The sequence below is a fragment of the Mesorhizobium sp. P2_E10 genome (assembly GCF_056404235.1).
In genome coordinates, this window is record NZ_JBFUEK010000022.1 from 1 (window position 1) to 57,671 (window position 57,671).

Genomic DNA, 57,671 nt, shown 5'->3' on the forward strand with positions numbered 1-57,671 from the left:
AAAGGAAGTTCACCAGTTGCAAGGGCGATGAGATGTGATGGCGAACCGGTCATACCGGGAGCTGGGATAACCCGTGCGAATGTCGTGGGCGTCATTGCCCGCAAAGCAGAGTGGGACCTGACTCGCGGATACCATCAAGGCCAGCGGTCAACATGAACGACTGCATCAACAGGCCGGACAGAAGACTGCACCTGACCCAATCGTCAAAAACGTCAAATCACCCCTTGCAATGCGGGAGCCATCCACAGAGGACGTTCCGGCCGACTGGATTGAATATTAGCAATGCGCAACAAACTAGCTGTCCGACAAGTCAAACATCGGTTCCGACTGTTGGCGCGATGGAGGTGGCCAGAGTGACGTAGCTGGCCAGAAAGTAGCACAGTTTTCATAGGCGGCACGAGGGCGCTGCGCCAAGAGTTCGCACGGGTCGCACGCCGTGCTGGTGCGTGCTCAAACAATGGCCAGCCACTGCTCGAGCAGTAATGCAGCCCGAAACGCGGTTTGCTCAGCCCGATCATCGTCAACGATAGCGCCGAGCGCGCTGCGAAGCCCGCCGGGGATGCGATGGCGAAGGCTTTCCACCTGCTCGATAGCGGGCGCATAGCTTGCTTGCTGCTCAGTTCGTGGCACCTTGCCGGCGAGATCCATCAGGCCAAGCGCGATGGCGACATCGCGCGCTGCACCGCCAAACGCGCCGAGGACGATCAGCGGCTTGCCCGCATCCAGTGTCAACACCGCCTCCTCGACGATCCCCGGCATCACCCCGTCATAGGCATCGGCCGGATCGGCCAGCACTCCCATCTTGCCGCCCAAGATCACGCGCGCATCGGCGCGGGCCGTCACCATACGCCGCGCACCGCTGTGTGCTTGTGCGGGCGAGAGGTTTGGAACTGCGGCAAACCAGGCGACAAGCTGCGCATGGTTCTTTACGATCTCCTCGCCGAGCCGGATGCCACCACCGCCGGGTCGGGCGGCAACGAATGCGTCCCCGCGAGCAATAGCCGTCCGCACTGTGCTGCGCCCCTCGTTCAGGATGGCGTAGAGGTCCTCATAGGGTGTCAACCGCGCCACAGGCTCGGGGATGAAATGGTGGAACGGCGCATCGCGGGTGCCGGCATAGGCGCCCGCCAGGTGACGGAAAATCTTAAAAGTATAGCCATCTGGTTCGAGATTGCCCCCATAGCCGATGTCGGCGCCAGAGCGCACAAGCGCGGTGCAGATCGAAAGTACCGCCCGGTCGATCTCACGCTGGGGGAAGCCGAGCCTAGCACGGTCGGGCGCGTCGCTGACCGAGACTGCAACCAGCCGGCCATCGAGCGCGCTCATGTGATTTCTCCAAGCGTGACCATGCGTGTCGCGGGCGCGGTCGCTGCAAGCGCGCGCCGCAGCAGATCGGTCTCGATATCGCCGAGCGGTGGATCGGGATAGACGATACGACTCGGAAGAGCGTCGCGATGGATAATGTCGAAAAGCTCGGGCGGTCTGGGCAGCACCAGCGTATCGGTCGGCGAGGCTTCGGTGGCCTGCTGCTCAAACAGGTCGCAGCGCAACCCTTCCGACATTGTCTCGACCAGCAACAGCTCGATCCAGCTGGTATCGCCTGTATCGGGCCTCACCCGCACGCGGGGCACATTGGCGCCATACGGATAGGTGCGGCTGATTCTTCTGCCTCCGACATCGGCGAGCACGATCGGGCGCCGCCAGCGCTTGGCCTGAGTGAGCTCGAACACGCACCAGGGCCGCGAATCATAGACATCCGAGACAATCGCCAGCAGCGTGCCGCGGCCTATCTCCTCCTTGAAGCGATCCTCATAATTCTCGCCCGGCATGAGCTCGGTCGCGTCATAGAAGGTTTCGAGCGGAACGCCGTCTTTGGTCATGTTGATGAAATCGACGATCGCACGAGCGCTCTTGTCGCCGTCCGCCTTGGCGTGGCTGACGAAGATCGGTTCCTTCTGCGTCTTGCCAACCAACTTGCGCAAATGCTCACGCACGCAGATCAAGAGCAGCAGCAATAAGCGCTGGTCGCGGGCTTCGTCGTTGGCCAGTTCGTGCCATTTCTTGCGGCGCTGATACTGGATGTGGTTGGCCGCGTCTTGGACAAGCGGCGGCTCGCCGTTCGGGCTGCCAAAGGGGATGTAAAGATCCTGTTCGCCCCGCGCGGCCATGCTGGCGCGCAGATCGGACGCCCAGGCGTTCCAGGCGTGGCGATGTTCATGCATCTCCTCGTCATGCAAGAGGACAATGGCATTGTGGCGCGCGCGCGTGAGATTGATCGCCCGGGGTAGCGGCGATGCGTCCGACCAGGGCGTGCTGGCAAACCGCACTGGCACGCGGTGTGCAACGCCGTCCCGCTCCATGCCGATACCGTCGAAATGACGCGAGATTCGCTCGGCGACCCGTGCGCCTTCAGCCGAGCGCTGATCCCACACTACATGGAGTCTTACGAGGTCGATCATTGGCAACGCCTCCTGCCGAGCGTTCTGCATATCATGGTCTTGCTCACCGATTGTAGGACATCAACGCGCGGTTGTTCATGATCAGAGATCGAGGTTTGACCAGTGTTGCCTCGATTGCATTCATGAGTTGCCGATAATCGGCGATGATATTCGTCCAGCGGATCCACACCGCATAGTTGGCGTCGATATTGTCCTGCAGGCGATCGGGCTTGTTGGTTCCGTCCCCCACCAGCGGCAAGGTCGGCAGCCAGATGCCGACCAAGCCCATCTGCTGATCGAGTGACGCCTTGATCTCCCAGTCCACATATTTGCGGCGCCAAGTGTCTGCGCCACACAACACGATGGTGCAGGAACTGCCATGAAGATGAGATTCGCGTATGCGCCGCATGATATAGGAGGGGTCGGCGCTATCGATCCGCCGTTCAAGCGAATTGTCGGTGAGGAGCTGCAGCGAGTCGTGGAACGCGGCCGAGAACGCATCATAATGTCGCTGATCCCCGCGATGATGGTAGCTGACAAACACCTTGCGGCGCACAGATGGAAGCGCCCCGTGATAACCCGACATCATATGTCCCCCTCAGATTACCTTGTTCCTGCACATACCGCCCTGTGGAGTGAAGGGCCAGAGTGGCAAGTGCACGCGATTTCCCTATCATTAGGACAGTGGGTTCGCTTGTCGCGCAGGAACGAAAGGGGTACACTTTATTGAAATTTTCGCCCGGCGATCCTATTTTGGAGCGATATAGATTCTTTCGATGGGGTTGAAATGAGCAATCGTCGCCACGTTTTCGTCAGCCATCATCACGCCGATGACGTGCATGTCACGGCCCTCACGCGCATGCTCGCGCGCTCCGGTTACGAAATCCGCAACAGTTCGATTCGCTCCAAGCCGGCCAACCAGCGCCGCCTCGATGAAGGACGCATTCCCGAGCGCACGCTCAAGCGTTTGTTGCGCATGAAAATGTCCTGGGCATCGACTGTTGTGGTGCTGATCGGCAGGGATACGCACAAGCGCCCTTGGGTCGACTGGGAGATCAAGAAGGCGAACGCACTCGGCAAGCGCATTGTTGGGGTGTATGAGCGCGGCGGCACCGAGAACGACGTGCCTGACGCCTTCAACAAATATGGCGACGCCCTGGTCAGCTGGAACTCGGCGAATGTGATCGAAGCCATTGAGGGCAAGTGCGATCCGTTCGAGAAGCCCGACGGCGCGCCGCGCCCGCCTGCTAACGATACGCCCCGCAGCAGCTGCGCTGCCTGATGGCGAGCGTCTATATCTATGCTGTGAGCTATGATCTGGGTTTTGCGCCCAATCCGTTCGGCGGACTGTGCAGCTTGGCCTGCTGCAAGCCCAAGATCCGCGAGAAAGCCCTAGCGGGCGACTGGATCATCGGACTGACCGGTGTCAAGATCAGCCCCGCCATGCGCTGTGTCTTCGCAATGGTCGTTACGCGGGACACCAGCTTCGACGACTATTGGGCGCATCCGGATTTCATCACGCGGCGCCCAGTGCGCAATGGAACAGCCAAGAAGCAGGTTGGCGACAACATCTACCATCGCGACAAGCCAGCGACGCCCTGGCTTCAGGAGAACTCGGTCCACAGCCAGGTCGATGGCACGCAATGTCTGCTCAACACCGCGCATGACACGCGGATCAATCGGGTGCTGCTCTCCGACCGGTTCGTCTATTTCGGGGCCTTGGCCCCGCCTGTGCCGCGCCCCATCCGCGATGCGCTGGCCTATACGCGCAATCCGCGCGACTATCGTCGGTTCGACGCGGTCCAGGCCAAGCCACTCATCGACTGGCTCGCACCCCAGATCGCAGCTCATCCCAACCAAGTGCTTGCCGACCCTCTTGACTTTGCGTCGAGCGCCAAGCGTTTTTCACCGGAGCGCCAGCGCCTGATCTGAACCGGTAACAGCACGCCGCGGGGGTAGGGCGGGCGAAGCCGCCGCCTCGCGGCTGTTAGCGCCGTTCATGGTTTCAGCAGTACCCCCTTTTTTGGCCGCTGCCAGCCCCTATCGCCAGTATCTCGACCAGGCCCATTCGATCGGATCGCCAACGCGGCCATGCTGATGAAACCCGTTGGCCCAGGCGAGGAAATCGGCAACGTCCTGGTCGGAGTAGTTATAGGCATAGTTCGGCCGGCCAATATGGAACCGTGCGAACCTGGCTGGAATTTTCGGTGCCTGATCGCCCCAATACGAAAAGTGCCTCGAAAGCAGCACCTTGTCCGTCGTTGCGGTATCCCGCACCAGATTCTTCATGTTGGCGACGGCACCATCCTGGCTGTGGCGGGAGTCGGACTGGATCCAAGGCCCGCCGGGCACCTCGTGATGGTAGATGTTGTCGCCAAACCGGACCTTGAAGCTGCCGTTCAGGACCGGCCGCTTTCTTGCGAACTCCGGGTTGCGCCAGTACTGGTCAAAGGTCGTGATCTCATCCACCCGCATCAGGAACACGGCCCGGTCCGCACATCCACGCTTCGACGGTCCGGTGCCTAGCACCCAGTCGCCAACCACGGCTTTCCTGCGGATGCCGGGTTTGCAGGTGGCAAGGCTGCAGACCCCATGGAAGGGGTTGGGGGCAAAGCCATGATCCCAGCGAACGACATAGGAAAACAGCATCTCGGCTAGCCCTTATGCCGGGGCGTCTTCTGTTTCTCGCGCTGTTTGCCGTCCGGCAACTGCCACACCGGCTCCTTGGCGGGGCTTGCCTTCGTCAGGTCGTCCAACGTCTCAACACCATCGCCCTCGCGGTTGATGGCTGCGGGGATCGTCCCGGACGTCTGGCCTTCAGGCCAGACCCCGATGACCTGCTTGCCAGTCCTGCCAGCGTAGACGATGACGCCGACATAGTCCTCGGCCTCGGTCTCCGGGCAGATCAGGATCACCACAACGTCGCACTGGTCGACACAGGATTGGTAGTCCGAGAGGTCGGTCTTTTCGTCACAGACCAACAGGCCTCCGGCCTTGACGATTTTACTCTTGATAACCTCTATTTGCTTGGCATGCGCAGGAACTGGGCAAACATAGGCCTTTACTTTATTGAAGTCCAACGTAACCTCCGATTCTAGAGTTTGTGTGATTCTTCGCGGTTTTTCGGCTCAAGTCCACTCAAAAAGTAAAACGCCGGAATCGACATGCCCTCCTACCGAAACATTAGTTTTGCTCTTGTCCAGAGCGTTGAGGAACTCCTTCTCGACGGAGCCAACGTCTTTGTCAAAGAGCGCCAGACGAAGGAACTGATCGCCAGGACCACCCGGCTAGAACGGCCGCTGGAGCGCTATTTGTTCGCTCCCAGGCGCCACAACGATGTTGCGGCCCAGTTCGCTGAGAGCATGTGGGTCCTTGCCGGTCGCGATGACATAGCTTGGCTCAAGAAATATCTGTCGCGCGCACCGCAGTTCTCCGATGACGGCCAGACCTGGCGGGGTGCCTACGGCCCGCGCCTGCGGCGCTGGAGCGGCGTCGACCAGGTCGACGCGGTGCGCAGGCTCCTTTCCACCGAACGCACAAGTCGTCAAGCAGTCATGGCTCTGTTCGACCCCGCCCGGGACTACGAGCCCTCCAAGGACATTCCCTGCAACAACTGGCTGGGCTGGATAATCCGCGATGACCGGCTGCACATGTGCGCCACCTTGCGCAGCAACGACGTGTGGTGGGGCTTTTCGGGGGTCAACGCTTTCGAGTGGAGCATCCTGCATGAGATGCTGGCCTATTGGGTGAACGCGCAGGTCGGCCAAGCCGATTATCTTGCTATGTCGTTCCACATCTATGCCGACCATTTCGAGCGCGGCGGACAGATGGTGACCGGCTTCCAGGGACTTTCGCCCTATGATTTTGGCCTAGGCCGGGCGGAGTTCGCGACGCCGTGGGATGCGTTCCAGACGAAACTCGACCGCTGGTTTGCGCTTGAGGCCGAGATGTCCGCGCGGCCCGACGCGCCGCTTGGAAGTTTCGGTGAGATCGGTGACCCGCTGCTCGACAGCGGCCTGACGTTGGTCCATGTAGCCCAGGCGCACACGCTGTGGGGCGGAGAGCGCTTGGCCCGTGAACTGGCGCGGTTGCCTGCCTGCGACTACGTGGCTGCGCTATACGAGCAGTACGCCCGCAAATATCCCGGTTTGCTGCATGCGGTCCCGCAGCGGCCTATTGCCGATTTCCTCGCCGCGTGTTCGCGCCGCAGCGCCGACATGGTCGGTGACTTCAAGGCTGCGGTCAAAAGGCTGCATGCCGAGAAGGATCGCGCCTATGGCGGAGCCTGGAAAAAGCGGGGGGAGCTGGTCAGCATCCAGCCGAACATTGCCCGCAAGGTGGACAGACTCGACACACTGTCGGCGACCGGTGCGGGGCTTGCCGGCGAGACGGGCCTAGACACCGCTGTCGACCTGCTCGTCTACGTCGAGAAGTACCGCCTGTTCCTTGCCGAGAGCCTGCCTGCCGGCGCGCTAGTGCCGGCGGACGCGCCCGTCCCGCTCAGTAGCCATGAGCAGAACTTCGACACGTTGCTCGACCGGCTGGAGCTGAATCCACCCACCCGCCCAATCGCCGAGATCATCAGGGACGTAAACACGGCTTTTGACGCTTGCTGGCATGGGGCCGAAGATCGTGCTGAGCCCGAGGAAAGGCTCGCGCTTGCGACCACCCTCTCGGAACACGCGACCGAATTGCTCGCATTGCTTGTTCACGGCAACAGGCAGGCCCTGACCGCCTTTCTCCAATCCGGAACCTCCGCATGAGCCCCGAAGACCTCTCAAAACTCAAGCTGAAGCTGCGCGAGGCCGTCACCGAACGCGAGCCGGGCTCGCGGGTGGCCATTGCCGGTTGGTCCGCGGCTGCCTTCGACATTGCGGCGGACCCGATCCTCACCCGCGGTGCGGCCGAGTTGATCGGCATCTTTGCCCGGCAAGGCGGGGCGTCGGTTAAGCCCCTTGAAGACCTGCCCGCCCACCATCCCGACATCGTGGTCATCGCCGAGGACGCAGGGAAGGAATCGATCCTCGAAGCCATCGCTTTAACGCTGCCGGCCAAGACGAAAATCGTCATCGGCGGCTTCTCGCACTTTGAATTCAGGGATCCCGTTTTTGACAAGATCAGGCGCGACGTCTTCATTCCGTCCTTCGCCAACGGCTACCGGCACTGCCTCGTTCATATCTATCAGTGCCTACAGAACGCGCACCGCCGGGGCCTCAAGGGGTGCGTGGCGGAGTTCGGCATGTTCAAGGGCGGAACTACCATGCTGATCTCGCGCTTCATTGAGGCACTCGGGGCGGATTGGAAGGTGTACGGATTCGACACGTTCGGCGGTTTCCCAGACAAGCGCAGCCCGCTCGACATGTATAGTCATCCCGATTGCGTGTACCTGGACGTGGAAATGGTAAGAGCCGTGTTCGCCCGCCGCAACGTAGAGGTGGTCAAGGGCGACGTGGTGGAGTCCGTGTCACGCCTTGCCGCAGAAGACTTGGTGCTTTCTTTCGTGGATACCGACAATTTCACGTCGGCGGAAGCGGTTATTCGTGTCATAGCGGAGAAGACTCAAATCGGGGGTGCGATCGTTTTCGACCATTGGACCGGACACGACCGCCACATCGACACGATAGGTGAGAGAATAGCCGCAAAAAAACTCGCGGCCGACACGCGATACTTCAATCTGCACGGCACTGGTGTATTCTTGAGGCAGCTATGAACTCGTCCCCGACCCCCTTCATCCGACGTACCCCGCCCCAGGCCCGCAAGGGCGTGTACGAGCTGTACTGGACGTTCGCCTCACGGCGGCAAGCCGCCTTCGAGGCGCGCCTGGCCGGCAAGAGCCAACCTTGGACGTTTGACCCGATCCTGCAGATTTACAAGTTCTGCAACGTCTTCCGGGCGGCTGACCGTGTCTCCCAGTTCATGATCAAGGACGTAGCGTACGGCCAGGACGCCGAAACCACCGCTCGCGACCGGGTGTTCCAGATCACCGCATTCCGCACCTTTAGCAACATCGCGACTTGGGAGTCCGTTGCCTATGAACTTGGTGGGGCACCTCGCCTCGATCATTTGCGCTCAGGCGAATTCGAGCAGGCTCTGGATCGGGTCAAGGCACGGAACGGCGGGCTCTATACCGGCGCGTTTATCCTCTGCGCCAATAAGGCGTTCGGTTTCGACGAGAAGCACCGTAACCACGTTGCGCTGTTCAAGTACATGTTCCTCGATCATGCCTGTGCCGAGCGGGTGCTGCAGGCACCATCCCTCAAAGCGGTGGTCGAACTGTTGCAGAGCTTTCCGTTGATGGGACCGTTCATGGCCTATCAGACCGCGATTGACCTCAATTACTCGGAGCTGCTCGACTTCAGCGAGAACGACTATACCCAGGCGGGTCCAGGCGCGCTGCGTGGCCTGAAGAAGGCCTTCACTGATCTGGGTGATTACTCGCCAGCGGATACTATCCTCTGGATGGTTGACCGACAGGACGAGGAATTTCGACGCCTGGAGCTGCCCTTCCGCGGTTTGTTCGGCCGCAGGCTGCACGGTATCGACTGCCAGGGCCTATTCTGCGAACTCGACAAATATTGTCGCGAAGCAGTTCCTGAACTGACCAGCGCGCGCAGCCGGATCAAAGCGAAATACTCGGGGTCACGAGGAGATATCGAGCTGTTCTTCCCGCCCAAGTGGCAGCTTCCTTCGTCAGGTGTCGTTCGCGCATCAGTAATGCTCCCAGGTACCGGTGAGAGCTCGCGGGCGACAGTGGCGCGTCCCAAGCCTCTTAAAGCTGCTCGTGAAGAGCTCGCCGTTGCGGATCTGTTTGCTTAGCAAATCCAGATAGAGCTGGCTGGTGGTCCCATCGAATGGCATGCGCACCAGAAAACCCGCTTTTTTTGCTATTTTTTATACGAACGGCTCACCATCCCCGACTGGTAATTCGAAATTCTTCATTGATGATACGCAGAAGCTGTCGTTCGGGTATCGACATTGAGGCAGAGATCAGAAAGGCCGATGCACTTCGAGACCTGTCTCACAGAGATGACTGTTGACACCTCACCCCGGGCATCATATGTCCCTGCCCATTCCAACAAGAGACATCACTGCTGTGATGTCCGAAAGGCAAGCGGCATGTCAACCGAATGGCCGAAACGAATCCGCAGCAGGGCTGCGAAGTTAAAGAATGGAAATGCGCTCCTGGCCCTCGCAGAGGAATCGCCGATCCTCCCGGAGATGCGGCGCCGCATTATGAATGGCGAGAAGCCCGTAGCAGCGCTGTCCGGCGAGATGGTCGAGCGATTCGGTCAGGAACACGCAGAGCATCACGGACTCCGCCAGCTCGCAGGGGAAGCGACCGCGTTCATGGTCGAAAGCATGCTCGGTGCGATCCGTTCGTCCGGATCGCGGAAAATCCTCGACGACCAAGTTTTCACGTCAGGCACGCCTTTCCGGATTCCCGGACAGGCCGGAGAGACCGTTCTTGCCGAGCCGCTGGCGACTGAGCTTCTGGTCCGGCACCTGACCGATGCCGCACTCGCCGAGCTGGCGGCCATCCTCGCCGCCGAACAGGAACGCCGCCTTACGACCTAGCGGTCAGCCAGCAGCTTCCTGACTTTAGCGAGGCGGGTCCGGCCATCCTGACCCGCCAGCCCTAGCCGCTCGAGATTCAGCGCAACGTCCCGCTGGGTCCACAGACCTCCGTCGCCACTGCTTCCGGCATGCAGTCGAACAGCGAAAGGGGGACATCGGATTTGCGTTCGACGATCCTCGTGACGACCTTCGGCTCCGGGTCGTCACACACCATGTCGTGAGAGAAAATCTATCGAGCTGGGATGACGTGTCGCTGCGCGCGGTTGACTGTCGGCGGAATCTGCGAGCATTGGGCGGCGCCCAGGTCGGCGTCATAGTCGCCGAGATGGAACTGGAGCGCATTAAGTATGCGCTCGCAAGCCTCGACGACCTTCTTACGGTCCTTGATGGGATTGCTATGGAAGAGCTCGTTCCGGGTTTCCTTGATGACCCGTAACGTGTCGTCGAACACGGTCTTGTCGAGGTTGAATCCCAGCTCCGCGTTGGCGCAAAACATGCCCCGCATCAAGCCCCAGTCCGCCTTGATGATGCTCCAGAGTTCTCCGAGCGTAAGACAATAGTAGAACTCGTCGCTCTTGTCGGGTCCCGTGACCTTGTGAATCAGCGTAGCGCTGATCATGTCGTCGAACACCTTCCAGACGGCCTTGACGAAGCCGGGGTTGATGACCACGCCTCGAATGTTGGGGAAATTCTGGTAGGTCTGTCCTGCGTCCCGGCCGTCCCTGATGATGGTCCACCAGTCCATCCTGCCGAACCTGTCCTCGAGGTAGTCGGCCAACACTGACCTCAGGCTGTTCTCTACGGCGAATACGAAGGGGTAGATCGAGGAGAACTCCTTGACCTTCCGTGTGTATATGCGGTGGATTATCTGGCGCTGCTGGTCTACTGGTACTGCCTGCAGGCGGCGCACCTGCACTCCCTCCCGTATGCTATCCCGTAAGAGGGTGGGGTTCAGGGTACGCATGTCCACTTCGAAGTGGGGACGGGGTACGAAGGTGAGGTACTCACCTAGCAACTCTCTGGTAGGTATGTGCCTCTTCGTAATGCTGGACATGCGCTCCCCTCTTGCAATGCACTCGTATCCGCTCTATAACACCTCTACTCGCTGAGTGGAGGCACAATGGTGTCGCGAGCCCATGGGTCTTGCCATGGCACTTGGAGAGTCTAAACGAACTACCTATGGCTAGGCGTGGCTCTAAAGGCTGCGCCTTTAGTCGTTCAGGGACTGGCCACTCCTTTCCCGTGGTCTTCATGACACCCCGTAACACGCCCTGTGTGTGCCCGATGATCATCATGATGACCATGCCGAGTGTCCCTCGACAAGGTGCTGCTGGTGCTGGTGGCACGGCCACGTGTACGAGGACGACAGGTCGGCCGGGGGGAGCATGAGGTTTTGTGGGGCAGTCACGTTGCGGCCGACCAAACAGACACTTTATGTGGCTCGGCTCCGGCCGCCCAGCGTGTCTCCGCAACCAATCGCCCCACAGTCCTCATGCTCTCATCGTAGCTGCTGCGGCTCCCGCTGAGCATTTTGGAACAGGGCCTGCGAGCCCCAGTTGTACTTTGCACGATGGTACGCCACTGCCTCGGAATCGTGTAGAAGTGGATATCATACCGTTGCAGGGGGGCGCGGTGAGACTGAAACGACTTGAAAAAATGCGCATGGGCGGTACGCGAACGAAGATGCAGCTGAGCATCCCAGTGCCCAGGACGCCTGACGGCAGGGTCTATCGATACTCACCCAATGTCGACGCTCATCCGAGGCATTTTGTACTCGGCGAGACTGTCGTCGGCTTCGCTGCGGATCCTGATAGAGCCGCGCGGACGAAATATACCGCCGGCACTCCGGGGACTGTCTGCCCCTATAGCGGAATTAGGGCTGACGATTCCCAGTTCACACATCCCGAGGATCGCAAGGCGGCGGTCAAGATTGTGAAGCAAGCGGCCCTGCAGGACATGCAAGACGCGGTATCGGAAATGCTGGCCGGTGTGGCGCGAGGCAGCAAGTCGATCACTTACAAGCCGGCCCCCCGGCAGAGCAAACCTAGGCCGCGTTTCGGACGCCGTGACCTCATGCGTCTGCTGGTTTGCGACTGCTGCGGGCGGGACTATGGTGTATTCGCGATTGCGCTATTTTGCCCGGACTGCGGGGCGCCCAACCTAGCGCTGCACTTTTCTCGTGAGGCCGAGTTGGTCGGCCAGCAGGTCGATCTGGCGGAAGCGTTGGGCAAGGATCGTCAGGAGCTGGCCTATCGACTGCTCGGCAATGCTCATGAGGACGTACTCACCGCCTTCGAGGCGACGCTTAAGGTAGCGTACGCCTATCGAATTCACAATCGGCCTTTGGGATCGATGCCTGCTAAGTCGGTCGTCAACGACTTTCAGAACATTGATAAAGGTCGAAAGCGCTTCGACGAATTCTTGTTCGATCCGTTCGCGGAACTCGACGCGCAGGAGCTGGCGGTGCTGTCCCTCAACATTCAAAAGCGCCATTTGATTGGGCACAATCTTGGCGTGGTTGATGCCAAATTCACGCAACACGCCAAGGAAGCGAAGTTGGGCGAGACAGTCGAGTTGGTGGCAGCGGATATCCGTTCGTTCGCCGCGCTTTGCCGAAGGGTTATCCGCCGCATCGACGATATGCTGGCGGACATGTCGCTACCAGCTCCGGCGGCCCACGACGAGGAGGACGCGATGCCTTCACCAACAGAGACCGTCGGTGATCTGAGCCCGGAGGGATCGGCAGTGGGAAAATGGATTTGCACGACATCCGTCGATGGCCTGCCCTGGAACCTCGATGAGAATGCTCTGGTCGCCGCCTTCCCGAGCCTGTCGACGGACGAGCTCGCCGAAGCGCTCGCCGACCTTGCTGAGGACGACTACGTGAGCCTTTCCCACACGATTTCGGAACGATTGCCTCGCGTACACGTGCGTGAGGACTTGTTCCTGACCTTTGATCCGATTTGTGTGGGAAGCGATCCGGTGGCCGACGCACTGCAGCTGATCCCTCTCGTCTTGAAGAAGGACTCCGTCGACGTACCTGCCTTGCATGTTGAGAGTGCCATGTCGCTGCGCCGGTTCAATCCCGCCATCGGACTGATTATTTCTGAAATTGGCGAAGGACGGGTCTCTGGCACCTGGGTTGAGGGATACCCGACGCCGTACTTCCTCATCGTTGATTCCGATCGCGTCGCGGTCAAGCGCCTGGCACGACGGCTCAAAGGATAACGAGGATGTAGTCCTCCCCCTGCCGTCCAAATCAGCCGTGGGGAACCTGAAGTCGCAGCACACTATCGCGCGATCATCATGATCTGGCCGCAGTGCCACACCGCCAAGATCGCGTGTACCGCCGACATTCAGGCGCTTTCGCTTGAGGCTCGGATCTGACGCTGTGATCTGGTAACGAGGCGGTTATGTCGGCGTCGACGTGTTCTCGTTTTGTGCCGCGAAAGTCGCATAGTTGGCAGTCTGGTATGACGTCCGGAATTATCTGTCGTCGTGAGGGGCAAGAGTCCAGAATTATCTGTCGTCGGCCGGACTTCTAAGTGGATGATATCCCGCCGCTTTCCTCCAAAGAGGTTACCAATGCCCTTTGGACAACAGGTTACCAATGTGCCCCAACGACAATCAATTCCCGACTGACCTTAAGCGGATGTTTTGATTGAACTATTGCAGCCACGATTGGGAACCTAAGGCCAACCAACACGCGCATTGGTAACCTCCAGCGACAGGTTTGGTAACCCTCATTGAGCGAGTGGCGCCCGCACTCGCCGGGGGTGACATTGATATTGTCTCCGCGAGGTGGTCTGGGACGATCGTCAAATAGCCTACACGTTCGCGATGTAGCATTTCCCCACAAAATTCTCAGGAATTGCCCCGCGTCGACGCCAGGTTGCTAGCTATGAGTGAGTGGCTGACCACAGTTGAGTTTGCTGCGCTGGTCGGCATTGGGCGGCAAGTCGCTCACCGCGCTCTTCGTCGGCGTCGCTGGCGAAAAAATTCGCTCGAAGTGCGGAAGGTCAATGGTCGGCGCGGCGGGAACGCCGGAGAGCAATATCAGGTGAATTCCACGTCCCTGCCGCTCGAATACCAGCACCGTTTAAAGGTCTCTCAAACCCTCGTTGAAAACCACTCAAAATCAATCACCGGCAGGACGACAGAGCACACGTGGTGGCTCGATTACCTGAGGCCAGCGCTTCAGCATCCGGTCAAATCGACTGCCCGCACCGACGCCCTGGCCGAGCTAGCAGACAACCCAACGCGGAACTGGGAGGGCACGGCGGTCAGCTATTCCCTGCGGACGCTGCAGCGCCATGCCGCACGGTTTGACGAAGACATGAAGGTCGGACGGCATGGTCGATCGGACAGGGGCAAGAAGCGTGTCGTCGTAAGCCGGAGGTGGGACAAGCTGGTCCCGTTCGACGCATCCACCAAGGCAAAGATCGCGGAGGACCTAAAGCAGGAAATCCGCGGCCTGCTCAAAGGCGGCATGTCGTGGGGCCACACCCTGCAAGAAGCCGAGAAGTTCCTGATCGACGCGACTCGGGCCTGGGGCTTCCGCCCCGGCGATCCTAACGTGATGGAGCGCGCTTGTTCTGTTCCAACCGACCTCGTCTCAGCGGAACTCCACTTCCGAAACGTCCACCGGTTTAAGCGCGACCATAAGGCTTACGATGATCGCCGGCCGCGTATCCGGCGCACCGTCGCCTGCATGCAGCCGATGGAACTGGTGGTCGGCGATGTTCACCCTGTCGACATTCACCTCACTCGTCCTGACGGCATTGTCGCCACTGCTAGGCTGATCGGCTTCCTAGACTGGGCGACGCAGCGCCTCTGGATAGGGCTGATCTTTTTCGAAAAGCGCGGCGGCGTGCAAAACCGCGACGTGATCGAAGTCTTCGCGGCCATGATCGAAGCGTGGGGCATGCCGCAGTCGCTCTATGTCGACAACGGCAAAGAATTCGGCTTCGCCGCCTTTCTGGACGATGCCATGCTGCTTACCGTGCCGGGCTTCCATGGCCCGTCCCGATCAACCCACGTCATCAATGCTTTGCCCTACAACGCCTCCGCAAAGCCGATTGAGCGTTTATTCGGTGACCTGGAGACGCGCTATTTCAGCACGGCGCGCGGCCACATCGGCGGCAACCGAATGAGCAAGAAGCAGGAGGCGATCGGCCGGACGGTCGCTCCGTTCGGTGCGTTCGAAGACGTGGTGCCAGCCATAGAAGGCTTCGTGCGCACCTATAATCACACTGCGCAGGGTGAGAAGAGCGCGCTCAAAGGCCTGTCCCCTGAAGCCACGTTCCGCAAACACCTGGAGGCGGGATGGGCGCCGACTGCGATGAACCGCGATGAAGTGCGCGCGGCATGTGCGCGAACCGAAGAGCGGTCGGTTGTTCAGGGTGCGATATCGGTCGGTGGCCGTCATTGGACATGCCCGGAATTGCAGGCTTACCAGTACGAGAAGATTTGGGTCCGTGTGCCGGCCTATCACACACCGGCCGAGTTGCTATTGCTTGACCGGCGTGGTGAACAGGTTGGCATAGCCTCTCCCGATGTCGAGTTCCATCCGCTCGACAAGCGCGGCCCAAAAACATCAGCCGAACGCGCGAAGGTGCATCGGCAGGCGGTGCGTGACCTCGATCGGTCAGCGCCTGATATCGATGTGGCTGCTCGCCTGATCGCCCGCGGCGAAGCCCAGCCTGAGACGGTCCCCAACGAGCCTGTCGGCATCGTCTCGTACGATCCGACGAAGCGGCCGGCGCGGATCGTGATGCCAAAGAGGCCTTCAATCTCGGAAGAGCGCCGGCGCGAAGAGGATGAGCGCATAGCTGCTCAGATGGACTTGGCGAAGAGGATCGTCCGATGACATTTATCGAAACTCGCGCTGCGCTCACCGTGCGGGCTGCCTTCGATACGGCAGTCAAGATGCGATATCCGGTGCTTGCGGTCGGCAAAGCCGGACTCGGAAAGACCGTAGCGCTCAACTGGATAGCCGCCCAAAGCGGAGCTGCCTATTGCGAAGTTGCGCAGCATACCAAGGCCATCAGGCCGATGTTCCTGATGCTGCACGACGCCTACGGCGTCCAAAAGGACAGCAAGCACACATACGATCTTGCGAAGGATTGCATGAACTTTTTGGGCGCCCTATACGGCCCGGCGCGTCCGTTGCTGGTGGACGAATATCAGAACTTCACACCCAGTGTTTTGCGGGAGCTGCTGCATCTTCAGGAGCGCTGCGGCTTCGCTTTGCTGCTCGCCGGCAACACTCATCGGTTAGCGGGCACGAGGCGTGATATCCACGCTATGGATCAGATCGAAAGCCGTATCGGCATGCGTTTCGAGATCGGGCAGCCGACGCGGGAGGATTGCGTGAGGATCGGCGCCGAACACAACGTTGAGGGAGTAGACGCCTACGAAGCGATTGTCACCTACGGTGAGAACACCTCCCTTCGCGCGCTTTGCCACCTCCTCCAGAACTGCGCCGCCGGTACCAGCGGCTTCGGCAGCATTCGACTTCCCCGGATCGAGACCACGCTTCGCGGCATGTCGTGCGGCAGCGATGTGCTCAGGCTTCTGCACGAGCGCCGAAACGATGCCGCAGACGACCTCCGCAGCCCGGCTTAATTCCGGACAGCGACAAATAATTCCGGACGGCACACTGGTGTGACGTCCGGAATCATTTGGCATTTCACGGGGTTTACCAGTCCGGAATTTTGGGTCGCTGGTAGGTGGCCTATGTGATTGAAAACAGGAGAGTTTCCTGGCTGATGGTGGGAGTTTCCGATCCTAAGACCGAGTTTACCAATGGCCTCAATGACAGTTAATTGTGGATTGGCATTAAGTGATTGGATTTGCGTAGAATATAGCCGCCCTTATTGGTCAACCCGCCCACGGTCGACAACGGATTGGTCAACCGAAGACGACAGGATTGGTAAACCGGAGCAGCCCTATCGACCAAGGTCTGCGCTTCACTGTCGCCTATCAGCAGGTATTCGAGCGACAATCGGGACCAGTGTGCGACGCCACCTAGCGTGAGACAAGTCGGCCACGCCGCAACTCGACACAGTTTAACGGTGCGCGCACAGTACCGCACACGATCTTCTAAGCCCGGCTTAATTCCGGACAACGACAGATAATTCTGGACGGCACATCACCATTCGTCTGAGCGACTACGACGATCAGGACCCCTTTGACTTTGGCTTTGGCTCCCGATCTGCCTTTCCTGGTTGGATTTGCCGATGACCATGAACCGGACTGGTTGGCAAAGGTGCGCCGGTTAAGCAGCTGAACCGATTTAGTTTATTCTGACGGCGACTGTCGGCGCGTAACAACCTCGCAATTGCGAATTTAGCTCTTCGCACCTGCACAAAAATGTGCCAAACGCAGCCCCCATGGTTGGTAACGTTGGGGAAGGAGCCCTCTTGAGTGCGGTTGCTAATACCGGTTGTTGGGCTCGAGCATTCCATCATCATCGTTTTGATCGGAGACAAAGCGATGGCGGTGGAATGGACGGTTACGATCGAGGGGAAGAACGAGTTCGGCGACGTTTGTCGCCGGGAAGTCCGGATCGCAGAGCTGGGAGCGCCTGTACCACGGTGAGATTGGCCTATCGATCGACGATGGCAGGAAAATCATGGCGGCGCTGCAGAGCGCGGTCGTGAACCATGAGGCGAATACCTATTCCCTCTTTCGTCGTGTCTGCCCTGATTGCCATACGTTTCGGCCGGTCAAGGACTACACGACGCGACGGATCAGAACCGTCTTCGACACGGTGGAGGTTCGCAATCCTCGCTGGATGATGTGCCGGGAGTGTTACCCCGGCATGGTCGTTGCCTTTGCGCCATTGAAGGAAATTTGTCCCGATCGAGCGACACCGGAGCTGATGGAACTGACGGCGCGGCTGGGAAGCATGCTGCCCTACCGGCAGGCGGCGAAGGTGCTGGCCGGTTTCCTGCCCACTGAACCGACTGAGACGCATGCGACCGTGCGCAAGCATACCATCAGGATCGGCAAGCGGCTCGACGACCAGGTCATGCAGGAGACTTGGCGCGCGAGGTCCCAAACGGATGACCGATGCGAGCTTGAGATGCAGCTTCCCGGAGATCGGCGCAAAGAGTTCGTCATTAGCATTGATAGGGCGCACGTTCGTAGCGCTGATCAACATTCAGCGCGAAATTTCGAGCTCGTCGTGGCCAGATGCGGCTGCGGGGGACGGGGCGAAAGGGGCGGTCGCTATTTCGTCACCGGCAGCACCGACCAGCAGGCAATCCGCGATCGTGCTCTTCACTCTCTCCAGGAGGTCGGGTATCGCGGCTTTGGGGATGTGACGGTGATCTCGGACGGGGCCGAAATCCTAAAGCGGCTGCCCCGCGCCATGCCCAAACCAACGACCCACATCATCGACTGGTTTCATATTGCCATGAAGATCCAGCCCATGCAGCAGATCGCCGATCACATCGTACGATCCCGATCAGGCCCCTTTGAAGCGCTTCCAACCATCGACAGGGACATCAGAGCCGTGAAGTGGCGCCTGTGGCATGGGCGGGTCGGCCGCGCGATCCGCGACCTGGAGCAACTTCTAGCAAGACTGAAGGAAGGCGCGTTCTCGATCGCACGGCTTCACGGCCTCGGGGAGCAGCTCCTGACCTATGTCCGTTCGAACCGCGGCGCGATCGTCAACTATGGAAAGCGCTACCGGACCGGGCTTCGCATCGCCACCACTCTCGCCGAGTCGGCGGTGAACTCAGTCGTCGGGAAACGTATGGTCAAGAAGCAGCAGATGCGCTGGTCGCTTCACGGTGCGCATATGCTCATGCAGGTCCGGGCGGCGGAGATCAATGGCGAACTTCGCAACCGGCTGCGGGCGCCTTTCCGACAACCAGAACTGAACGTGCCTCCAATATTCAAGCCCAAACCGCCTCTTCTACCCGCCGCCTGACCCCAGAGAAATTACCGGTCTCTCGACAAGCCTCTGCGTACTGCACTCAGTATTCGACAAGACGCCATGGTTGCAGGAGAGGGGTATCGATGAAGCGTGGCCGGTTTGCCGGGAACGATACATGTCGACAACGGCGCCGATTTTCGTAGTCATGCATTCGAACGTGCTTGCCGGGACAACGGCATACAGATCGATTGGCGTCCGCCGGGGACGCCCCATTTCGGCGGCCACATCGAACGGTTGATTGGCACGCAGATGGGCGCGGTTCACCTGCTGCCAGGATCGACCTGGAGCAACATCGAGGAACGGCGCGAGTATGATGGCCAAACGCCATGCGACACTGACGCTTCGAGAGCTTGAGCGCTACATCGCACTTGAGATCGTTGGGCAATACCATCATGCTATCCATGGCGCGCTCCGTCGGCCACCGATTGCTGTCTGGCGGCAGCAGGAGAGCGAGTTGGTGTTGCGCCTGCCGAACGATCGAATGCAATTCTGGATCTCCTTCCTGCCGGAGGCAGAGAGAACGTTGCGCCCGACCGGCATCCATCTTTTCAACATTCGCTACTGGTCCCCGCCGATATCGGAAGGGCCAAGGCCCGCCTGATTGTGAAATACGACCCCCGCGATTTGTCGCGCGTTTTTGTTAGGCGTCACTCCGGCAGCTTTGTTGAGGCTCGCTATGCCGATGTGACACTCGCGCCCATTACGCTGTGGGAGGCGCAGGCTGCCCGGCGCAAACTCAACTCTCAGGGCAAACGCGAAATTGACATGCACGTCCTTGTTCGTACTGCGCTTTCGCAGCGCGAACTGATCGAGGAGGCGAAACATAAGACACAAGGGCGCCTGCGGCTTGCGAAAACGAATGTGGATGACGATGAAGTGGGCTCGCTTCGGGGCGTCGATTCAAGCAAACCTGTCCCCTCCGTTGAAGATCTGGATTGAGCCCCTTTGAGCACGGATAATGTCCATCTGACGCAGGCCGCCAAAGACCTCCTAGGCGAGCCTGATATCGTGCGAGTTCGCGCAATTCAGGCTCGCCGATGGATTTTTTATCCGCGCGCCAAGCAGGCGCTCGATCGTCTCAACCTGCTGGTTGACCATCCTCGCGGCACGCGCATGCCCTCGGTGGCCATCTACGGCGACAGTGGCATGGGCAAGACGATGATCCTGGAAAAATTCTGCGACAACAACCCCTCCCGATTTGCTCCGACGACCGGCGTACAGGCTATACCGGTCCTGGCAATCGAGATGACCGGGAAGCCAAGTGAGCGCCGTTTATATGCCGGGATCCTGGCTGCGCTTGGCGCGCCACAAGCACCCCGTGCCGACATCGTGCAGATGGAGCAAGCGGCGTTGCGGCTTCTGAAAACGGTCGGCGTCCACGTTCTTGTGATCGATGAAGTCCATAACATTCTCGCCGGCTCGTACCGGGAACAGCGGGTCGTGCTGAACACGCTGCGATTTCTCAGCAATCGGCTTCAGATCTCCCTCGTTTGCTTCGGCGTAATCGAAGCGCGCGAAGCGATAAGTGGCGACGTACAGCTTGCCCGCCGATTCGGCGAGCTGACCTTGAATAGGTGGGCGGCCAACGAACAGTTCGAAGCACTAGATTAGGTGCAGTGGTCGCGGTAACTCGCCGCGAGACCGGTAATTTCTCTGGGGTCAGGCGGCGCGTAGAAGAGGCGTTTTGGGCTTGAATATTGGAGGCACGTTCAGTTCTGGCTGTCGGAAAGGCGCCCGCAGCCGGTTGCGAAGTTCGCCATTGATCTCCGCCGCCCGGACCTGCATGAGCATATGCGCACCGTGAAGCGACCAGCGCATTTGCTGCTTCTTGACCATACGTTTCCCGACGACTGAGTTCACCGCCGACTCGGCGAGAGTGGTGGCGACGCGAAGTCCAGCCCGGTAGCGCTTTCCATAGTTGACGATCGCACCGCGGTTCGAACGGACATAGGTCAGGAGTTGCTCCCCGAGCCTGTGAAGCCGTGCGATCGCGAACCCGCCTTCCTTCAGTCTTACTAGAAGTTGCTCCAGGTCGCGGATCGCGCGGCCGACCCGCCCATGCCACAGACGCCACTTCACGGCTCTGATGTCCCTGTCGATGGTTGGAAGCGCTTCAAAGGGGCCTGAGCGGGATCGTATGATGTGATCGGCGATCTGCTGCATGGGCTGGATCTTCATAGCAATATGAAACCAGTCGATGATGTGGGTCGTTGGTTTCGGCATGGCGCGGGGCAGCCGCTTTAGGATTTCGGCCCCGTCCGAGATCACCGTCACATCCCCAAAGCCGCGATACCCGACTTCCTGGAGAGAATGAAGAGTACGATCGCGGATTGCCTGCTGGTCGGTGCTGCCGGTGACGAAATAGCGACCGCCCCTTTCGCCCCGTCCCCCGCGGCCGCATCTGGCCACGACGAGCTCGAAATTTCGCGCTGAATTGGTCTCGGCGCTGCGAACATGAGCAGTATCGATGCTGATAACGAACTCTTTGCGCCGATCTCCGGGAAGCTGCATCTCAAGCTGGCATCGGTCATCCGTTTGGGCCCTCGCGCGCCAAGTTTCCTGCATGACCTGGTCGTCGAGCAGCTTGCCGATCCTGATGGTACGCTTGCGCACGGTCGCATGCGTCTCAGTCGGTTCAGTGGGCAGGAAATCGGCCAGCACCTTCGCCGCCTGCCGGTAGGGGAGCATGCTTCCTAGCCGCGCCGTCAGTTCCATCAGCTCCGGTGTCGCTCGATCGGGACAAATTTCCTTCAGCGGCGCGAAGGCACCGACCATCCCTGGATGGCATTCCCGGCACAGCATCCATCGGGGATTGCTAACCTCAACGGTGCCGAACACGGTTCGGATCCGGCGTGACGTGTAGTCCTTGACCGGTCGGAACGTATGGCAATCCGGGCAAACCCGGCGAAGAAGGGCATACGTGTCCGCCTCATGATTCACGACCGCGTTCTGCAGCGCTGCCATGATCTTCTTGCTATCGCCGATCGACAAGCCGATGTCGCCGTCGAACAGGCTCTCCCAACTCTTGTCTATGCGGACCTCCTTCCGGCACGTGTCGCCAAATTCGTTCCGGCCCTCGATCGTAACCGTCCATTCCACCGCCATCGCTTTGTCTCCGATCAAAACGATGCTAATGGACTGCTCGAGCCTAAAAACCCGTGTTTGACCCCAGAGAAATTACCGGTCTCCTTTTTGGCGTGGCACGCCGCTGCCCTCGGGACTGACTGCGGCACCATTTCTCTGTGCCGATCCCGGCAGCCTAGTTGCTAATCTTAAGGACAGCGACTGACACTGCGTGGTGTTAAGGACCTCGAACCAGATGAGAATTCATGCATGAACATTGATGGTATCTGCGATCCGCGTTTTGCCGGCCTGCGCGAGGCGTTTGGCGGGAGTTTCGCACAAGGGTTGGAACATGGCGGCGGCGTGTCGGTCGTGGTCCACGGCAGGACCGTCGTTGATCTATGGGGCGGTCATGCGGATGCCGCGCGGAAACGCCCGTGGCGGCAGGACACGCTGGTCAACGTCTGGTCTTGCACCAAAGGCGTCGTTGCCTTGGCCATCGCCATGCTGGTGGAGCGCGGCAAGCTCGACTATGCCGCCCCTGTTGCGCGTTACTGGCCGGAATTCGCGGCCGGCGGCAAGGAGCGCATCACGCTCGATCAGGTGATGTCGCATCAGGCCGGGCTGAATGGCCTCTCAGTGCCGATGGACGAGGCAGGGCTGTTTGCATGGACCCCCTTTGTCGACGCGCTTGCCGCCATGTCACCCCTGTGGGAGCCGGGCAGCCGCTGCATCTATCACGCCATTACCTACGGCCACCTTGCCGGCGAAGTGCTGCGACGTGTCGACGGGCGAAGCATGGGCCGCTTCATCGCGGAAGAGATCGCTGGCCCGCTCGGTGCCGATTTTCATGTAGGTCTGCCGGCCAGCGAGGATCCCAGAGTCGCCGAGATGATTGAAGGTCCAAAAGCTTCGGATTGGGTAGAGTTTCTCCGCGCCTCTCAATTTCCCCACGCATCCAATAATCCGACAACCCGGGCATCGGCACCCAACGACCGCGCCTGGCGTGCCGCCGAAGTGCCAGGCGGCAATGGCCAGTCAACGGCACACGCACTGGCGCGCATTTACGGCATGATGGCGGTCGGTGGCGTTTGGGAGGACAAGCCCTTGGTCGGCCGTACCGCAATCGACGAAGCAACAAGGCTCCGCGTTCGCGGGATGGACGACAGCTTCGCGGCGCCGACAGCATTCGCCGCCGGCTATCTGATGGAGGATCCAAACTATACCAGCCACGCGTCGCCGCAGACGTTCGGCCACAGCGGATGGGGCGGCTCCATCGGCTTTGCCGATCCCGCCGCCGGTGTCGGGTTCGGCTATGTCACCAACCGCATGCTGGGCTTCGACGACGTGGACCCACGCCGCAAAGTCTTGATCGATGCTGTTTACGACGCGCTCTGACGCACGGCGTTCGCTGGCGGCAATGTGCATGCGTGTCAGGGGTAAATGTGTCACGGAATTCCGAGCCGATATCCGCCAATTATGAACCAACATCAGGCTCGACCGGAAACCGGGCTTGCATCTCACGGTCGGCGAGGCTCAGGCATTCGGTGGTGGTTGTGAACCTCGATAGAAATGGTCCCCCGGCCAGATGGGCCAAAGCGGCGCGCGCAGCGATCAGGTAGTCGGTCGACCAGTAGGAAACCATGGTGGCTACCGAGGACTGTCGGTTGCGAAGGAGGCGGAATGCACCGCAGGCCCCAAGAGGCACGCAGAGATCAAGCCCGGTCGCGATGGGTCTGCAACTCCCAACTATCGCAAGGTAGTGACTTGCATTCTGCTCATCGCCGGCACCATCTCCGCCCGCGCAGTCGCAACGTAAGCGCTGTGGCAACCTTCCTGGGGCCGAATCTTCGTAAGCTGGGCGACGATCCTTTCGAAGCCAATCCGCTTTCTCGGGGACCATTGTCGCTGTCTAGCTGCGACGGAGAATATGCTCGCAAAATCGGCACGGAGCTTGCGCATATATTGAAAGTTCCAACAGTCTGGCCCCGGGACGATCAACATTTCTTCCGTGGCACCGACGTTCACCTGTTTTGCTTCAAAAGTCGCATACCTGGCTCTTGTCTCGGGCGCACTGAAGCCCGGAACTCCGCTGCGGACGCATGGGATAAGGCTTCGGAGTGAACAAAAAAGAGAGCCGAGCCGGCTCTCAGTTGCCCTTGGGAGGCAAGTTTATCGGCATCACCTGCTCGAAGCGCGCTGAACAGTGAATCCACTCGACGGGCGCCGAAAACGCGATCGGCGCCGCCGCGCGCCAAAGGCCCAGCACCTGGCCTCGCACTGGGTGCAGCCGATGCCAGGCCGATGGGTTTAGTGACGCAGGCCGAGTTCGGCTGCGCGCTTCATGATGATGTCAACACGGTCTGCGAAACGACCGACATTCTCGAGAGTCACCACCGCCGAGGACGTGTCCACGATAGGCTGAGTGGCGCCACGTTCGATACGGGCCCAGACCGCTGCCGCCGCCATGAAACCCTGATGATAGAGTTCCTGTTCGATGGCGAACGAGATGTAGCCGGCGCGGATACCTTCAAGAACATCGGGGGTGGCGTCCATGCCACCGATCAGAATCGCTCCAGCGGGCACGCCTGCCTGCTGCAGCGACTGGAAGGCTGCGAGCTGGCTGGTATAACCTGATGCTGCAAAGGCAACCAGTTGCGCTCCAGCGCTGCTCCGCTTGGCGTTGTAGAGCGGAATCGACTGGGCAAGATCGTGCGATAAGTCGGCGAAATGCTCGACGGTAAATGTCGACTTGTGCTCATCATTCACCGCCTTCACGCCGTCAGCGACGCCGCGTCCGCGCTCTTCGAGCTGGCTGTGACCCGGGATCGGGATACCGTAGACGATAAGGCCATCGGTGCGACCTTTCGCAATGGCTTTCTCGGCAAGCATGCGGCCGCACGTGAGGCCCTGCTGGTAGGGCGGGGCGCCAACAAAGCCCCAATTGTGAGCGCGACGGATGTCCTCGATGCATGAATTGTTCAAGATCAAGGTGATCCCGGCAGCTTCGATTTCCTGTAATGCCGGTTCCAGAGCAGCGTCTGTCATGGTGACGACCATGGCATCGGGCTTGGCTCGGATGGCCTGCTTTATCAGGTTGACCTGCTCGACCACGCCATAGGCACCGTCATTGACGCCGGCCTTCTGGTAGGTCCACCCGTAAAGATCGCAGAAATCGCGGAATGCCGTTTCGACATACAGGTTCCACTCACCGATATGGCCTAATCGGCCCGAAGCTGGGATTTTGGCCAAGTTGTGGAACGTTGCCGGAACCGATTGACCGGCATGGTGTCGTCACCTGAGAATTCACTCCTGGCATAGGGGGTGGACGTATGGGTTTGCGTGTTTCGCTCGAGGCGTTGACCGGGGCGTGGAGCCTGTCTTTTGCCGACGTCGACTTTGTGAACGTCAAGCCGGCCGGGTCGAGGCTTGGACTGGCGGTTCAACTGAAGTTCTTCGCCGCGTACGGATATTTCGCCACCGCGGCGGCTGAGGCTCCCGACGAGGCGGTTTCGTATCTGGCCGAGCAGCTTGGCGTCAGTAAGGTAGATCTCTTCCAGTATGATTTTTCGGGGCGTTCAGGGCGGCGCCATTGCGCCGAGATTTTGCGCCATCTTGGTTTTCGGCGGATGAAGCGGGCGGATCGAGCCGCGCTTGCGAGCTGGATAGCGACGGAGCTTTGCCCTGAGGGAGCATCGGTCGCTGCGATGATGGAGGCTGTTTTTCTGTGGTGCCGGGATCGCAGGATTTTCGGTCCGTCGCGCAAGGAGATGGAGCGGATAGTGCGCTCCGAGCGGCAACGCTTTCTGGAATCCTTTCTTGGCGGTGTTGCGGATCGGCTTCGCCCGGAAACGGTCGCGTTGATGGAAACATCGCTGGCCGATCCAGATAGCCCGACCGGGCTCCATTACGATCAAAGGAGACGCGGGTGCAGCAACGCTGGACAACATGCTTGCCCTGGCTGATCGACTTGCCTTCATCAAGAAGCTGGATTTGCCGCGGGATCTTCTATCCGCTGCCGGCAAGACCTGGATCGATCAGATCGTTCGGCGGGTCGGCGCCGAAAAAGCGTCGGAGATGCGCCGCCACGCCCCGAGGCGGCAACTGGGCCTCCATACCGTTTTCCTGATGATGCGGGAAGCACAGATCATCGACGGCATGATCGACCTGCTGGTGGAGACCATCCACAAGATCGGGGTGCGTTCGAAGCGCAAGGTGGTGGCCGGCATCGCGCGTGACATCGAGAAGGTTTACGGCAAGGAGCGGCTGCTGGTCGATATCGCGGGTGCCGCGATCGAGGCGCCGGGTGGCCGGGTCTGCGATGTGATCTTTCCGGTAGCGGGCAAGGAGAAGCTTGCGGCGATCGTCAAGGAGCATCGGGCGAAGGGCACGCTCGAACGGCGCATCTACCAGGTTATGCGTGGATCCTATGCCAGTCACTATCGAAGAATCCTGCCGAAGCTTCTTTCGGTTCTGGAGTTTCGTTCGAACAATGCCGTGCATCGGCCCGTGCTTGGGGCATTGGACTGGATCAGGCGGGCCTTCGAAACCGGTTGCCGAGTTGTGCCGCGGAACGGGGTGCCGATCGAAGGGGTCATTCCGCCGAAATGGCGCGGCGCGATCATCGGCAAGGACGGGCGCATCAACCGGATCAGCTATGAGCTTTGCGTCCTCAGCCAGTTGCGCGACCGCATCCGGGCCAAGGAAATCTGGGTGGTCGGGGCGGACCGCTATCGCAATCCGGACGACGATCTGCCCAAGGATTTCGAGAGCCGACGGGCGGCCTACTACAACGCGCTCAACCTGACGTCGGATGCGCGAGCTTTCACGCGCAAAATCCAGGCCGAGCTTGAGCGGGAATTGCGGCTGCTGAATGCCGAACTCCCCGGCAACGACAAGGCACGCATTCTCTGGCGCGGCGAGAACCGCATCTCGATCACGCCGTTCCAGCCACTACCGGAACCGCAAGGCCTACGATCGGTCAAGGCCGAGATCGGCCGGCGTTGGCCGATGACGGAACTGCTGGATGTGTTGAAGGAGACGGCGCTCGACACCGGCTTTCTGGACGCCTTTGAAACGTCGGCTTCCCGTGTGGCGCTTTCGCGCGGTGCGCTCGACCGGCGTCTGATCCTGTGTCTCTACGGGCTGGGCACGAATGCCGGCCTGAAGCGCGTGGCGGCCGGATGCCCGGATGTCAGCTACGAGGAACTGCTTCATGTTGGCCGGCGCTTCATCCATCGGGATGCGCTGGAGGCGGCCTGCGGACGTGTTGCCAATGCGACGCTGGCAATCCGCAACACCGCCATCTGGGGCGAAGCCGGCACGGCTTGTGCCTCGGATTCCAAGAAATTCGGCGCCTGGGACGGCAACCTTATGACCGAATGGCATGTCCGCTATGGCGGTCGCGGCGTGATGATCTACTGGCACGTCGAAAAGGGTTCAACCTGCGTCTTCTCGCAGCTCAAGCGCTGCTCGTCCTCGGAAGTTGCTTCGATGATCAAGGGCGTGCTTCGGCATTGCACCGACATGGAGATCCAGCGGCAGTATGTCGACAGCCACGGCCAGAGCTCGATCGGCTTTGCCTTCTGCCATCTGCTCGGGTTTGAACTGGCGCCACGCCTTAAGGCGATCGCCCGGCAGAAGCTGGCCCTGCCGCATCCAGGCCTGCGCGCTGAATTGCCCAATCTGCTTCCCATTCTTTCCAGCGTCATCAACTGGGAGGAGATCGAGCAGCAGTATGACGAGATGGTCAAATATGCGGCTGCCATGCACAGCGGGTTAGCCGATCCCGAAGCGATCCTGCGCCGCTTCGCCCGCGCCGAGGTGATGCACCCGACCTATAAGGCACTCGCCGAACTCGGCCGGGCGATCAAGACGATCTTCCTGTGCCGGTATTTGCGCCACGAGAAATTCCGCCGCGAAATCCACGAAGGCCTGAATGTGGTCCAGAACTGGAACAGCGCCAACAGCTTCGTCTTCTTCGGCAAGGGTGGCGAGATCGCCTCGAACCGGCTCGATGAGCAGGAGATATCGGTGCTGGCCCTGCATCTGCTGCAGGCGTCGCTTGTCTATGTGAACACGCGCATGATGCAGTCGGTGTTGAGCGAGCCGAAATGGTCGGCGCGGCTGACGCCGGAGGATTATCGCGGCCTGACGCCGCTGATCTACGGGCACGTCAATCCTTATGGCCGCTTCAACCTCGACCTGAACAGCCGGATTGATTTTGAGCAGAAACAAGCGGCGTGAAGCATCGGAGGGAATGGTAGAAATGCCTGTATCGAAGAAGCCCCGAAAGAAGGCAGTGGCGAAATCCAAGAAGCCGGAAAATGACGATGCTCCGCCTCCGATGCAGGACCGGCGCGGCATGGAGGGTTTGATGGCAGGTCTTTTCGGCGGACGGCGTGGGAGCGACCCGACGGATGCCGCGCAAGACATCATGTATGAGGCTTGGGAAGCAACCAGTCGCAGCAAGCGTATCGCGCTGGCCAGGAAAGCGCTTAAAGTCTCGCCGTTGTGCGCCGACGCCTATGTGCTGTTGGCCGAGGAGGAGGCGGGGTCTGTCGAGGAAGTGCTGGGCTACTACCAGAAGGGCGTCGCGGCGGGTGAAGAGGCGCTCGGACCGGACGGGTTTGAGGAATATGTCGGTCACTTCTGGGTTTTTCTCGAGACGCGCCCCTACATGCGGGCGCGGGCAGGTCTTGCCGCGGTACTCTGGCGGCTTGGTCAGCATCAGGAGGCCATCGACCATTATCAGGCAATGCTCAAGCTCAATCCGAATGACAATCAGGGCATCCGCTACGTGCTGGCCGGGCATTTGCTGGCGCGCGACGATATCAAGGCCCTGAGGAAGCTTCTCAAACAGCACGAAGACGATGGCGCTGCTGCATGGCTCTACACGCGGGCACTTCTTGCCTTTCGTGAAAACGATCCGGGCGCCGGCAAGCTTGCCGAGGAGGCCTGGCTCGCGAACAGCCATGTGCCTGGCGTCCTTTCCGGCAAGCAGCCTTTGCTTGCTTCCATCGACGGCTATATCACTTTGGGGGGCGAGGATGAGGCAGCTGACTACGTCGAGGAAAACGGCCAGGCCTGGCACGCCACGCCCCGTGCAGTCGCGTGGCTGGCCGAGATTACCCGAAAGCTGAAACCACGACGACAACGGCGTAACTGACCGCCCGGAGCCGATGGGCGTGTTCTAATTTGGGTATACCCGGCCTGAACACCCGCCATGAACACGTCGCAACCGGAAAAGCCTGTATATTTTGGGCTCAATCTTCGTTAATGAACAGAGCATCGCGCCGGCACACCCAAAATGAACAGTTTGCATGACCCGCATCGGATACGCCCGCACCTCCACCACTGACCAGAACCTCGCCGCGCAGATCGCCGCGCTCAAGGCCGCCGGCTGCGAGGTCATTCGCGAGGAGCAGAAGAGCGGCTCTACCCTGGAAGGCCGTCCGCAACTAAACACCATTCTCGACTTCATTCATGCTGGCGAGACGCTTGTCGTCACCCGGATTGACCGCCTGGCCAGATCGCTGCGCGACCTGCAGATGATCGTGGACAAGCTCAAGACGAAGGGCGCGCATCTCTCCGCGACAGAACAACCTGTCGATACGTCGACCGCCGCCGGTAAGGCCTTCTTTGACATGCTTGGTGTCTTTGCCGAGTTCGAGACCAATCTGCGGCGCGAGCGCCAGGCGGAGGGAATTTCTGCCGCCAAGAAGCGCGGCACATACAAGGGCCGGCCGCCGAAAATCGACCGCGACGCGATCCATCAAAGGCTTAGACAGGGTCAGGGCCCAACACAAATCGCCCGCGATCTCGGCGTCTCACGCGGTACTGTCTATCAGGTGAGGAAGGGCAAATGACGAAGGGCAGGCTCATAACCCGTCTGACGCCAGCGACATGCGAAGAGATCCAGACCCGCATGCTCGAGGTCTGCCAGAAGATCGCTGAGGACCACGGCCTGGTCATCGAGGGCGCCGGATGGCGCGGAACGGATACCGGCTTCTTCTTCGAGCCCGTGTTCCGCGTCAGCATTCCCGCTTCCGACGGCACCGCATTCAATCTCGAAAAAGACAGGTTCGAGTTCTTGGCAGAGCACTTCGGATTGGCCCCTTCGGACTTCGGACGCGAGTTCCGCACCGGAAGCGAGCGGTTCCGGATCACCGGCATCGATCCAAAGCGGCCACGCTACCCGATCTCCGCTGAGCGAATTCCCGACCGCAGAGGGTTCAAATTTGCCGCCGAAAACGTCTCCATGCTCCTCCAAGCCAAGGAGAACAAGCTGTGACGTTCTCGGATTGTTCCGCACGTTGGCCAAAATCGCGGCTTCGGGCCGATTAGGCCAAATTGGTGTCCAACAATCGGGAATGCGCTTTCAGCCGATAGAGCATAGCGTTTACGGCCCGGGTCGCTTCCCTGACATACCCGCTCCAGAGGAGATGGCGGAGGCGAGGAACATGAAAATCACAGTCGAAAAGATAAGTACGTAGGTCCCCGCCGTCCTTGATGCCATCCCATGCCTGTTCGATGTGCCGAAGCCGCATCGACAGATGAAACCAGTCGAGAATATGAGCGATGGGGCGCCTCGTCGCACTGATAACCAGGCCCTGCAGCCCGACATCCCCGTCACTGAAAACGGTGACGTCGCCGCCTGGCACCCATCCTTGGGCTTGAAGCGCGGCACGAACAACATCATGCTTGCCGGTGGTGATGTGAGGCGAGCCCGCGAATTGACGAGGTGGCCGGCCCTTGGCCACGACACGCCCCATGGCGATTTCGAAATGGCGGCTCTGATATCCAGGAACCGCACGAATGTAGGCGCCATCGATAAACACGGAGATTGGTGATCCACCGGCGCGGCTCATTCGGTAGGGACTTGCCTGATCCCATTTCTCGATTCGATCCGCTACCTTGGCCAGTCGGTTGCTCACCGTCCGATGATTATGCGCGGTCGGCGCAAACAGGTTAAGAACCGTGGCCGCGTCTCGGAATGACAGCCTCGATCCGAGTTCAGCTTGTACACGCTCGAGTTCTGGGGTCGCTCTGCCCTTCAAGAGGGCTTGAATCCTTCCTGCGCCAGCACTTGCAGGGCACGCACAACCATCAAAGCGAGGGACGCGCATGTGGCAGACGCCAAAGAGCGAGTGGATGGAACGCGGTCGGTAATCATGAATTCCGCGGCGGCGGCCACATTCCTCGCATACCCGATCTGCGCGACCGGCTTGATCGACCTGGAACTGGACGAATTCTGCCTGCAGATTGCGCTGGATTTTCTTACTTTCTTCGAGAGTGAGCCCGAAATCCTCGAACCGCGCGCCATCGACATCACGTATGACGCTCGTGACCTCCTGCCGCCGCGGAACGCCATCCGCACCGATCATTTCCACCCAGACATTCATCTTCAACTGCGAGGTCACCGAACATCCTTTCCAGAAAAAGGACTCCGCTACGTCAAATTTCTTACCCCCACCTTTTTCCCACTCCCGATGTCGTTTTCGTGGCTGTGTGCCGTGCAACGTCCCCTAGTTCGCCTGATCCGCTGACGCTGGCAGCTTCATCAAGAGGCCAGACCGGACCCCTGACGCGCTGGTATGGGAGGCGCGACAGGTGCGGTGTACAGATTCCCCCTGAGTCGACATAGATCAGACCACGAGAAATAGGGCCGAGATCGGCGCGAAAGTGGTTCATCGCCTTGCAGGCAAGATAATCGAACGCCTCCGGCTCAATGCCGAAGATGCGAAACTGCTCCCGCTCTTCTGTCTGATTTGCATAGGTGCAGACAATGACCTTGATCCCATTGACGTTGACGAGCGCGCTTGGTCCAAGGTTGGCTTCGACGCCGTTGAAGTAAGGGCCTTTGCGGACATAGCGGCCGTCAGAAAGTGCTTCGACTGTGCAGTGGATACCGATTGGGCCGCCACCAAGATCGGGATTAGCGCGACCGCCAAGTTGAATTTCAACTTTGGCCCCGGCCCCCGCCTGCCAGCAAATCTGAACAGCAATCGGGTCCGCGATGGAAAAGAAGGCAACGTTGCGAATGTCCGCATCGATCATCGCCTTGAGAAGCGCGGTGCCATCGCCGGCTGCACCGCCACCCGGATTGTCAGTGTAGTCGCCAATCAGCAACGGCGCGCGCCCGTTTTGATCCGCCCTCAGCGCCGCGATTGTCTCGTCTATCGATAACATGGCGATCGTCTTTGTCGCACGTGTCGCCCAGATGAAACTTGAGAGTCGCTGGGCGACCAATTCAAGGCCGGACGCCTCGGCAAGCCCGGTCACCGCGACGCTTGGTCCGGCATTCTTAACGTCAGAAAAGACGAAACCAGCCTGGATGCTGATCGTCAGGATGCCGGCCTCGTGCTCCATGGCCGCACCAGCCATGCGCAATATATCCACCATCGGACCAAATCCGGAGATCGTGCGGCCGCGATCCAGCCCGTCAATTGTGGGTGGCTGTGCCAGGACGATCCGAGTGCGCAGGCGCTTTTCGCTGATCTCCTTCAAAAGCTCGCAAGCTCTCTGCGTCGTCTCGTACTGGTCGACGTGGGGTGTCGTTCGATAGGCGGTCAACGCGCTTGCCGCGGCGGCCATCGCTTGTGACACATTGCCATGTGGGTCGAGCGTCACCACGATCGGTGCACCTTCAGGCAACAAAGCCCGCAAGCGGTTAAGCAATTCCCCTTCGCAATCATCGAAGGAAGCCGCTACCATTGACCCGTGCAGCATCAAAAACGCAGCGTCTGGCTTCCCGCTCTCAGCGGCTTCCAGGATAGGTGCGCAAAGCTGTTCAAAGGTTTCGTCCGTCACCACACCTGAGGGGACAGCGTTTGCGTGAATCGTCGTGATCAGGCTCCAACCAAAATCGTCGGCCTTCTCGAATAGGCAACCCCAATCCGTATGTGTTCCACGAAACGTCTTGGCGATCTCATCGTCCCGCAGGATTCCCGATTTCGCGAAGTGATCGAGTGTAGTTGCTCGACTGTTGAACGTGTTCGTCTCATGCTGAAGTTGGGCGCAGAGAACCTTCATGGGCGTGCCTCTGAATGCTGGGGCTATTGTATTGTCATCCGCGTTTGCGTCGTAAACGGTGGGAAAGATGCCAACCAATACCTCGAATACGCTCGCACTCCATCGGCAGTTGTGGCATTCACGCGAAATCACTTACGCAGCCTCACTTTCAGAATGTGATCACATGGTTTCGACGGTAGCAAGGGCTCTGTGGCCCAATTCCAACGAAAACGCTACGGCAATCGGTGAGGCCAGCCTTTTTAAGACTATGGAATGCAACGGTTTCCAGCCAAATTGAGGCCCGGCGATGGACCGACTGGAGCAAATTCTGTTGCCAGAGAAGTGATCACATTATACTAATTGGGTTTAGTCACCCCAGATCATTTGCGAGGAATGGAATGTCGAACATTGAGCACAAGCGGCGCGGGTTGCCTAAAAAGGGCATCGAGTGGCCCACGCTGCGCGTTAAGCTCGAGGAATTGAAGGACGGTGACTTCAAATGGCGGGAAGGGCGCGTGCCGTCCTATACCTACTTTTTCAACGACGAAACTCTGAGGGTTCAAAAGGAGGCCTATTGTGAGTTCATGTCCGAAAACGGACTGGGCGCCGGAAGGGCTTTTCCGAGCCTATCGCGCATGATCGACGACATCTTTGCGATCGGGCTGGAGCTATTCAACGCACCGGACGGGTCGGGGGCATCTTTCACGTCTGGTGGCACCGAGAGCGTTTTTCAGGCGGTCAAAACCGCCCGAGATCAGGCGCGCGCGATGCGGGAGGAAAAATTTGGCCACTACAACGTCGTCACACCGCTTACAGCTCATCCTTGCCTAAGCAAGGCTGCCGAGATACTCGATGTCACGGTGAAACGGGTTGACCTCGACGCCGAGCGACGTGGCGACCTCGCGGCGCTGGAGCAGGCGATAGACGAACATACAATAATGCTCTATGGGTCCGCCCCCTGTTATCCGTACGGCGTTTTTGATCCGATCGCTGATATGGGCCGGCTGGCTCAGAAGCGTCAGCTCTGGCTCCATGTCGACGCGTGCTGGGGCGGGTTCATTTCACCTTTTGCTAAGAAGCTCGGCTATCCAATTCCCGAATGGGATTTTAATGTGCCGGGGGTTACCAGCCTGTCAGCAGACGTTCACAAGTTTGGTTATGGGGCGAAAGGCGCGAGCCTGGTCCTCTATCGAGACGCTCAAGTGCAAAAGTACGAACGCTTTGAGTTCAGCGACTGGCCGCGCGGAACATACGTTACGCCGACCTTCATGGGTACAAAGCCAGGCGGAGCCATCGCCGCAGCTTGGGCTGTGATGCAATATCTCGGCGAAGAAGGCTATTTACAAGCAACTCGAGAAACTATGGATGCAACAATGCGTTTGGTTCAAGGCATCAACAACATACCGGGGTTGGTCTGCCTTGAACCAACAGGTGAAGCAAATCTCGTCACCTTTGTCGCCACTGATCCGGCCATAGACATCATGGCCGTTGCCGATCGCCTCGAAAAGAGAGGGTGGTTCCGTGGCCGCATGCGCGAACCACTGGGGATTCATCAGGGCGTTAACCCGGCTCACCTGCCCGTCGTAGACGACTATCTTTCGGAAGTTTCAGCAGCCGTCGATTTCGTGACGAGCCGCAGGCTGTCAGCCAAATACGATGAGCGTTCTTATTGATCGGTCGCGGCTTGGCAGGGCGTCGACTGTGTGAAGTCCAGATGAGTTAAACCAAGCCTCCCAAGGCGCCGTGCTCTGTGGACTCGATTGCGAGTCCGGGGAGCACGGGACACAACACTGTCATACTTGATCGTAAGCGCTGTCCCGTTGGCACCTTTCGCGCGTTGTCGTGAGCGACGATGCTCGGAGCCTTTGAGGGCTTCGACACAGGACGATTTCAGAGCTTACGCTTAAGTCCAGGGACGAGGAGCCGGTTCGACGGCTTGAGATATTCACGGGTTCTGGACGGCGGCGCGAATGGTTGCCGGAGGAGAAGGCGCGGATCGTGGCGGAAAGCTACGATGCTGGCGAGACCGTGAGCGCGGTGGCTCGGCGGCATGCATTGTCCCCGCAGCAGCTGTTCGCCTGGCGCCGGTCCGCGCGGGTGCCGTTGGCGAATGCGCCAGCACCAGAGCCGTTGTTTGTTCCAGCGGTGGTCGCGGCACAGGAGCCCGAACCGGCGGGGAAGCGCGCGAGATCGACACGGAAGCGGAAGGCCGCGCGAGAAACCGGCGTGATAGAGCTGGAGATTGACGGCGTCGCCATGCGGGTCGGTCGTGGCGCCGACGCCAGGACGGTGGCGGCGGTGATCCGTGCGCTGAAGGCGCCGTCGTGATCGGGCCGACGGGTGTGGTCAAGGTGATGGTCGCGACGAAGCCGGTGGACTTCCGCAAGGGGGCCGAGGGCCTGGCGGCGCTGGTGCGCGAGACGATGGGCGCCGATCCGTTCTTATGTGTCGGGCGAGATTATGTGGCGGAGCCGCCCTGACCCCTTTCGGGCCGGCCAAACCCAGCTTGCCTCCGCCACATAATATTCAGATGGAGTTCAGCAGTTGCAGAACGGCATCGGTGGGCCGGAAGCGCGCCCCGTAATTGCCCTCGATGCCCGCCTTCTCGAGTCCATTGCGCATCATCTCGACATCCGCTGTGGCATAGCGGTGGGTCGTGGCGACCTGTGCGTGCCCGAGCCAGGCTTGGATCGTCAAAAGGTCCACGCCGGACTGAAGAAGCTTCATGGCGAGGGAGTGTCGCCTATGTCGACCAAGACATAGCCGTCACAGCGCTGCCATGGAGCTGCTGCAGGCGGGCGTCGATTGTTCGGTCATCGCCCTATGGCTGGGCCATGAGGCGATGGAAACGACGCTGACCTATCTTCACGCACATCTTGAGCTGAAGGAATCCGCACTTGCCAAGCTGAAGCCATACGAACGCGCAAAGGCCGAACGATTTCGACCAAACGACCGGCTTCTTGAGTTCCTGAACGCCCTTTGAGCATGAGAACTATGCCGAGTGTCAACGACCGGTTCTTGGTCGAAATGGCGGGCAAAGCGCTTCATACCGCCATGATCGGAAGAGGCGCTCGGCATAGTTCGGCGGTCGGCATAAACCGCGAAACTCAACGGCGTCGACCCGTACGCCTACCTCGCCGACGTCATCACCCGCATCGTCGCACGCCATCCGCAAAGCCAGCTCGACGACCTGCTGCCCTGGGCCTATGCCCCCGCGCCACTCAAGGCCGTGGCCTGAGAACAGCGGTTACACTTGATCGGCGGCGGGCTATGAACATCGACCGCAGGTGGGAGTATGGCAGCCAGGACGTGCGAAGCCAGCTGATCACAAGTCCAACTCTTTGAGCCACCATCTGCACGCAGCTTGTAGGACCGTGATCACAACGCTATTGAATCGATCTGGCGAATTGCGAAGGCGACTCGAAGGAACGGCTTAAATGAACGCGCGATCCCAATCCGTGCACACACCCTTCGAGGGTATGGGGGTGGTAAGTAAGCTCTCGCTTCCGGAGCAAGTTTACGCCTCCTTGCGAGAGGAGCTGATGAGCGGGCGCTTTGCTCCCGGTCAGCGGGTCCCGCTGAGGGCAATCGCGACGGCAATGGGTACCAGCACGATGCCGGTACGAGAAGCCGTCAACCGCCTCGTAGCGACCGGCGCCCTGGAGCTGCTTCCGAACCGGCGCGTGAGTGTGCCCACACTATCGGAAGATAGGTACAAAGACCTCACCAAGGCCAAAGTTCTCATCGAATCGGCAGCCGCCGAGGCAAGCGTTCCGTTCCTCACCAATGAGATTCTGGAGCGTCTTACGACGCTTCACGTGCAAATGTGCAAGGTTACAAGCTTGCCGCACAACGTCGCCAACGTTCAGGAATATCTCAAACTGAACAAGGATTTTCACTTCACTATCTACTCAATGTCGGATTCATCGGTGCTAATGAACGTGATCGAGTCGCTTTGGCTCCAGGTCGGGCCATACTTCAATCTGCTGCACTCCGAGACCACGGGATGGCGTGGCAACGATCGGCATGAAGAAATCCTAAGGGCTCTCGTCGCTAGGGACCCGCTTTGGGTGAGGGTGTCAGTCCGTGCCGATCTCAAAGGGGCGGCCGACTATATTCTGGGTAATGGCCTGCTTTCGCTGCAGCTCGTTGGCTGATCGTCAGGCGGCGTGGCCGCCGGCATGTTGGCAGGATTTTGGGTTCTGTCGCAAACTTTTCGGAAAGGTCATTTGCTGCATGACGCTTGCTCTTTTTTCCGGGAGTTTGTCATGTTCAAAGGCCGCCATTTGGTCGGTCCGTGATCCTGCTGTGCGTTCGCTGGTATCTTGCCTACAATCTCAGCCTGCGCGATTTGGGAGAGATGATGGCCGAGCGCGGCATTCACGTCGACCATTCCACTGTCATCACCGCCAACCAGAGATCCCGTTCGAGCAGCAGCGGCAGGCTGTTATTTTGGCGTCCGAAAAGAAGCTGCAGGGATTGGAGTCGCTCGCGCAGCCCTTTGAAGAGGAGAGCGTGAGGATGGTGCGCGCGCTTGGCAGACTGACGACAAAACTTCAGACGGAGCTCGATGAAAACGAACTAATCGGAACGACCGAACGAGGCCTGTTCAGAATCAACCGCACCGATCTGCGCTCGATAGCGACGAAGATGGAGCTTCCGGACAGCAGGATCGATGAAGTGCTCAAGCGTGCTGAGAAAGACGGATTCATCCGAGGTGACGGTTCGGCTGCATCGGCGCTTCGCACCTCACTTCAGGTTCTCGTATCGCGGCCCCTATGCGCCGGCCCATTATGGCATCTAAAAGTCTCTTCTCATCTGAATTCCAGATGCATCAAATCTCAATACAATATTTGACTACGGGCGACGCCGGGAGCAACTGTTCGTGCAATGCACTGCCGTTTGAGAAACGGCCGCGGTGGACCTAGTTCTGGTTGAGAATTCAAAAGCACGGGCTGTGTGCCAAGGTTAATCCGCGGATCAACGCTATCGTCGAGTTTTAAGAAGATGCTGAAACCGTTGCCGGTGCGGACGGAGGACTCTTCCATGGCGTGCCGTTCCTTCGTAAGGATCGGGGCCACTGAAGCGAACCGCCTTCAGGAAAAACGAAGCCGCCTGTTCAAGGACTGTCGCTCCCAGACCGACAGTTATTTTTTTCGTCGCGGAGGGCTCCGGTGTGTCGGGAGAACAACAACGCAAGGGCTGATCGCATGAACTCTCAGACCATCGGCTTTGTGCCAGCCGTCGAACTAGCCGAGCTTATTCGCACCAAAGAAGTTTCGCCGGTCGAGTACATGAGCGCGCTGTTGGCCCGAATTGCTGAGCTGGAGCCAAGAATAAACGCATTCGCTTACCTTGCTGCAGATCGCGCGATGGAGGATGCGAAAAAGGCGGAAGCTGCTTTGGGAAGCGGTGAAAGGATTGGCCGGTTACACGGTGTGCCTGTCACGATCAAGGACTTGCAGATCACCAAAGACATGCCGACACAGCAAGGCAGTAAGATCTTTGGCGGCGATCAGCCGGCCGAGGATGCGCCGCTCGTGTCGCGCCTGAGAGACGAAGGCGCGATAATCCTAGGAAAGACTACTGTATCTGAGTTTGGCTGGACCGGCGTCTCGCGCAGCCCACTAACAGGCATCACCAGCAACCCGTGGAAGCTCGGCTACAACGCTGGCGCGTCCTCTGCTGGCGCTGGCGCTGCGGCAGCGGCAGGTTATGGTCCGCTGCACCAAGGCAGTGACGGAGGGGGATCGATCCGCTGTCCGGCGCATTTCTGCGGTGTGTTCGGACTTAAGCCTAGCTTTGGGCGCGTGCCGAACTATCCTGTCCCCGCAGGTGACATGACTTCCCACGTCGGGCCGATGACGCGTACCGTTGCCGACGGGGCGCTGATGCTTGAAATCATGGCAGGGCCTCACCCTCTTGACTATGCCTCTCTCGAGGCAGGGCCCGCCAATTACCTCGACCGGCTGCGCGATGGCGTGAAAGGCAAGCGCATTGCCTACAGCCCCGACCTCGGTATTGCTCGCGTCGAGCCCGCGGTCGCCGAACTCGTCAAGGCCGCTGCGGCGCGGTTCGCGGAACTTGGCGCCATAGTCGAGGAGGTCCGCACCCCCTGGGCGAAAGATGGACCGGAGCTGTTCCGCTTCTTCTGGACGGCGGGCCTCTCCGGCCTTGCCCGCTATCTTCCGAAATGGGAGGCGGAAATGGACCCCGGGCTCGTCGCTTGCATCAGGCAATCGGCGGACATTCCCGTCTCCCGCCTTTTGGAAATGCGCCGGCGGAAGATGGACTACGTCGCAAACATCCATCGCTGGTTCCAAGACTGGGATTTACTGCTGACGCCCTGCGCGTCAGTCGCGGCCTTTCCGGTCGATAAGCTGACGCCAGGGGTTGAGGTGACAGATCCCTGGAAAGAATTGAGCTGGGTCGAATTCACTTACCAGTTCAATATGTCATGGAATCCAGCCGCCAGCGTGCCTTGTGGGTTCACTCCGAATGGCTTGCCAGTGGGCCTGCAAATCGTCGGCAAACGCTTCGACGATCTTGGCGTGCTGCAGGCATCCGCTGCATTTGAGCAATTGCAGCCATGGGCGGACAAGCGACCGCATCTCTGACGGCTTTTGCACCAGCGTCGCGTCCGGCGCATGCAGGAAGCCGATGCGATCAAGATTGCCTAGGTCTCGCGTTCTGGCCGAACCTGGCATAGTAAGTCCTCCACGTATGACTACGTATTCTTACGAATAGTCGTTTCCTATGCAATCCGCAAAGTTGCAGCAATATGAGGTCCCGCCGAAAGGCGCGGGCATCGCAAAGCGAAGGCTAAGATGAATAAGGTTTTTCCCAGTGCACCAAATGCGTTGGAGGGTGTGCTCCACGACGGCATGACAATCGCTGCTGGTGGCTTTGGCCTTTGCGGCATTCCCGAGCTGTTGATCGATGGGATACGGGATGCGGGTACGAAGGACCTGACGATCGCGTCGAACAACTGCGGCGTCGATGATTGCGGGCTTGGCGTGCTGCTCAAGACCAAGCAGATCAAGAAGATGATCTCCTCTTATGTCGGCGAGAACGCCGAGTTCATGCGCCAGTACCTGAGCGGGGAACTGGAGCTCGAATTCAATCCGCAAGGGACGCTGGCCGAGCGCATGCGTGCCGGTGGTGCCGGCATCGCCGGCTTTTACACCAAAACCGGCGTGGGCACCGTCGTGGCAGAGGGCAAGGAGCACAAGGTCTTCGACGGGGAAACCTATGTGCTTGAGACCGGCATCGTCGCCGACCTGTCAATTGTGAAAGGCTGGAAGGCAGACGCCTCAGGCAACCTCGTGTTCCGCAAGACAGCGCGCAACTTCAATCCGCCGGCTGCTACCTGCGGCAGGATCTGTATTGCCGAAGTCGAGGAGATCGTGCCCGTCGGCAGCCTCGATCCCGACCATGTCCACCTGCCTGGCATTTATGTCCACCGCCTGATCCAGGGCAAGCACGAGAAGCGCATCGAACACCGCACCACGCGCGTAGCAGCGTAAGGGGAGGGAAGATATGGCCTGGGATCGAAACCAGATGGCTGCGCGTGCGGCCCGCGAACTTGAAGATGGGACCTATGTCAACCTCGGCATCGGCATTCCAACTCTTGTTGCCAATCACATTCCCGAGGGGGTTCGGGTAACGCTGCAATCGGAGAACGGGCTTTTGGGTATCGGGCCGTTTCCGACTGACGATCAGGTCGATGCCGATCTCATCAATGCCGGCAAGCAGACGGTGACCGGACTGCCGCATTCGGCCTTCTTCGACTCGGCGCAGAGCTTCGCGATGATCCGCGGTGGCAAAATCGCAATGGCGATCCTCGGCGCGATGGAGGTTGCCGAAAACGGCGATCTGGCGAATTGGATGATACCGGGCAAGCTCGTCAAAGGCATGGGCGGTGCAATGGATCTGGTTGCCGGCGTAAAGCGTGTGGTCGTGGTCATGGATCACACCAGCAAGGCCGGAGAGTCCAAGGTGCTGAAGGCCTGCACCCTGCCGCTGACCGGTCAGCGCGTGGTCGATCGGATCATCACCAACCTTGGCGTACTCGACGTCGTTGAGGGCGGGCTCAAGCTGGTGGAACTGGCAGAAGGCGTCACCGACAGTGAGTTCCGCAATGCCACCCAGGCAACGATCGTCAATTGAGGCTTGGCACCGGAGCCAAGGCTCAGTTCTGAAAACAGGGGAAGCCATCATGAGCAAGACTTCAATCGTTCTCGCCAGTGCCGCACGCACGGCCGTCGGCTCCTTCAACGGTGCCTTCGCGGCCACCACGGCGCATGAACTCGGTGCTGTCGTCATCAAGGAACTTTTGTCGCGAGCCGGTGTCGAAGCCGCAGAGGTCGACGAGGTCATCCTCGGTCAGGTGCTGACCGCCGCTCAGGGCCAGAACCCCGCCCGCCAGGCCTCGATCAATGCCGGCCTGCCCAAGGAGACCACCGCCTGGGGCCTCAATCAGGTTTGCGGCTCGGGCCTGCGCGCCATCGCGCTCGGCATGCAGCAGATCGCAGCTGGCGATGCCAAGGTGATCATCGCCGGCGGCCAGGAATCGATGTCGCTGTCGCCGCACGCAGAGCATCTGCGCGCCGGCGTCAAGATGGGCGACTACAAGATGATCGACACGATGATCAAGGACGGGCTGTGGGACGCTTTCAATGGCTATCACATGGGCAACACGGCCGAGAATGTCGCTCGCCAGTTCCAGATCACCCGTGACGACCAGGACCAGTTTGCCGTTGCCTCGCAAAACAAAGCCGAGGCTGCGCAGAAGGCCGGCAAGTTCAAAGACGAGATCGTCGCCGTCATCATCAAGGGCAAGAAGGGCGACACCATTGTCGACCAGGATGAGTACATCCGCCACGGCGCCACGATCGACGCCATGACCAAGCTGAAACCGGCTTTCGACAAGGACGGCACGGTGACCGCCGCCAACGCCTCCGGCATCAACGACGGCGCCGCCGGCGCACTGCTGATGAGCGAAGCGGAAGCCGTCAGGCGCGGCATCACTCCGCTGGCGCGCATCGTGTCCTGGGCCACCGCCGGCGTCGATCCGCAGATCATGGGCACCGGGCCTATTCCGGCTTCGCGCAAAGCGCTGGCCAAGGCCGGCTGGTCGGTCGGCGACCTCGATCTTGTCGAGGCCAACGAGGCCTTTGCCGCACAGGCCTGTGCCGTCAACAAGGACATGGGCTGGGATCCGTCGATCGTCAACGTCAATGGCGGCGCCATCGCCATCGGCCATCCGATCGGCGCCTCAGGCGCCCGCGTCTTCAACACGCTGGTCTACGAGATGCGCCGCAGAAGTGCCAAGAAAGGCCTCGCGACGCTCTGCATCGGCGGCGGCATGGGCGTCGCCATGTGCGTGGAACGAATATAGCGGAGCGGAACATAAGCGACGGGCGCCGCCAACTTCCGGCCCTGTCATGTGTCGCTTGAGCGCTCTTTCGGCGGCAGCAGCGACGTGTCAACAAGCAATAAGGGCGGCACTGTAATCTTCTAACATTACACGAGATCGAGCAAATTGATGGATGCGACCCGAATATTCGCGACAATGGTGACCGACGATCTTATCGACGGATATGGGCACATGAATATGGTGCACTATCTGGCAGCGTTCAGTAAAGCTGCCGATTTACGGCTCGACGCTTCGATACGTCTAAGTCCGGATCGTTCGATGATCTCTGGCCTCGTCACCGCCGAAGCGCGGGTCGCTTACAAGAAAGAAGCGATGCGCGGCGACAATTTGCTCCTAACTACTTGGATAGCCGACCTTGACGAAAAGCGAGTCCATGTCGCGCAAACGATGGTGCGTGGCGACGGAACGTTACTGTCGACAGCTGAACAGCTTTTCCTGAATTTCAACCTGCTATCGCGCCGCGTAGAACCATTCCTGCCCGATGTAATGGCCGAGCTTGGACGCGGGGTTGAGGCGGACAGTGGTAAATTCGATCCGGGCATTGTCAGTCGCCGAATGGGCATACCGAGAATAGTATGAAGTTACCTGATCTTCGTCAGTCTGTGTTGGCGGCACCTTGATGCGTGTACGTTAGGCGGCAGATTCGAAGTGTCCACCGGCTCCGTTGGTAGGCGTGATGATCCGGGTAAAGAACTCGGAACGTGGCGAAAGCTTCCATGCCCACGAGACCGTGAGCGCCCGGGCGATACACCGGTCGTCAGTGGGTTGAGGCGGCCGATCAGGCTGACTAAATCGTGGGCGCGCTCTTCCCCCGGCCAGAATATCGAAGGGCTTTCGACGCAGAGCAGCTGCTGACCTGCCGACTTGTAAGTTGGCGTCGAACTGCTGGCGCTGGCTAATAATCGCGGCTGCGAGCGTCAACTGGCCGAGGAGCTTGCCAGAACGCTAGACGCCCACAAACTGCGTACGCCTCCGAGGAGGGCCGCCTTGCGGAGAAGTCCGGCCTGTAGCTGACTGTCGGTATGGATATCCTTACTGACAGTCATCACAATCAGTCGCCTCGAGATTGTTGACACGGGTCGCCGGCGTCGGTGGTCGGAGGAAGCTAAGCTTCGAATCGTCGAGGAGAGCATTTCGGGTCCTCGTCTGGCCTCGGCGACGGCTCGCCGGCACGGCCTTTCCAGGCAGCAACTTTTTTCTTGGCGCAAGGCCTATCGCGAGGACCGGCTTGGCAGCGGGTCCGGGAGCGGGTTCGTGCCGGCGTTGGTCGTGCCCGAAATCGGTCCTCATGGCGGCATGACCGCGACAGGCGAAGGCCGTCTTGAGTTCGTCAGTGCGAACGGCCGCCGGGTGATTGTCGATCGCAATGTTGATGTTGCGACGCTGCTGCGGATTGTCCAGGGGGCTTGAGACGTTGCGATGATCCCGGTTCCGACTGGCGTCCGGGTATGGCTGGCCACGGGCTACACCGACATGAGGAAGGGCTTCCCGTCCTTGTCGTTGCAGGTTCAGGAGGTTCTGCGGCGCGATCTGCTGAGCGGGTATCTGTTCTGCTTCCGCGGTCGCCGGGGCGATCTTTTGAAGGTGATCTGGCATGACGGCCCGGGAGCGTGCCTGTTCACGAAGCGGCTGGAGCGGGGTCGGTTTTTGTGGCCAGGCCCGGCCGATGGCGCGGTGACGATCTCGGCGGCGCAGCTCGGTTATCTTCTGTCCGGAATTGACTGGCGCAATCCTCAGGAAAGCTGGCGTCCGACTTCGGTCGGGTGAGTGGTGGGAGCAGGCCGTCGAAACTGGGCGAGGATGTCACCGAGACGTTGGAGGTGATTCCGCGCCAGTGGAAAGTGATCCAAACGGTGCGCGAAAAGTTCACCTGCCGCGACTGCGAAACGATTACGGCGCCGTTCCATGCGACGCCGCGCGGCTTCATCGGGCCGAAGCTTCTGGCGACGATCCTGTTCGACAAGTTCGGCCAGCACATCCCGTTGAACCACCAGAGCGCCCGCTTCAAATGCGAAGGCATCGATCTCGGCGTCTCGACGCTTGCCGACCAGGTTGGCGCCGGCGTGTTCGCGGCCATGCCGCTCTACCGATTGATCGAGGCGCATGTCCTGGCGGCCGAGCGGCTGCATGGCGACGACACCACGGTGCCGATCCTGGCCAAGGGCAAGACGATCACCGGACGAGTATGGAGCTATGTCCATGACGACCGGCCGTTCGGTGGGACCTCGCCGCCGGCGGTCGTTTATTACGCCTCGCGGGATCGCCGCGGCGAGCATCCGGCGCGGCATCTGCAAAGGTTCACCGGCATTCTTCAGGCCGACGCCTACAGTGGCTTCAACGCTCTCTACGATCCGGCGCGCAAGCCGGCGCCGATTACGCCGGCGCTTTGCTCGACGCACGCGAGGAGGCAGTTCTTCGAACTGGCCGACATCGCGAAGAATGCCCGTCGAGGACGAACGGCGGCGGCCATCTCGCCGATCGCGCTGGAGGCGGTCAAGCGTTGCGTGGTCTGGCGCTCGGAAGAAAGGCATGGCTGTTCGGGATTAGTTGCCGACCGTTCATGTGCAACTCGCATCGCTCATTAAAAGGGTCAACCGCATATACATCGAGGGATGACCGCACTAAGTCCTCCAATTCTTCAGCTTAAAAGGAATACGCCACCATCCGCTATTACAACCTGGGCGGTCATGTATGACGCACCTGCCGCGAGATACACTATGAGTTCCGCATACTCTTCAGGCTGACCGATACGCTGAAGCGGAACAGTGGTTCGCGCACTCTCCTCGGCGTCCCCCCCCCATGAGCATTCCCAAGGAGAATTTACCGCTCCGGGAGCAATACCGTTGACCCTCACCCGAGGGGCCAAAGCCTTGGCCAAATGCCTAGTCAATTGAACCAGCCCGGCCTTGGCGCAAGCATACGCGGTACTGCTAGTGCCGTTACACGCGAATGCGCCTGTGGATACCGTATTGACCACTGCGCCATGGCTCTCAATGAGAGCGGTACGGGCAGCTTTGGTCATCCAGAACGCACTCAATAAATTAACGTCCAGCATCTTCTGCCAGAAGGCGGGTGTAAGAGCATCAAAATCATCTATAGGGATTGGCGATTTCGTACCTGGCGCTCCAGCATTGTTGACGAGATAATCAAGGCCGCCCAGCACTTCCAAGGCAGAAGAGACAACTTGTGCGGCGGAGTCTGGTTGGCTGACATCTCCCGGCACGCTATAAACGTCAAGACCTTCGTCCCTTAGTTTGGCGACTTCAACGATCAGCTTTTCGTTTGTGCGTAAGTCATTTATTGCGACACTAGCGCCAGATCTTGCTAGTTTTATCGCTGTGGCAAGACCGATACCGGAAGCCGCTCCTGTTACAATAGCCTTTTTATTTCGCAACTCAAAGTTTATCATACCGTCCTCCTGGACTTAGGTCAAATTTTACTTCATTGCGGGTGAGTGCTATTGCACTGCGATATTTTCGCACGCTCCTTGCCTTTGGGTGCCTTTGGGTGCCTTTTCGCTGCCGACAAAGGCAAGGGTCGCGTAGGCGCGCCGCACCACACATCACGGCTGCATCGAGATCGGCCGCCAAGGCGGTCGATGCATGACTCACGCGAACCAAAACAGATGTTGCGCGCCACCTTTGCCACGGATTCAGGAAGCTGCCGCCGTGCGCCGCCCTTCTGACCCCGGGGGAAGGAGTCTTGCAAGTCTAGGATGATGCCATCTGCACCCCGCTCATGAGCCGTTTCCCCAAAGCGCGGAACGTGAGCGGAAACGAAGAGCTGGGTTCTCCAGCGCATAGACATGGCACTTTCAACGGTTGCAAATTGTCTTTGATCACGGAGTCGTATCTGCGGTCGATTCTAGCGAGGCGGTGCTTGGTGGCCAGCGGGCTGAGAAATGGCGGGCGAATGCCGTGCGTTCTGTCCAGATAGTATGTTTCAGTAGAATAGGTGTTGCCAATATAATGTCCCGAACGGCCCCATCTCTTTTTGAGATAGGGTCTGCGTAATGGGGTGTTTCGACGGTAGGCGCTTGGTGCAAGGGTTTGCGTAATAAGCGACGGCAGTCTCGAGGAAGGCGACAGGGCTTTCTTTGCGCTGGTCGGGCATGACTCCGACAAAAGCGATGTGCGAGGCTCGTCTTTTAGCCGTGACAGGCCGGCGCTGCCAGCACCCGGCTCACCGTTGTCTCGGACACCTCAGTTTCCTTGGCGATGTGCTTGCCGGTCAGGCGCTGCCGGCGCAGTGCCTCGATCGCATTCTCCGCCGAGGCCTCGGTTCGCCTCGGGGCTTGTCTTCGGCCTCGAGGAGAGTCGACCATGCCGGCGCGTTCCGCGGCTCGGAACGCTCCATCCAGCGTGTCACCACCTTCCACGTCACCCCGTACGTCCGCGCCACACGGGCTTTGGAAAGACGGCCTTCAACAACGTCTCGGGCCATCTCCTCTCGACGCAGCAACGTCAGGTGGGCATTCTTATGGATGTGCATTTGGTTCTCCGAGAATCGCTAAAGCTTTGACGACCCACCTTTCCCGGTCGCGACCGAATGGATAACCTATTAAAAGCTCACAGGTAGGACCGTAGTCTCTGCGAGTGCTGCGAATGTCAAAGGTTCATTGATTCGAACTGTCTCGCATTCAGATGCTCTACCGCGCCTCGTCGCGCGGGAGACACCACACCGAGCTCTCCGACCAGCGGCCACACACAGTCATCTGGCTTCGAGATGGGCGGCGGCGACAATCAATATTTGACGAACACGTGAGGCGCATGAAGAATTAGCCAGGTAGAAGATCGGCCGCCCCCACCTTTCGATAGCATGACCACTCGTCGCCGCCACCGAGTGCATGGCGCCGGAATAAACAATTAAGACGATTCCGAAGTAGGAGTTCTAATGTCGCGGAAAGTCATTGTCACGTGTGCAGTCACCGGAGGGGGTTCCGCGGTTCTTGCGAAGCATCCAAATATCCCCAAGACGCCATCGCAAATCGCGGAGGCTGCACTGGACGCTGCAAAGGCTGGGGCTGCGATTGTTCACATTCACGTCCGTGAGCCTGACACGGGGGCCCCATCAAACCGAATTGAGCTCTATGAACAGGTTGTAAAGAAGCTTAGGGACGCGGCAACGGATGTCATCATCAACTTAACCTGTGGAATGGATGGTGAAATTGAACTTGATTCTTTGGACCCCCCAAAAATCGGAAAGTCGAGCACACTTAAGAACGCTGTTGGACGCTGCCTCCACGCCGTCAAACTTCAGCCAGAGCTGAGCACCCTGGATTGCGGAACGATGGCTTTTGGGGAGCGGATTTTTGTTGCGCGTATGTCCGATCTGCGAGAGATGGCGTCACTTATGCGCGAGGCTGGTGTCAAGCCCGAGCTCGAATGCTTCGATCTAGGCCACATTGAAATCGCTAAGAAACTCATCTCCGAAAACATAATTGACGGTCCGCCCCTTTTCCAATTTTGCCTCAGCACAGGTTATGGTGCTCCCGCTGTGCCGATCGCTGTGCAGGCGATGCGTGAGATTCTCCCTTCCGGGGCAGTCTGGGGTGGGTTTGGCTGTGGTGCAGATGAGATGCCGATGGTTGGGCAGTTGGTGGCTATGGGCGGACACGTCCGGGTAGGTTTGGAAGATAACATTTATCTCCGACGTGGGGTGCTGGCATCCAATGCCGAGCTCGTTGACAATGCGGTTGGGATCATCGAGCGCATGGGCGCCAGCATCGCCACACCTGCCGAGGCACGGGCAATCCTCGGGGTAAGAAAGCGCGGCTGACCGCGCTCGCGTATCCCATGCAACGAACGATGATAGCGGACTAACACCTCATGGAGGCCGGAATGACGTCGCAAACCGGAAGCTGCCTTGGAATTCTGGGCTTGGAACCTGGTTTGCCGGACGGCGTGACGCGGCCGGCGCCGCCGTCCGGATCGCTGTTTAGTTCAGCCACTTTCGACGTTCCCGTAATATCGGAAACCGTCGAGGGAGCCTGGGCGGATGTTGTGATGCAGGGCGAACCTGCGCTCGAGCCTGCGTTTGTGACAGCAGCTCGGAGGCTGGTAGAGCGAGGCGCAGTCGTAATCAGCTCGGACTGCGGCTCTGCTGTTCGGCATCAAGCAGCGGTGGCTGCAGCGGTAAGTGTCCCGGTAGTAATGTCCAGTCTGCTCTTAGTGCCGGCGCTGCTCCGCCAACTGCCGCCAAAAACCAAACTCGCTGTTGTCACAGCTGATTCACGCGTGTTTCGAGATGATTTGCTTGGGCTCAGTGATAAGGCCGACCGGGATCGGATCGTCATCGGCGGCATCGAAGGCGGTAAGATGTTGGAAAACGCGTGCATGCGTCCGCCGCAACCGACCGATATCGCCGACATCGAGAATGATGTGGCAGCTTGTGTCGCGCGGCTCTGCGTCGCACATCCGGACATCGCTGCGCTACTGTTCACGTGCACTGGATTCCCGCCGATAACGCCGGCAATCCGACGTATGACAGGGCTCCCTATCTACGACATCACAACCATATGCCGGATGACGCTTGAGTCAGTTGGCACCTAATGTTGTCATCGCTTCAAGTTCATCAGGTTCCTCGCAGCCCACTCGAGAAGTATCTCTCCAGATCCATTGATATGAGGTAATCTATGCGTATCGCATGCATCGGCACAGGGACCCTAGGCGCGAGCTGGGCGGCATTGTTCATTACTGGCACGCATGAGGTGACCGCATGGGACCCGGCAACGGGTTGGCAGGATCGTCTATTGGCCGCCCTCGACCGCTACGAGCCGCAATTGCGAGAGCTTCAAATGCCAACTGTACGGTCGCGCCTTCGACTTTGTGCCAGTTTGGGTGAGGCGGTGGCCGAGGCAGAGCTCGTTCAGGAAAATGCCCCGGAACAGATAGATCTCAAACGAGCGCTGGTCCGGGAAATTGCCAGTCTAGCGCCGCTCGATTCGATTATCGCCTCCTCCACATCAGGACTTTTGCCAGCAGATATCGCTGCAGGGATTCCCAATCCGGGTCGCCTCCTCGTAGCACATCCTTTTTCCCCACCGCACCTGGTCCCGGCAATGGAGATCGTCGGCACACCTGAAATGCCGACTGAAAGACTTGAAGCTGCGGTCGAATTCTACCGCAGCATCGGCAAACAACCGGTTGTATTGGCGCATGCCATCCCGGGTTTTATCGGCAACCGCCTGCAAGCCGCGATGTGGCGGGAGGGGTTCCACATGATCGCGGCCGGCGAGGCTACGATGGAAGATATCGATAACATCATCAAGGGCGGACCTGGTCTCCGCTATGGCATTTCAGGCCCATGTGAGGCCCAATTGGGTTGGGTAGATCAGCGGGAGGCCCCGGGCGAGATAGATGAAGAAAAGTGGTCGATCCTGATGGACACTGACTGGAGCCGCCTGCCCGGTCCGCCGCTGACCAACGCACTGCGCGACATCCTTCGTCCGCAACTCTTGGCAGCGCACGCAAAGAGGCTCACCGGCGACGCATACGAGAAGCGGCTAATTGCAGTGCGACGTGCAGTCGGAAATATCTGAGGTTCAGACCGACTTGACCGGAGTCTATTGGCGGTTTGCCCTCTTGGAATTTCGGACTTGGAAACGTGCCTTTGCCAACGGCGTGACGCGCCGCCGGCGGCGCGTCCGGCTGGCTCTATAAGCTACTCCTGCGGGAATAGTCGCGCTGCGTCGCAAGAGCGGCGAGGTCAGGAGCGATCCTCTGCGTGATCGGACGCTGGTAACGACATTAACTTCACGTGCTTGCCGCATGCAACACACTCTCTAGGGGAAGGCATAAAGATGCGACGTTCCTCCCTTCCTCTTTCCGGCATAAAAGTTGTTGATTTTGGGCAGTACATTGCCGGTCCCGCAACGGCGATGATCCTTGCCGATCTTGGCGCAACGGTCGTGCATATCGACCCGCCATCTGGTCCGCTCTGGGAGAGCCCGGCAAATGCGACCCTCAATCGAAATAAGCTGGTCGCCTCAATCGAATTGAAAAGCGAAGAGGGTGTGGCCCAAGCGCTGGCACTCATTGCTGAAGCGGACGTAGTTATCGAAAATTTTCGCCCGGGTGTGCTTGCACGGCTCGGCATTGACTTCACTGCGATTCGAGAAGCCCAGCGCGATTTGATTGCAGTGTCCATTCCCGGCTTTTCCTCCAATGATCAGCTCCGTCGCGAGTGGCGCGCATTCGAATCTGTCATTGCCGCATCCTCCGGCGTGTTTAGCGTTTTGTCTCTCTCTCGCAACCTGATGGGGATTAATCCGTCCTTTTCGCCGCTACCTTTGGCCTCCGCTTACGGCACGCTGCTTGCTGCATCTGCAATCGTCTTGGCGCTTCAGGCGCGGGAGCGCAGCGGAATCGGTGACGTGATCGAGGTACCTCTCGCATGCGCGGTGATGGAGGGTCTTTCCTACAACTCGATCAGCATCAGCGATCTCCCGTCCCGCTACAAATCACAAACTGAGATCGAGGTCGAACGCCGGCTCGAAAACGCGTTGCCGATGGACCTATCCTACGAGTCCACACGGGAACTGGCCAATCCATTTTGCCGCAGTTATAAGTGCAAGGATGGCCGCATGTTCCATGTCCTATGTGCCGGCCACAAGCATCATCCGATTCGCTGCTTAGAAGTGCTCGGCCTTTTCGACGAATTGGTGGCCGAGGGGCTGGCAGTGGAGGAGGATGTCTATCTTCCAGCCCGCGAATGGCAATCCGACGTTTCGTTCGATGCGTTGCCGAGAGACTGGGCCGACAAGATCACTGAAAGGATGAAGGCCGCTTTTTTAAGCCGGACGTCAACAGAATGGGAGTATATCTTCGGGGAAGGACTCATTCCCGCCGCGCCCCAGCGTTGGTTGCAGGAATGGATCGGCGACGACCACGCAGCTTCTGCGGGCCTGATGATTAAGGTCGACGATCCCATTTATGGTCAGATGACCCAGCCCGGACCTGTGGGCTGGCTAGAGGAAAGCGGGGAAGCGATGTTGAGCCCGGTGCCGAGAAAATGGGTCACCTTTGACCAGGCCGTCGCCGCACTCTCGGCAATGCCTGGCAAGGCGCCGACGCTCCGCTCGGCCGATGGACCGAAAGGATGGCTTGACGGCGTACGAATTCTGGATCTGTCTAATGTTGTCGCTGGCCCGCATTCGACGTCCTATCTCGCCCGCTTCGGAGCAGAGGTGATTAAAATCGACCCGGCCAGTCCACTTTATGAGCCCGAGGTAACCGTAATCTACGGCCTCACTCATTTGCGCGGCAAGCGCTCGGCTCTGGTAGACATTGGCTCATCTGGCGGTCGAGAGGCCTTCAAACGGCTGGTGAAATCGGTTGATGTCGTGATCTGGAATGCGCCTGACCGACAGGTCAAGCGCATGGGGCTCGACTTGGAGAGCTTGAAAGATCTCAATCCGGACGTGATTTTCTGTCAGCTGGACTGTTTCGGTGGCGTCCGCCGCGGCTCACGCAGCGACTATCTCGGCTATGAAAACAATGTCCAGGCGGCGACCGGTGTCATGCTTAGATTCGGTGGCTCGAGCGCGACGCCCGAGAACCACGTGTCGGTCGGTACGCTGGATGTGATGGGCGGGTTGAGCGCGGCCCTGGGTATCGCCGTGGCATTGTTCCAGAAGGCAAGGACCGGCCAAGCGGGGCGCGCCCGTACGTCGCTGTCGGCACTCTCCAGCCTATTGCAGATTCCATTTTGCTACGACTATGAAGGGCGTGGACCGTTCGACGAGCCATCAGGACCGGCTTCCAAGGGCTATGATGCACTGAACGGTCTCTATGAGACGGCCTCAGGCCGGAGCCTTCTGGTCAGCGCGTCCGAGCGAGACCTGCCCCGATTCGGCCGGGTTGAGGGCCTTGGAGCTTTGGCTGATATGCCGAATGCCTATCGCATGTCTTTCTTGGCCAAGGCCTTCCTTACAAAGTCAGCCGAGGAATGGGTATCAAGGCTTCAGTCAGCCGATATCGGAGCCGCAATCTGTGAGGATATCGCCGTGCTGCGCTCAAAATATGCGAGGATTGCGGATGGTGCCCCGGGCATAGATCAAGGCAGTTATTCCTTCTCGACGCTGCCTGATCATCCAAGCGGTCACGTCGTGACGCAGGTTGACCCTTATGCAGTGCGCCCCATGTCTGCAAAGATTTACTCCCCGGTTCCGCCCGAGAAATATGGAGCATCGACGCGGCAAATATTGCGCAGCTTGCAATATAGCGAGCAAGAGATCATCGAGCTTTTCGCTGCGGGCCAAGCCAGCGAAAGCTGGAGCCGCGAATATTTGCCGAGCTGAGGCAGTTCTGAAGTGACTATGCGCACCTGGACGAGGTCGTCATCACCATCGCCGGCAGGAAACACTGGTTGTGGCGCGCCGTCGACCAGGATGGCTATGTGCTCGACGAGATCGTCCAGAACCGCCGCAACACCAAAGCGGCCAAGCGCTTGCTGACGCGGCTGCTGAAGAAGCAAGGCATCGCGCCGAAGCGCATGATCGCCGACAAGCTGCGCTCCTATGGAGCAGCCAGGCGACAGGTGATGCCGGACGTCGAGCATTGGTCGCACAAGGGATTAAACAACCGGGCGGAGAATGCACATGTGCCGCTGCGAAAACGGGAGCGGATGATGCAAGGCTTCCGATCACCAGGAGCACTGCAACGCTTCGTTTCGATCTTCTCGCTCTGCGCAATCTCTTCGTCCCGCCCCGCTCAAAACGCTCCGCTCGCTCGCCTGCAGGCCATGGCGGAATGGAAAGCCGTGGCCGTGGTCAGCTGACATCATCGACCACAGGTCCCAACGCGTTTATATGCAGACAACGTGACATCTTCGTAGCTCGTCTTCCGCCAGACATTGCCCGCAGACATCGACAAGCCGGCCTTCCGGCGGCCCAGCTTCGGATGTGTCCAGCGCCGGCTTGTGAAGCGCTGCGCGCCCTCATCATCACGCTTGGCTCGAACTATGGAAGCCTGCTGATGCTCGACTGGTTGGTGGCGGACCTGCCGCACCGCCTGCCGGCGGCGATCGGCATCCTGAAATCTGTCCGCTTCGAAGGCCTCCTGGGCCGCCAGGACGACATCGATCTCACCTGAGAGGTTCTGGCAGGCTTCAATCGCCCGCCTCGATACGCCGCCCTTCTCAAACCGTCATCACCCAGCTTCCGCCATAGCTCTCCGACAAATCGCTCTCACGCTGCAGCCCGCAGCACCATGAGCGCCGGGGCATCAAAGCCCCGCAGAAACCAACCTTGACCCTCCAGCGCGTTCCAAAGTCCAGTCTCAGCTGCGGTGAGAAGACGCCGCACACCTGCATGACCCAAGGCTCAGCGGCGCTCAAAACCACAAGGCTCATGAATAGGACGGGTTAGCATATAGCGATGCCGGATGGCCTGCTGCCAGGAAGTGCAGCCGTCCATTACATCATCACGCTACCATCCATCTCGCTTCTAGATGAAGATGATATCCAAACTGCATTTGACGGAAGCCGCCGTGACAATGATGTTTGAACGAACATAGTCGCCATTCGGCCAACGATAGATATGCCGAGAGGCTACAAAAATACGAGGGCATGGCATGCACGACGTTGAGACGTTTCGGGATTTGCAGAGCGAGGCAACCGAGTGGCGCCACTACCTTCACCAAAATCCCGAGCTCGATTATCGCCTGCACAACACGGCCCAGTTCGTGACCGAGAAACTGGCTTCGTTCGGCATCAATCATATCGAAACGGGGATAGCTGAAACCGGTATCGTCGCATTGATCCAGGGCGAAGGTGGAGACGGGCCGACGATCGGGTTGAGGGCGGACATGGACGCCCTGCCGATCTTGGAAGCTTCAAACAAACCCTGGTCGTCAACGATTCCGGGCAAAATGCACGCCTGCGGCCATGACGGTCACACGGCCATGCTGCTAGGGGCCGCCAAATACCTTGCGAAGACGCGCAACTTCAAGGGTTCCGTTGCCCTGATCTTTCAACCCGCCGAGGAAGACGGACAGGGCGGCCAAAGGATGGTCCATGAGGGGATCATGGATCGTTTCGGCATCTCCCAGGTTTTTGGCATGCACAATAGGCCCGGAATAGAAGTGGGGAAGTTCCTCACATGCGATGGACCGAACGCGGCCGCGCTTGATGAGTTCGATATTGTCGTAAAGGGCAGGGGTGGCCATGCGGCCCAGCCGCATCGGACCATCGATCCGATAGTTGTTGCAGCCCAGATTATTGTCGGTCTGCAAACATTGGTTTCCCGCAACACGGACCCGACCGAGTCCGTCGTCATCTCCGTCACCAAATTGAATGCCGGAACAGCGTACAACATCATTCCAGAGTGCGCTGAATTGGCCGGCACCGTTAGGACCCTCCTGCCCCCCCTGCGGGATTCCGCAGAACGACAAATTGAGGCATTAGCACAAGGCATTGCCCGAGGATTTGGGCGGAAATCGAGTTCAGGCTTCGACGGCTCGAACCCATTATGTTCAATCACACTGAAGGGACCAATCTGGCAGTCAAGGCAGCACGCGCCCTCGTCGGGTCTGAATCCGTGGATGATAAGATGAGACCAAGCATGGGATCGGAGGACTTCGCTTACATGCTTGAGGCGCGGCCGGGCGCGTACATTCGCATTGGTAACGGCTCGACCGCTTCCTTGCACCACCCGGCGTATGACTTCAACGACGAAGCCCTGCCTTATGGCATCGGCTATTGGGTGAACCTGGTCGAGACGGCTTTGGCTGTTTGAGACTACGTCGATCGATCGGTCGCAGAAGGCAGGAATCCCGTCGGTGCGGGAACAATGGAGGAGAACATAAAATGAGCCTTTCGATAAGCCGCAGGCCTTTTGCGCGGATAACGTCGTCCGCTGCCGTGGCTGGCGTGCTGTCTTCCCTCGCCAGCCGGGCTACTGCGCAATCATCGCGCGACTTGAATATCGCCCTGCCTATCGCGCGAAGCGAATCCCCGAGCGAGAGGAAGAAATTTAGCCGACCGGCCGCAGCCGCTCACCGAGCGTTTCGGTGAAGATCCGCTTGGTGTCGACAAGCCGAGAGATCGAGGAGAGTGGCCATCGGCGCGTCGAAGGTGGCGAATTTCTCCGCAAAGGGTCGATGCGTCCTCCAATCCCGACCAAAATTGATCAGATCGAGAGTGAAGCCTCCGCTTGCGTCACGCAATTTCGCGCTGAGCATCCTGAAATCGGGATGCTGCTGTTCGAAGGCACGGCGCCATACAGGTACCCACCAATGACATCACGGAACTATGCCGGTAAGCTTGCGTCCTGCACGGAGAAATTGGCTACCTGTTTGCTCCCAGCGAGCAAGTCGTGATGCGCTATGCAGTGAGCCATGCGGGCCACGTCGCCCTTCCCCAAGGCGTCGATAGCGACGCGTCGAATTAAGGTCTAGAAGATGTCGGCCGTCCCCGAATGGAACAGCGCACTTGAATCGAGCTTGATCGAGGCCAGGGACCGCTTCATCGCGAAGCATCCCCGAAGCTGCGTACTTCACAACCAAGCCCGCACGGTCATGCCGGGTGGGAACACACGCTCCGTCCTGTATTATCAGCCCTTTCCGATTGCGATGGACAAAGGCGAAGGCAGTACACTTTGGGACATCGATGGCCATGAGTTTGTGGATCTCTGCGGCGAATACACGGCCGGCCTGTTTGGCCATTCTGAAATGCGGATCCACGACGCAGTTCGGCAAGCTATGACGCGGGGGCTGAACCTCGCCGCTGTGGGCAGGGCTGAAATCGAGCTTGCAAAACTCATCTGCGCGCGGTTTCCGTCGATTGAGCTCGTACGCTTCACCAACAGTGGCACAGAAGCCAATCTGATGGCGCTCACGGCGGCCCGCGTCCACACCGGCCGGGACACGATCCTCGCTTTTGGCGGTGGCTATCATGGCGGTGTGCTGTTGTTCACGCCCCAAGGTCCATCCCCAGTTACCGTTCCGTTCCCATTCGTTTTGGCCGGCTACAACGACCAGGACGCTGCGACGGCGGTGATAGAGCAGAACCGCGATCGGCTCGCGGCCGTGATCATCGAACCCATGCTCGGTAGTGGCGGTTGTATCCCCGCGGAGATCAGCTTCCTGAAAGCATTGCGGAAGGCAACGCGGGAGGTGGGCGCTCTGCTGATCTTCGACGAGGTTATGACATCGCGCATGTCTGATGGTGGGCTTCAAAAGCGCCTGGGCATTGTGCCCGATCTCACGACCCTGGGCAAGTACATGGCCGGCGGGATGAGCTTCGGGGCCTTCGGTGGCCGGGCCGACGTCATGTCCCTCTACGATGGGCGCCTGCCGCACGCGGGTACCTTCAACAACAACGTCCTCTCAATGGCCGCAGGTCGCGTTGCGCTGGGAGAAATTTTCACACAGGCTGCAGCGGAGGACTTGTACGAACGCGGCGAGCGGTTGCGGGCATCATTGAACGATCGTCTCACGAAGCTCGGCGTGGCTATGCACTTCAGCGGAGTGGGCTCGCTCGCTACGGCCCACTACCGCGCCCCCATGATCCGCCGCCCCTATACGCTGACGGCTCAGGAGGATGGTCTGCGGGAACTGTTCTTTCTCGACATGCTGCAAGCCGGCTTCTATCTCGCCCGACGTGGCATGATCGCGCTGAGCCTCCCGGTCCAACAATCGGATCTCGACCGCTTCGTCGATGCGGTGGAGGAATTCGCGCACACACGTCGGAGGCTGCTCGGGCCAATCGACTCCGCGGCGTTAGTACGCGCTGTCACACTCCGAACCTGAGCAGCCGGTCAATGGAGATGAAGCATGCGGTTGAGCAGAAATGAGATGAGGGGTAAGGCCCAGACGGTGCTGGGCCTAGTTGACCCGGCGACGCTGGGCCGGGCGCTGATGCACGAGCATCTCATCTGGGACGTCACACGGCCAGCTCGGCGGGACGCGTCTGCCACAAGCGGTCCGGATCCGCGCGACTACTGGAAACTAATGACCGGTGGCATCGCCGATGCGCGCAACACCACGCAGAGGGATCGCGGGCTGGCTGCTCGCGAGGCCGCCCGTATGGTCGAGGCAGGTGGCTGGACGATCGTCGAGCTGACGATCGGCGGTCTCGTGCCCGATCCCGAGGGCCTGGTGGAGGTGTCGCGGGAGAGTGGCGCGCAGATTGTGATGGGTTGCGGTCATTACGTCGACGACTACCAGGACCCGGACAATAACAAGCGGACTATCGA

General features: G+C 59.5%; 44 protein-coding genes and 14 pseudogenes (1 of these 58 running past the window's edge). 44 read left to right on the forward strand and 14 right to left on the reverse strand.

Annotated features, from left to right (window positions below; genetic code table 11):
- Positions 1 to 450: 450 nt before the first annotated feature.
- From AC1D0N_RS29130 to AC1D0N_RS29140, 3 genes are read right to left on the reverse strand one after another with little or no spacing between them, the layout of a single operon-like run.
- Positions 451 to 1,326: a hypothetical protein gene (locus AC1D0N_RS29130; protein ID WP_477249796.1), complete on the reverse strand. Its 876-nt coding sequence runs from the start codon at positions 1,324 to 1,326 to the stop codon at positions 451 to 453.
- Positions 1,323 to 2,459: a hypothetical protein gene (locus AC1D0N_RS29135; RefSeq protein WP_477249798.1), complete on the reverse strand. Its 1,137-nt coding sequence runs from the start codon at positions 2,457 to 2,459 to the stop codon at positions 1,323 to 1,325. Before AC1D0N_RS29135 ends, AC1D0N_RS29130 begins: the two co-directional genes overlap by 4 nt.
- Before the next feature lie 43 nt (positions 2,460 to 2,502).
- Positions 2,503 to 3,024 carry a TIR domain-containing protein gene (locus AC1D0N_RS29140; protein WP_192179974.1) on the reverse strand — a complete coding sequence of 174 codons (522 nt, stop codon included), beginning with the start codon at positions 3,022 to 3,024 and terminating at the stop codon, positions 2,503 to 2,505.
- 201 nt (positions 3,025 to 3,225) lie between these two features.
- On the opposite strand from AC1D0N_RS29140, the gene AC1D0N_RS29145 reads away from it, so the two are divergent.
- Together AC1D0N_RS29145 and AC1D0N_RS29150 are read left to right on the forward strand one after the other, a co-directional pair.
- Entirely contained in the window at positions 3,226 to 3,720 is a 495-nt protein-coding gene (locus tag AC1D0N_RS29145) for a TIR domain-containing protein (protein ID WP_477249799.1), read from the forward strand.
- Complete coding sequence (locus AC1D0N_RS29150; RefSeq protein WP_477249801.1) at positions 3,720 to 4,370, forward strand: Nmad2 family putative nucleotide modification protein; 651 nt, start codon at positions 3,720 to 3,722, stop codon at positions 4,368 to 4,370. Before AC1D0N_RS29145 ends, AC1D0N_RS29150 begins: the two co-directional genes overlap by 1 nt.
- Before the next feature lie 108 nt (positions 4,371 to 4,478).
- Here the strand turns inward: AC1D0N_RS29150 and AC1D0N_RS29155 are convergent, their stop codons facing one another.
- Positions 4,479 to 5,087, reverse strand: a complete 609-nt coding sequence (locus AC1D0N_RS29155; protein ID WP_192179977.1) for an Nmad2 family putative nucleotide modification protein — start codon at positions 5,085 to 5,087, stop codon at positions 4,479 to 4,481.
- Between the two features lie 5 nt (positions 5,088 to 5,092).
- Positions 5,093 to 5,518, reverse strand: a complete 426-nt coding sequence (locus AC1D0N_RS29160; protein ID WP_477249802.1) for a hypothetical protein — start codon at positions 5,516 to 5,518, stop codon at positions 5,093 to 5,095.
- An 84-nt stretch (positions 5,519 to 5,602) separates the two neighbouring features.
- On the opposite strand from AC1D0N_RS29160, the gene AC1D0N_RS29165 reads away from it, so the two are divergent.
- The 4 genes from AC1D0N_RS29165 to AC1D0N_RS29180 all read left to right on the forward strand — a co-directional run bounded on the left by AC1D0N_RS29165 (position 5,603) and on the right by AC1D0N_RS29180 (position 10,013).
- A complete protein-coding gene (locus AC1D0N_RS29165; RefSeq protein WP_477249803.1) occupies positions 5,603 to 7,201 on the forward strand; it encodes a thymidylate synthase in 1,599 nt (532 codons plus the stop codon).
- A complete protein-coding gene (locus AC1D0N_RS29170; RefSeq protein ID WP_477249805.1) occupies positions 7,198 to 8,148 on the forward strand; it encodes a TylF/MycF/NovP-related O-methyltransferase in 951 nt (316 codons plus the stop codon). Before AC1D0N_RS29165 ends, AC1D0N_RS29170 begins: the two co-directional genes overlap by 4 nt.
- Positions 8,145 to 9,254: a nucleotide kinase domain-containing protein gene (locus AC1D0N_RS29175; protein ID WP_192179981.1), complete on the forward strand. Its 1,110-nt coding sequence runs from the start codon at positions 8,145 to 8,147 to the stop codon at positions 9,252 to 9,254. The genes AC1D0N_RS29170 and AC1D0N_RS29175 overlap by 4 nt, the downstream gene beginning before the upstream one ends.
- Positions 9,255 to 9,554: 300 nt before the next feature.
- A complete protein-coding gene (locus tag AC1D0N_RS29180) occupies positions 9,555 to 10,013 on the forward strand; it encodes a hypothetical protein (protein WP_477249807.1) in 459 nt (152 codons plus the stop codon).
- Between the two features lie 229 nt (positions 10,014 to 10,242).
- On the opposite strand, the gene AC1D0N_RS29185 is transcribed toward AC1D0N_RS29180, so the two are convergent.
- Entirely contained in the window at positions 10,243 to 11,067 is an 825-nt protein-coding gene (locus tag AC1D0N_RS29185) for a hypothetical protein (RefSeq protein ID WP_477249809.1), read from the reverse strand.
- Between the two features lie 578 nt (positions 11,068 to 11,645).
- On the opposite strand from AC1D0N_RS29185, the gene AC1D0N_RS29190 reads away from it, so the two are divergent.
- The 7 genes and pseudogenes from AC1D0N_RS29190 (at position 11,646) to AC1D0N_RS29220 (ending at position 20,571) form a co-directional block, all read left to right on the forward strand.
- Positions 11,646 to 13,241, forward strand: a complete 1,596-nt coding sequence (locus AC1D0N_RS29190) for a hypothetical protein (protein WP_477249810.1) — start codon at positions 11,646 to 11,648, stop codon at positions 13,239 to 13,241.
- 673 nt (positions 13,242 to 13,914) lie between these two features.
- The gene (locus tag AC1D0N_RS29195) at positions 13,915 to 15,882 is read left to right on the forward strand and encodes a hypothetical protein (protein WP_477249811.1); all 1,968 of its coding nucleotides are present in this window, start codon (positions 13,915 to 13,917) and stop codon (positions 15,880 to 15,882) included.
- Entirely contained in the window at positions 15,879 to 16,640 is a 762-nt protein-coding gene (locus AC1D0N_RS29200) for an AAA family ATPase (protein WP_477249812.1), read from the forward strand. Before AC1D0N_RS29195 ends, AC1D0N_RS29200 begins: the two co-directional genes overlap by 4 nt.
- A gap of 870 nt (positions 16,641 to 17,510) precedes the next feature.
- Positions 17,511 to 18,954 (forward strand): annotated as a pseudogene (locus AC1D0N_RS29205) (ISKra4 family transposase).
- Between the two features lie 316 nt (positions 18,955 to 19,270).
- Entirely contained in the window at positions 19,271 to 19,561 is a 291-nt protein-coding gene (locus AC1D0N_RS29210; protein ID WP_477249814.1) for a Mu transposase C-terminal domain-containing protein, read from the forward strand.
- A gap of 2 nt (positions 19,562 to 19,563) precedes the next feature.
- Positions 19,564 to 19,899: a hypothetical protein gene (locus AC1D0N_RS29215; protein ID WP_477249816.1), complete on the forward strand. Its 336-nt coding sequence runs from the start codon at positions 19,564 to 19,566 to the stop codon at positions 19,897 to 19,899.
- 6 nt (positions 19,900 to 19,905) lie between these two features.
- On the forward strand, positions 19,906 to 20,571 hold the full coding sequence (locus tag AC1D0N_RS29220; RefSeq protein WP_477249818.1) for a TniB family NTP-binding protein: 666 nt from the start codon (positions 19,906 to 19,908) through the stop codon (positions 20,569 to 20,571).
- 48 nt (positions 20,572 to 20,619) lie between these two features.
- On the opposite strand, the gene AC1D0N_RS29225 is transcribed toward AC1D0N_RS29220, so the two are convergent.
- A complete protein-coding gene (locus tag AC1D0N_RS29225) occupies positions 20,620 to 22,065 on the reverse strand; it encodes an ISKra4 family transposase (protein ID WP_477249820.1) in 1,446 nt (481 codons plus the stop codon).
- A 228-nt stretch (positions 22,066 to 22,293) separates the two neighbouring features.
- On the opposite strand from AC1D0N_RS29225, the gene AC1D0N_RS29230 reads away from it, so the two are divergent.
- The gene (locus AC1D0N_RS29230) at positions 22,294 to 23,421 is read left to right on the forward strand and encodes a serine hydrolase domain-containing protein (protein ID WP_477249821.1); all 1,128 of its coding nucleotides are present in this window, start codon (positions 22,294 to 22,296) and stop codon (positions 23,419 to 23,421) included.
- 912 nt (positions 23,422 to 24,333) lie between these two features.
- Here the strand turns inward: AC1D0N_RS29230 and AC1D0N_RS29235 are convergent.
- Positions 24,334 to 25,275 carry a substrate-binding domain-containing protein gene (locus AC1D0N_RS29235; protein WP_477249822.1) on the reverse strand — a complete coding sequence of 314 codons (942 nt, stop codon included), beginning with the start codon at positions 25,273 to 25,275 and terminating at the stop codon, positions 24,334 to 24,336.
- An 80-nt stretch (positions 25,276 to 25,355) separates the two neighbouring features.
- On the opposite strand from AC1D0N_RS29235, the gene AC1D0N_RS29240 reads away from it, so the two are divergent.
- The 5 genes from AC1D0N_RS29240 to AC1D0N_RS29260 all read left to right on the forward strand — a co-directional run bounded on the left by AC1D0N_RS29240 (position 25,356) and on the right by AC1D0N_RS29260 (position 30,316).
- Positions 25,356 to 25,988, forward strand: a complete 633-nt coding sequence (locus AC1D0N_RS29240) for a DUF4158 domain-containing protein (RefSeq protein WP_477249824.1) — start codon at positions 25,356 to 25,358, stop codon at positions 25,986 to 25,988.
- Positions 25,972 to 28,269 (forward strand): Tn3 family transposase, encoded by a 2,298-nt coding sequence (locus tag AC1D0N_RS29245; protein WP_477249826.1) that lies wholly within the window; start codon positions 25,972 to 25,974, stop codon positions 28,267 to 28,269. The genes AC1D0N_RS29240 and AC1D0N_RS29245 overlap by 17 nt, the downstream gene beginning before the upstream one ends.
- 22 nt (positions 28,270 to 28,291) lie before the next feature.
- Positions 28,292 to 29,191, forward strand: a complete 900-nt coding sequence (locus AC1D0N_RS29250) for a tetratricopeptide repeat protein (RefSeq protein ID WP_477249827.1) — start codon at positions 28,292 to 28,294, stop codon at positions 29,189 to 29,191.
- Between the two features lie 154 nt (positions 29,192 to 29,345).
- Positions 29,346 to 29,891 carry a recombinase family protein gene (locus AC1D0N_RS29255; protein WP_477249828.1) on the forward strand — a complete coding sequence of 182 codons (546 nt, stop codon included), beginning with the start codon at positions 29,346 to 29,348 and terminating at the stop codon, positions 29,889 to 29,891.
- Positions 29,888 to 30,316, forward strand: a complete 429-nt coding sequence (locus AC1D0N_RS29260; protein ID WP_477249829.1) for a hypothetical protein — start codon at positions 29,888 to 29,890, stop codon at positions 30,314 to 30,316. The genes AC1D0N_RS29255 and AC1D0N_RS29260 overlap by 4 nt, the downstream gene beginning before the upstream one ends.
- A gap of 79 nt (positions 30,317 to 30,395) precedes the next feature.
- Here AC1D0N_RS29260 and AC1D0N_RS29265 read toward each other — a convergent pair.
- Positions 30,396 to 31,445 (reverse strand): annotated as a pseudogene (locus AC1D0N_RS29265) (hypothetical protein); the annotation flags it as partial.
- A gap of 43 nt (positions 31,446 to 31,488) precedes the next feature.
- On the reverse strand, positions 31,489 to 33,057 hold the full coding sequence (locus AC1D0N_RS29270) for a M81 family metallopeptidase (RefSeq protein ID WP_477249831.1): 1,569 nt from the start codon (positions 33,055 to 33,057) through the stop codon (positions 31,489 to 31,491).
- Positions 33,058 to 33,434: 377 nt separating this feature from the next.
- On the opposite strand from AC1D0N_RS29270, the gene AC1D0N_RS29275 reads away from it, so the two are divergent.
- From AC1D0N_RS29275 to tnpB (AC1D0N_RS29285), 3 genes and pseudogenes are all read left to right on the forward strand, one after another.
- Entirely contained in the window at positions 33,435 to 34,709 is a 1,275-nt protein-coding gene (locus AC1D0N_RS29275; protein WP_477249833.1) for a pyridoxal phosphate-dependent decarboxylase family protein, read from the forward strand.
- A 268-nt stretch (positions 34,710 to 34,977) separates the two neighbouring features.
- The gene (gene tnpA / locus AC1D0N_RS29280; RefSeq protein WP_477249860.1) at positions 34,978 to 35,364 is read left to right on the forward strand and encodes an IS66-like element accessory protein TnpA; all 387 of its coding nucleotides are present in this window, start codon (positions 34,978 to 34,980) and stop codon (positions 35,362 to 35,364) included.
- A gap of 26 nt (positions 35,365 to 35,390) precedes the next feature.
- A pseudogene (gene tnpB / locus AC1D0N_RS29285) lies at positions 35,391 to 35,477 on the forward strand (IS66 family insertion sequence element accessory protein TnpB); the annotation flags it as partial.
- Positions 35,478 to 35,562: 85 nt separating this feature from the next.
- Here the strand turns inward: tnpB (AC1D0N_RS29285) and AC1D0N_RS29290 are convergent.
- A pseudogene (locus AC1D0N_RS29290) lies at positions 35,563 to 35,766 on the reverse strand (tyrosine-type recombinase/integrase); the annotation flags it as partial.
- Between the two features lie 22 nt (positions 35,767 to 35,788).
- Between AC1D0N_RS29290 and AC1D0N_RS29295 the strand changes: the two are divergent.
- From AC1D0N_RS29295 to tnpC, 14 genes and pseudogenes are all read left to right on the forward strand, one after another.
- Positions 35,789 to 36,019, forward strand: a pseudogene (locus AC1D0N_RS29295) (tyrosine-type recombinase/integrase); the annotation flags it as partial.
- A 114-nt stretch (positions 36,020 to 36,133) separates the two neighbouring features.
- Positions 36,134 to 36,274 (forward strand): annotated as a pseudogene (locus AC1D0N_RS29300) (transposase domain-containing protein); the annotation flags it as partial.
- 199 nt (positions 36,275 to 36,473) lie between these two features.
- Positions 36,474 to 37,193 carry a GntR family transcriptional regulator gene (locus AC1D0N_RS29305; RefSeq protein ID WP_477249835.1) on the forward strand — a complete coding sequence of 240 codons (720 nt, stop codon included), beginning with the start codon at positions 36,474 to 36,476 and terminating at the stop codon, positions 37,191 to 37,193.
- A gap of 111 nt (positions 37,194 to 37,304) precedes the next feature.
- Positions 37,305 to 37,438 (forward strand): annotated as a pseudogene (locus tag AC1D0N_RS29310) (IS6 family transposase); the annotation flags it as partial.
- Positions 37,439 to 37,488: 50 nt separating this feature from the next.
- Positions 37,489 to 37,893 (forward strand): hypothetical protein, encoded by a 405-nt coding sequence (locus AC1D0N_RS29315; RefSeq protein WP_477249837.1) that lies wholly within the window; start codon positions 37,489 to 37,491, stop codon positions 37,891 to 37,893.
- A gap of 353 nt (positions 37,894 to 38,246) precedes the next feature.
- Positions 38,247 to 39,653 carry an amidase gene (locus AC1D0N_RS29320; protein ID WP_477249839.1) on the forward strand — a complete coding sequence of 469 codons (1,407 nt, stop codon included), beginning with the start codon at positions 38,247 to 38,249 and terminating at the stop codon, positions 39,651 to 39,653.
- Positions 39,654 to 39,863: 210 nt separating this feature from the next.
- Positions 39,864 to 40,562, forward strand: a complete 699-nt coding sequence (locus AC1D0N_RS29325; RefSeq protein ID WP_477249840.1) for a CoA transferase subunit A — start codon at positions 39,864 to 39,866, stop codon at positions 40,560 to 40,562.
- Positions 40,563 to 40,575: 13 nt separating this feature from the next.
- On the forward strand, positions 40,576 to 41,205 hold the full coding sequence (locus AC1D0N_RS29330; RefSeq protein WP_477249842.1) for a 3-oxoacid CoA-transferase subunit B: 630 nt from the start codon (positions 40,576 to 40,578) through the stop codon (positions 41,203 to 41,205).
- Between the two features lie 49 nt (positions 41,206 to 41,254).
- A complete protein-coding gene (locus AC1D0N_RS29335; protein WP_477249844.1) occupies positions 41,255 to 42,436 on the forward strand; it encodes an acetyl-CoA C-acetyltransferase in 1,182 nt (393 codons plus the stop codon).
- Positions 42,437 to 42,583: 147 nt separating this feature from the next.
- Positions 42,584 to 43,054, forward strand: coding sequence for a thioesterase family protein (locus AC1D0N_RS29340; RefSeq protein WP_477249861.1), 471 nt, complete (start codon positions 42,584 to 42,586; stop codon positions 43,052 to 43,054).
- Between the two features lie 224 nt (positions 43,055 to 43,278).
- A pseudogene (locus AC1D0N_RS29345) lies at positions 43,279 to 43,468 on the forward strand (IS21 family transposase); the annotation flags it as partial.
- A gap of 33 nt (positions 43,469 to 43,501) precedes the next feature.
- Positions 43,502 to 43,898: pseudogene (gene tnpA / locus AC1D0N_RS29350) on the forward strand (IS66-like element accessory protein TnpA).
- Positions 43,895 to 44,242, forward strand: coding sequence for an IS66 family insertion sequence element accessory protein TnpB (gene tnpB / locus AC1D0N_RS29355; RefSeq protein ID WP_477249846.1), 348 nt, complete (start codon positions 43,895 to 43,897; stop codon positions 44,240 to 44,242). The pseudogene tnpA (AC1D0N_RS29350) and the gene tnpB (AC1D0N_RS29355) overlap by 4 nt, the downstream one beginning before the upstream one ends.
- Positions 44,243 to 44,244: 2 nt before the next feature.
- A pseudogene (gene tnpC / locus AC1D0N_RS29360) lies at positions 44,245 to 45,048 on the forward strand (IS66 family transposase); the annotation flags it as partial.
- 65 nt (positions 45,049 to 45,113) lie between these two features.
- Here tnpC and AC1D0N_RS29365 read toward each other — a convergent pair.
- From AC1D0N_RS29365 to AC1D0N_RS29375, 3 genes and pseudogenes are all read right to left on the reverse strand, one after another.
- On the reverse strand, positions 45,114 to 45,884 hold the full coding sequence (locus tag AC1D0N_RS29365; RefSeq protein WP_477249847.1) for an SDR family NAD(P)-dependent oxidoreductase: 771 nt from the start codon (positions 45,882 to 45,884) through the stop codon (positions 45,114 to 45,116).
- Between the two features lie 733 nt (positions 45,885 to 46,617).
- Positions 46,618 to 46,733: pseudogene (locus AC1D0N_RS29370) on the reverse strand (IS481 family transposase); the annotation flags it as partial.
- A gap of 89 nt (positions 46,734 to 46,822) precedes the next feature.
- Positions 46,823 to 46,966, reverse strand: a pseudogene (locus AC1D0N_RS29375) (IS481 family transposase); the annotation flags it as partial.
- Positions 46,967 to 47,368: 402 nt separating this feature from the next.
- On the opposite strand from AC1D0N_RS29375, the gene AC1D0N_RS29380 reads away from it, so the two are divergent.
- The 8 genes and pseudogenes from AC1D0N_RS29380 to AC1D0N_RS29415 form a co-directional block, all read left to right on the forward strand.
- Positions 47,369 to 48,253 (forward strand): beta-keto acid cleavage family enzyme, encoded by an 885-nt coding sequence (locus AC1D0N_RS29380; protein WP_477249849.1) that lies wholly within the window; start codon positions 47,369 to 47,371, stop codon positions 48,251 to 48,253.
- A 62-nt stretch (positions 48,254 to 48,315) separates the two neighbouring features.
- On the forward strand, positions 48,316 to 49,026 hold the full coding sequence (locus tag AC1D0N_RS29385) for an aspartate/glutamate racemase family protein (RefSeq protein WP_477249850.1): 711 nt from the start codon (positions 48,316 to 48,318) through the stop codon (positions 49,024 to 49,026).
- Positions 49,027 to 49,109: 83 nt separating this feature from the next.
- The gene (locus tag AC1D0N_RS29390; RefSeq protein WP_477249851.1) at positions 49,110 to 50,015 is read left to right on the forward strand and encodes a 3-hydroxyacyl-CoA dehydrogenase NAD-binding domain-containing protein; all 906 of its coding nucleotides are present in this window, start codon (positions 49,110 to 49,112) and stop codon (positions 50,013 to 50,015) included.
- A gap of 261 nt (positions 50,016 to 50,276) precedes the next feature.
- Positions 50,277 to 52,775, forward strand: a complete 2,499-nt coding sequence (locus AC1D0N_RS29395) for a CoA transferase (RefSeq protein ID WP_477249853.1) — start codon at positions 50,277 to 50,279, stop codon at positions 52,773 to 52,775.
- Positions 52,776 to 52,789: 14 nt separating this feature from the next.
- Positions 52,790 to 53,254: pseudogene (locus AC1D0N_RS29400) on the forward strand (IS6 family transposase); the annotation flags it as partial.
- Between the two features lie 794 nt (positions 53,255 to 54,048).
- Positions 54,049 to 55,211 (forward strand): annotated as a pseudogene (locus AC1D0N_RS29405) (M20 aminoacylase family protein).
- Positions 55,212 to 55,875: 664 nt separating this feature from the next.
- Positions 55,876 to 57,225, forward strand: coding sequence for an aspartate aminotransferase family protein (locus AC1D0N_RS29410; RefSeq protein WP_477249855.1), 1,350 nt, complete (start codon positions 55,876 to 55,878; stop codon positions 57,223 to 57,225).
- Between the two features lie 24 nt (positions 57,226 to 57,249).
- On the forward strand, positions 57,250 to 57,671 hold the 5' portion of the coding sequence (locus AC1D0N_RS29415; RefSeq protein ID WP_477249857.1) for a phosphotriesterase family protein. It continues 166 nt past the right edge of the window; only the first 422 of its 588 coding nucleotides appear in the window; the start codon lies at positions 57,250 to 57,252; its stop codon lies beyond the right edge, outside the window.

Coding starts and splice junctions, on each gene's coding strand:
- AC1D0N_RS29260 (WP_477249829.1), top strand. CDS start 29,888: ATGACGAAGGGCAGGCTCATAACCCGTCTGACGCCAGCGACATGCGAA.
- AC1D0N_RS29200 (WP_477249812.1), top strand. CDS start 15,879: ATGACATTTATCGAAACTCGCGCTGCGCTCACCGTGCGGGCTGCCTTC.
- AC1D0N_RS29195 (WP_477249811.1), top strand. CDS start 13,915: ATGAGTGAGTGGCTGACCACAGTTGAGTTTGCTGCGCTGGTCGGCATT.
- AC1D0N_RS29330 (WP_477249842.1), top strand. CDS start 40,576: ATGGCCTGGGATCGAAACCAGATGGCTGCGCGTGCGGCCCGCGAACTT.
- AC1D0N_RS29140 (WP_192179974.1), bottom strand. CDS start 3,024: ATGTCGGGTTATCACGGGGCGCTTCCATCTGTGCGCCGCAAGGTGTTT.
- tnpB (WP_477249846.1), top strand. CDS start 43,895: ATGATCCCGGTTCCGACTGGCGTCCGGGTATGGCTGGCCACGGGCTAC.
- AC1D0N_RS29410 (WP_477249855.1), top strand. CDS start 55,876: ATGTCGGCCGTCCCCGAATGGAACAGCGCACTTGAATCGAGCTTGATC.
- AC1D0N_RS29210 (WP_477249814.1), top strand. CDS start 19,271: ATGATGGCCAAACGCCATGCGACACTGACGCTTCGAGAGCTTGAGCGC.
- AC1D0N_RS29385 (WP_477249850.1), top strand. CDS start 48,316: ATGACGTCGCAAACCGGAAGCTGCCTTGGAATTCTGGGCTTGGAACCT.
- AC1D0N_RS29335 (WP_477249844.1), top strand. CDS start 41,255: ATGAGCAAGACTTCAATCGTTCTCGCCAGTGCCGCACGCACGGCCGTC.
- AC1D0N_RS29305 (WP_477249835.1), top strand. CDS start 36,474: ATGAACGCGCGATCCCAATCCGTGCACACACCCTTCGAGGGTATGGGG.
- AC1D0N_RS29170 (WP_477249805.1), top strand. CDS start 7,198: ATGAGCCCCGAAGACCTCTCAAAACTCAAGCTGAAGCTGCGCGAGGCC.
- AC1D0N_RS29230 (WP_477249821.1), top strand. CDS start 22,294: ATGAACATTGATGGTATCTGCGATCCGCGTTTTGCCGGCCTGCGCGAG.
- AC1D0N_RS29165 (WP_477249803.1), top strand. CDS start 5,603: ATGCCCTCCTACCGAAACATTAGTTTTGCTCTTGTCCAGAGCGTTGAG.
- AC1D0N_RS29180 (WP_477249807.1), top strand. CDS start 9,555: ATGTCAACCGAATGGCCGAAACGAATCCGCAGCAGGGCTGCGAAGTTA.
- AC1D0N_RS29135 (WP_477249798.1), bottom strand. CDS start 2,459: ATGATCGACCTCGTAAGACTCCATGTAGTGTGGGATCAGCGCTCGGCT.
- AC1D0N_RS29320 (WP_477249839.1), top strand. CDS start 38,247: ATGAACTCTCAGACCATCGGCTTTGTGCCAGCCGTCGAACTAGCCGAG.
- AC1D0N_RS29380 (WP_477249849.1), top strand. CDS start 47,369: ATGTCGCGGAAAGTCATTGTCACGTGTGCAGTCACCGGAGGGGGTTCC.
- AC1D0N_RS29150 (WP_477249801.1), top strand. CDS start 3,720: ATGGCGAGCGTCTATATCTATGCTGTGAGCTATGATCTGGGTTTTGCG.
- AC1D0N_RS29340 (WP_477249861.1), top strand. CDS start 42,584: ATGGATGCGACCCGAATATTCGCGACAATGGTGACCGACGATCTTATC.
- AC1D0N_RS29390 (WP_477249851.1), top strand. CDS start 49,110: ATGCGTATCGCATGCATCGGCACAGGGACCCTAGGCGCGAGCTGGGCG.
- AC1D0N_RS29275 (WP_477249833.1), top strand. CDS start 33,435: ATGTCGAACATTGAGCACAAGCGGCGCGGGTTGCCTAAAAAGGGCATC.
- AC1D0N_RS29130 (WP_477249796.1), bottom strand. CDS start 1,326: ATGAGCGCGCTCGATGGCCGGCTGGTTGCAGTCTCGGTCAGCGACGCG.
- AC1D0N_RS29255 (WP_477249828.1), top strand. CDS start 29,346: ATGACCCGCATCGGATACGCCCGCACCTCCACCACTGACCAGAACCTC.
- AC1D0N_RS29245 (WP_477249826.1), top strand. CDS start 25,972: ATGCTTGCCCTGGCTGATCGACTTGCCTTCATCAAGAAGCTGGATTTG.
- AC1D0N_RS29225 (WP_477249820.1), bottom strand. CDS start 22,065: ATGGCGGTGGAATGGACGGTTACGATCGAGGGCCGGAACGAATTTGGC.
- AC1D0N_RS29155 (WP_192179977.1), bottom strand. CDS start 5,087: ATGCTGTTTTCCTATGTCGTTCGCTGGGATCATGGCTTTGCCCCCAAC.
- AC1D0N_RS29240 (WP_477249824.1), top strand. CDS start 25,356: ATGGGTTTGCGTGTTTCGCTCGAGGCGTTGACCGGGGCGTGGAGCCTG.
- AC1D0N_RS29145 (WP_477249799.1), top strand. CDS start 3,226: ATGAGCAATCGTCGCCACGTTTTCGTCAGCCATCATCACGCCGATGAC.
- AC1D0N_RS29185 (WP_477249809.1), bottom strand. CDS start 11,067: ATGTCCAGCATTACGAAGAGGCACATACCTACCAGAGAGTTGCTAGGT.
- AC1D0N_RS29395 (WP_477249853.1), top strand. CDS start 50,277: ATGCGACGTTCCTCCCTTCCTCTTTCCGGCATAAAAGTTGTTGATTTT.
- AC1D0N_RS29270 (WP_477249831.1), bottom strand. CDS start 33,057: ATGAAGGTTCTCTGCGCCCAACTTCAGCATGAGACGAACACGTTCAAC.
- AC1D0N_RS29250 (WP_477249827.1), top strand. CDS start 28,292: ATGCCTGTATCGAAGAAGCCCCGAAAGAAGGCAGTGGCGAAATCCAAG.
- AC1D0N_RS29325 (WP_477249840.1), top strand. CDS start 39,864: ATGAATAAGGTTTTTCCCAGTGCACCAAATGCGTTGGAGGGTGTGCTC.
- AC1D0N_RS29175 (WP_192179981.1), top strand. CDS start 8,145: ATGAACTCGTCCCCGACCCCCTTCATCCGACGTACCCCGCCCCAGGCC.
- AC1D0N_RS29365 (WP_477249847.1), bottom strand. CDS start 45,884: ATGATAAACTTTGAGTTGCGAAATAAAAAGGCTATTGTAACAGGAGCG.